The following is a 57,671-nucleotide window of genomic DNA, read 5'->3' on the forward strand; positions in this document are numbered from 1 at the left end:
AGCACGACTTCAGTGCGTTGAAGCGAGCGCGGATGTATGCAGGGTCAAACAGTTCGATTGATGAGGTGATTCGCAAGTATTGTGCTGGATAATGTCTCATTCTTTATTGGAATAGCTATACTTACTGCGCCCAAGATGAGGCCACCCGTGTCATTTTTGGCATCCCCAAGCAGGCCATCGCCCTTGGCGCTGTGCAGGATGTTTTGCCCATTGGGCGCAGAGGTGCCTTTTTGCAGGCACTGGTCAATCCCTGATTAGCGTGATAGATTCGGGTAAATCCGCAGCCGCCGATTCGGCTCTTCACCAAAGCTACAGGAGGTCAACTGGTAGTGCTCAATCAACTCGTGTTGCATTCGCCGAATGTTGGCCGATCGCGGGAGTAGCTCCACTGCTTGCCCCTTGGGAATAACAATTTCTTCCACAGCTAAGCGCGCCTCCTCAAGGGCTTCCAATTCGTCATCACTGCCCGTTGGACTAAAGAGGGAAAGATCTGCTGACTCGGCTGGACTGGGGTCTTCAATGCCAAGCAAATGCCGTAACCCCCGCACAATTTGCGCCATACTATTTGTCTTAATGGCATGGACGGGGAGATGGTGAATATGGGCAAGGTGCCGCAGCTTGCTTTCCCCCTTGAGATGGGAGCGGAGCGTCAAAATCACATCCGCTTGATCAATATCCTTAGTGACAATAATGGGTAGGTTGAGAGTGCGAATGGCTTGCTCTAAATGATGGCGGCTGACGGCATAGGGAAAGACGTGGAGGGGGAGTTCTTCGCCATTCGGCCCAACCGTGGGGGTATCCAATGTGGCTTCGAGCAGTTGGGCAAAGTTGGCTCGCAGAGGTTCTTTGTTGGCATCGACGACGGGTAGCATCTGGCCACTCTCACGCCAAGAGGGACGCTGAGGCACAGATTTGACCTCCGATCGCTGGGAAGGAGGCTCAGGACGACTAATCACCACTGAGCCATCGGCAGCAACACTGCGAATTTCAGGTGAGGGTTGGCGACCCCGCAGTAGGAGATCCACACTGGCGGCCACATCGAGATGCACAACCCAGCGATCGCGCTCCAGCATTTCCACGGCTATTTGAAAAGTGGGTGGAGCTTTGCGTTCAAGAACACTCTTTTGGGTGCCCCGCCGCCGCGCTTCTTCATCCCCAAGGGTGACCGATTGAATGCCCCCCACCAAATCCGAGAGGGTCGGGTTTTTCATCAGGTTCTCAATTTGGTTGCCGTGGGCAGTACCAATCAGTTGTACGCCTCGCTCCGCAATGGTGCGTGCTGCTAGTGCCTCTAGTTCGGTGCCAATCTCATCAATGACAATCACTTGGGGCATGTGGTTTTCCACCGCCTCAATCATCACCTGATGCTGAAGTTCCGGGCGAGCCACCTGCATTCGTCGTGCCTTGCCAATCGCTGGATGGGGAATATCACCGTCGCCCGCAATTTCATTAGAGGTGTCAATAATCACTACCCGTTTGTGCAACTCATCGGCCAAGACGCGGGCAATTTCCCGTAGTGCCGTTGTTTTACCAACACCGGGGCGACCTAAAAGCAAAATAGACTGGCCACTTTCCACCAAGTCGCGAATCATACCAATCGTGCCAAAGACGGCTCGCCCCACCCGGCAGGTCAAGCCAATAATCGTTCCTTGGCGATTGCGCAGGGCACTAATGCGGTGCAGCGTACGCTCAATGCCAGCGCGATTGTCACCACTAAACTCACCCACCCGATCCACGGCATATTGCAACATCTCACGGCTGACGGGCGTCTCGGCAAGGTATTGGGTGCTGTGGATAAACCGTGCTTCCGGCAATCGCCCCAAATCGAGAACGATTTCTAAGAGTTCTTCCCGCTGTGGATGATCGGTGAGGGACTGTCCAAGGGGCGGCGGTAGGATCGCCAATAATTGATCGAGATCGTCAGTGACTTGGCGTTGTCCAGCAGTCAATTCAACCATAGGGTACAGAGGGTGACGGGACAGATTTCAAAGGAGACACAAGGGTAGCTGCTTCAGCAACAGCCGCTGCAAGGACGGCAGGAACAGTTTGCCAGGGTTGGTCGGCGATCGCGTGGAAAGGGGCAAGGCGTTTGCGAGCATAACTACCATAGGCAACACCAGCAATTCCCTGTGGATCTAGCAATCCCATTGCCCTGAGTTTAGCAACCGTATGGCCATTTGTGCCGCCCGCCAACTGCACAAATCCGGGTAAATTTGCCCCTAAAATGGCTTGACCCAATTGAATGGTGGCTCGTGTTGCACCATCGCCAATATCGCCACTCATGGGACGACCATCCGCCTGCCAAATGAGGGCACACTGCAACGGTTGAATCTGCCCATTGATCCAGCGCAAATAGTCAATTACTCCCTCGCCTTGGGGACAACTGATGGCTAGCACCTGCAAATATCGAACCCAGGGGCGGACGCGCTGCCAAAGCTGGGTAAAGTCATTGTAGCGCTGGGGTTGGGTGTGGATTTCTAGGGCTTGAATGGTGCCTTGGGCAATGAGGGGAGTGATCTGCTCAAACACCGCTGGCTGCTCATAGGTGGAAATCAAACCCAAGGGGCACAGGGGTAAACAGCGGCCACAACCATAACAGCGATCGCGCACCACCCCCTGCACCTGTTCATCAAAGCGAATGGCGGCAGCAGGACAAATGCGTTCACAGGGGCGATCGCACCCTGGGGGACAGCGACTCGGATCAAACGTGGCCTTACGAAAATGCGGGTCAGCCCCATCATTAATACTCACCATCAGCAGGGGGCGAGTGGCCCCAAGGCTTGCCGCAACTGTCAAAGCGTGATTAGCCGCGTAAATCACGGCAGGGTCGGCGGCCACATCAATACAATCAGCCCCTGCCAGTGCATAGGCCAACGTCAAGTTATAAATTTGGGCAACATCTTGGAAACTGGCACCGTTAATGAGTTTGAACCAACGATGTGCCGCTAAAGCCGCTAGGGGGGCAGCAAAATTAACCATAAATATATTTTATGCGTTTTCAGGATTCAGCGTCGTCGTGACTCATCATCCGTTGTAGGGCTTGCAGGCCTTTTTTAATCTGGCGAGAAACTGTGACCGCACTTAGACCCAAGAGTTCAGCAGTTTCTTTTTGACTCAAATCGTGCAAAAAGACAAATTCCAGAATCTGACAGGTGCGGGCTTCTAGTTTTTGCAGACACTGCTGCAAACGAATGCGATCTTCTTGGGCGAGTTGAAAACTTTGGTACCGTTGATCGGGCACGATGTCACCGAGGGAAACGGCATCTTCCTCACCCTCAAAGGTGGGGGCATCTAGGCTGACCGGGGTGGTGTGGTAGTTGGCAAATTTTGCCGCTTGCCATTCTTCAAGGGGAACATCGAGCGCTTGGGCAATTTCGTTATCGGTGGGGGGGCGATGCAGTTGTTGGCGGAGTTCTTGAATCACCCGCTTTCCTTGGCTTTGGAGGGCTTGCCAACGGCGGGGGACGCGAATTTGTGGACTTTTGTCGCGCAAATAATGTTGAATTTCACCGCGAATGTAGGGAATGGCAAAGGAACTAAAGGCCACGCCCTTACTGGGATCAAAGCGTTCAATGGCGTGAATGAGGCCAAGGGTGCCCACTTGCATCAGGTCGTCAAAGCTTTCTTGGGTGCACTGTACCCAGCGATGGGCTTCCTTGCGTACCAGTCCCATGTTCAACTCGACAAGGCGATTCCGCAATTCGCGTGCAGGGTTGTCTTGGTATGCCTGCAACAGCGAGAGGGTGGAATGCTTGAGGTCAGTATTGGCTGTCGTGCTGAACATAGAACACACCGTACCTTAAATCCCCCACAGCTTCAAAATGAGCAGATCAATGAGCACATCCTACGGTCTTCTTGGGTTATTGAACAACAACTTAAATAGATACCTGAACTAGATATCAACTGCGACTATGAAATCGCCTATTCTTACGATTCCACATCTAGTATGGCAAGGCATCCGTAGTTTCCCTGTGATCTCGACCACAGGTTAGGTTAAATTTTGCTAAATGTTGTTCCTTAGGTTCGCAGACTACCGAGGGCGATCGCGCCCCACAATGCAGTTCCCAAGCCAATGCGATACCAGATAAAGACCCAAGTGGAATGGCGTTGCAGGAATCGCAGCAGCCAAGCGATCGCCAAATAGGAAAAAACCATGCTCGAGAGTGTGGCAATCACAAGAGGAATAAACAGCGTCCCCTCATCAAAAACATCTTTGGCTTGGACAAGGGTGGCGATCGTCAGTGTGGGAATGCCCAACAGAAAAGAAAAGCGCGCCGCTGTTTGCCGCTCCAGCCCTAAAAATAAAGCTGTCGTTAGCGTGGAGCCTGAACGCGAAGCCCCCGGCAGCAGGGCAATCATCTGGCCACAACCCACTAGAAAGCCATCTAAAATGCCAATGTCTTGATAGGTGCGTTTGCGGGAACCCCATTTTTCTGCGAATCCCAAAAGAATTGCCATGGCGATCGCCATCGTGGCAATGATCTGAGGCCGATCCAACTCAACTTTGGCCCATTTCAGAAGAAGTCCTGCCGCTAGTGCGGGAATCGTGCCCACCGTGATCCCAACCAACAGTTTCCATTCTTCCCGCTGCCAATCCCGCTGTTGCCATGCCTGCCAAGCCCCTTGGACAATTTGGCGAATATCCTGCCAGAAATAGCCAAAAACCGCGATCACGCTACCAAATTGCATCGCATCTAGGGCAGTTTTATGCCAGACACTTTTCCACCCCAAGAGGTCACTAAAGAGAATCAAGTGAGCGGTACTGCTAATGGGCAAGAACTCTGTAATACCTTGCACGAAGCCGAGGATGACTGCTTGCAGCCAGAGAATAATATCCACGTTTCTGTCTCACCTTTGCAACCCCACTATCTTGCCATGAGTCGGTGAACAGGCTATCCTCGCCAAGATGTTGTAATAGATTGTAGAAACAGTCTTCTTAAACGCAGCAGCACTGTTTTGCCAGTTAGGCGTGTATGTCGGGTAACTTAGAAGCCGTTGAGCGGGAAATTTTAGGGTTACAGGGGATGCTATTGGCCGCCTTGGCGGAAATGCGTCAGCTTTATGATGTTTATCTAGAAATGCTCGCCCCCATTGCCCGCCAGCAGTTGATCACCGTCAGTTATCAGGTGTGCACTCAAGTCTTTCCAGAGAAATTTTTGACCCTTGAAGACCCAGAGCGACAGGATCTTCAGCGTCAGATTGTTGAACTGGCGATCGCCTTGGAAACCACGATTTTAGGCCTACAGCCCCGTCGCCAAGAAGACTCAACTGCAAAGCAAGAGGCGACGAATGGGGAAGAAAACGCAACCAAGGAACAGGAACCCCCCTCCCTATCGGAGCAATTGAGCCAAGTTCTTTATCAAAGTTCGCTCAAGATGAACCATCTACTGCAACGGGCGGCTATCTTACCGCCTGCCCCAATCGCGGTCATTTTAGAGATTGCCAGTAAGGCGGAAAATCGTCCCCTTGGGCGGATTCCCCATTTGTTGACGATGATGCTAGATGAGCAGAAACTACAAGAGGAGGGCGAAGAGGAGCGAGACACCAGTGAGTCCCCAAGGGAATCTTCCAGTCATCACCCCATGGCAGCCATTTACCTGCAACTTGAGGAACTGGAGTTTCAGCATCCTCCCCTCGGCAATCAGCGCAGTCAAATTCGCCAACTGGAAGCACGTCTGGCCACCCTCCAGAAGCAACTGCATAAAAAACAGCGGCAATATCTGGTTCTCAAGGCCAGTCGGGCATGGTGGCAAACGTGGAAAGCCAATGAAGCCGCAGACGCGACCGCCAGTGTCCCCGAAGCAATGGATGGTGAGCAATAGGGAAGGAGGCCTGCTGTGTCCCTTGACTGGCCACGCCTACAACGCGCCCTTGCCATTGAAACGGAGCGGGGTTTTTGCAACCTTCAGGGCAATACCTATCGGTTTAATGAGTATTTACACGCAGCGTTAACGCAAGCCCCTCTGCAACAACTCCCCCTTCAGGTGCGCGATCGCTGGCAGGAAACGGCGGCAGCCTATGCCCACTACAACGATCTCTCCCCCAGCCAACGACAACACCTCGTGGTGAAAACGCGCCAACTGCTCCACGATGTCCACAAACAACTCACGAGTCCACCCCCGCGCCCCCGTCCCCTCGATCAAGCGCTCAAAACAGTGAATGGGATTGGTGAGCGCACTGCGGCGAAACTGGAAAAACTTGGGCTTTATACGGTTGCGGATCTCATTTACTACTTCCCCCGCGATCACATTGACTATGCCCGCCAAGTGCCGATTCGGCAACTCCAAGCTGGGGAGACCGTCACCCTTGTGGGTAAAGTCCGCCGTTGCAACTGTTTTACCAGTCCCCGCAATGCCAAGCTGACGATTTTAGAAATTGTTCTTCAAGATCGCACCGGGCAAATTCGCCTGAGTCGCTTCTATGCGGGTGCCCGCTATGCCCAACGGGGGTGGCAAGAGCAGCAAAAACGCCTCTATGCCCCACAGACCATCGTTGCTGCCTCTGGCCTCGTGAAACTGACGAAGTATGGCCTTACCCTTGAAGATCCGCAGTTGGAAGTGCTGGATCATGCTGGGGCAGAAATAGACTCCCTCACGATTGGCCGTATTGTGCCGGTCTATCCCTTAACGGAGGGAGTATCTCCCGATGTGATTCGCCGTGCGGTCGATCGCGTTCTGCCCTTGGTGCAGGGCTATCCTGATCCCCTACCGCAGGCGCTGCGCCAACGTCATCAACTCATGCCCTTAGACATGGCGCTGCGGCACATTCACTTTCCCGCGGATCAAAGGCGACTGAGTCTGGCACGGCGGCGGCTGATTTTTGATGAATTTTTCTACCTGCAACTGGGATTGCTCCAACGGCGGCGCCAGCAGCAACAGCAGGCCAGTGCCCCCCTCAACCCCCAAGGGGAACTGATTGAGCAGTTTTACCAGGGGCTGCCCTTTCAACTCACAGGGGCGCAGCAGCGGGTGGTGGCGGAAATTTTGGCGGATTTAGAGCGCCCGATTCCCATGAATCGCCTTGTCCAAGGGGATGTGGGATCCGGCAAAACCGTTGTCGCTGTGATTGCGCTATTGGCGGCTGTGCAGTCGGGTTACCAAGCAGCTCTGATGGCACCCACAGAGGTTCTGGCGGAGCAGCACTACCGCAAGCTCTTGGAATGGCTCACCCCTTTGCATGTGCCGGTGGAATTGCTCACAGGATCGATACGTACAGCCAAGCGCCGCCAGATTCTGGATCAATTGGCAACGGGGGAATTGCCGGTGCTGGTGGGCACCCATGCTCTGATCCAAGAGGGGGTGACGTTTCAGCGCCTCGGTCTCGTGGTGATTGATGAACAGCACCGCTTTGGGGTGGCACAACGGGCAAAGCTGCAAGCCAAGGGACTCCTGCCCCACGTGTTGACTATGACGGCGACACCGATTCCCCGCACGCTTGCCTTGACCCTCCATGGGGATTTGGATGTGAGTCAAATTGATGAATTGCCCCCCGGTCGGCAGCCGATTCAAACAACCGTCTTGGGACGGGGCGATCGCTCCTGCGCCTATGATTTAATCCGCCGTGAAGTGGCCCAAGGGCGGCAAGCGTATATTGTCCTGCCTTTGGTTGAGGAATCGGAAAAACTAGATCTGAAATCCGCCATTGCCGAGCACGAGCGATTACAAACGGAGATTTTTCCCAATTTTCGCGTCGGGCTGCTCCACGGTCGCATGGCATCGAGTGACAAGGATGCCACGATTCAAGCCTTTGCCAAGGGGGAATTGGATATTCTGGTGGCTACCACGGTGGTCGAGGTGGGGGTGGATGTCCCCAATGCCACGGTGATGCTCATTGAACATGCTGAACGCTTTGGCCTATCCCAACTCCATCAACTGCGGGGGCGGGTGGGGCGGGGTGCCCAACAGTCCTATTGTCTGCTGCTCAATAGTTCTCGCAATGATGCTGCCAAGCAACGGCTGAATGTGCTGGCGCAGTCTCAGGATGGCTTCTTTATTGCAGAGATGGATCTGCGGCTGCGCGGTCCGGGGGAGGTTTTGGGGACGCGGCAATCGGGATTACCGGACTTTGCCCTCGCTAGCCTTGTTGAGGATCAAGATTGCCTAGAGGCGGCGCGATCGGCGGCCAGTGAACTGATCGCCCAGGATCCTGAGTTACGGGGCTATCCTCTGCTGCAAGCAGTTCTCCAGCAACGGCGCGATCGCCTGCTTGAGGGCATGATGAACTAATACTCCCCCTTTGGGAGGGATATGTTAAATTTAGTTAAGAACCTGATAAAAAGCGCCGCCAATGAAAGTCTCTTGGAAAACAGTTCTCCTTTGGTCAATCCCCCTACTGCTCATGGGGGTTCTCCTCTGGCAGGGGGCGAGCAACTTTATGCTCAATCAAAGTCAGCCTCCTCTGAATACTGCCAGTACGCGCATGAGCTATGGGCGATTCCTCAACTATTTAGATGCGGGTCGCATTAGTAAAGTGGACATTTTCGATAATGGTCGCACCGCCATTGTGGATGTCTCTGATCCAGAACTGATTAACGGTCGCCCCCTGCGGGTACGGGTAGATATGCCGGGGACGGCTCCAGAAGTCATTAGTAAACTGCGGGAGCAGCACGTAGAAATTGATGTCCATCCCGCTCGCAATGATGGTGCCCTGTGGGGACTCTTGGGTAATTTACTCTTCCCCGTCTTGCTCTTGGGGGGACTCTTTTTCCTCTTCCGCCGCTCCAGCAACGTGCCCGGAGGACCAGGTCAGGCGATGAACTTCGGTAAGTCTCGCGCCCGCTTCCAAATGGAGGCCAAAACGGGTGTCATGTTTGACGATGTTGCTGGTGTCGATGAAGCCAAGGAAGAACTACAAGAGGTGGTCACCTTCCTGAAGAAGCCCGAGAAATTTACAGCGGTGGGTGCTCGCATTCCCAAAGGGGTTCTCCTAGTAGGTCCCCCCGGCACGGGGAAAACGATGCTCGCCAAGGCGATCGCGGGTGAGGCAGGGGTACCCTTCTTCTCCATCTCAGGTTCAGAATTTGTCGAGATGTTTGTTGGTGTTGGTGCCTCCCGCGTCCGGGACTTGTTCCGCAAGGCCAAGGAAAATGCTCCCTGTCTCATCTTTATTGATGAAATTGATGCTGTGGGTCGCCAACGCGGGGCTGGCATTGGCGGCGGTAACGATGAGCGGGAGCAAACCCTCAACCAACTGCTGACCGAAATGGATGGCTTTGAGGGGAATACCGGCATCATCGTGATTGCGGCAACCAACCGTCCGGATGTCTTGGATGCGGCTCTCCTGCGTCCGGGTCGCTTTGACCGACAGGTGGTGGTGGATGCGCCGGATATTAAGGGTCGCTTGGCGATTCTCAAGGTGCATGCCCGCAACAAGAAATTGGCGCCCGAAGTTTCCCTTGAGGCAATCGCTCGCCGTACCCCCGGCTTTACGGGTGCCGATTTGGCCAACCTCCTCAATGAAGCGGCGATTCTCACGGCCCGGCGGCGGAAACCCGCCATCACCATGCTGGAAATTGACGATGCCGTGGACCGGGTTGTTGCTGGTATGGAGGGCACACCGCTGATTGACGGCAAGAGCAAGCGCCTCATCGCCTACCACGAAGTGGGTCATGCCATTGTCGGTACCCTCTTGAAGGATCACGATCCTGTGCAAAAAGTGACATTAGTGCCTCGTGGTCAAGCCCGTGGCCTGACTTGGTTCATGCCTTCAGAGGATTCCGGATTGATCTCGCGATCGCAACTGATGGCGCGGATGGCTGGTGCCTTGGGCGGTCGGGCTGCTGAATACGTCGTCTTTGGCGATGCTGAAGTCACGACTGGTGCTGGCAATGACCTGCAGCAAGTGACAGCGATGGCACGGCAAATGGTGACCCGCTTTGGTATGTCAGATCTAGGACCTCTCTCCTTGGAAACCCAAAACGGTGAAGTGTTCTTGGGGCGGGACTTGGTGTCTCGAACAGAATACTCCGAAGAAATTGCGGCTCGCATTGATGCCCAAGTGCGGGAGTTGGTGCAGCACAGCTACGAACTGGCCATCAAGATTATCCGGGACAATCGCGTGGTCATTGACCGCCTCGTCGATCTCCTAGTAGAGAAAGAAACCATTGATGGTGAAGAGTTCCGGCAAATTGTTGCTGAATACACCGTTGTTCCCGATAAAGAGCGCTTTGTACCGCAGCTTTAGATAAGCTAAATTAGTAGATTCAATCGCCCTAACCCCTCTCCCAGTGCGGATGAGGGGGATTTTATTTTGACTGCTTTTCCTCTGTAAATTCTATGCTCAACTAAACCGACTTTCATGTCAGTTTCCTTGACACCATTTCCACCAGTAAATAGAATGATAATCGTTATTATTTTTAGGTACCCTATGTCCCAGCAATCCCGTAACCAGTTGTTAACCGTGCAAAGCAGCCTTGAAAGTATACCCACCTGCGTCTCGACCCAGGTGTCAGATGCTGAGATGGAGCAGGCGGTTCGCACACTCCTCATCGGGCTAGGGGAAAATCCTGATCGCGAAGGCCTGCGGGATACCCCCAAACGGGTTGTTCAAGCCTTGAAGTTTTTAACCAGTGGCTACCGCCAATCCTTGGATGAGTTGCTGAATGGTGCCGTTTTTTACGAAGACACCAATGAGATGGTCTTGGTGCGCGACATCGATCTCTTTAGTTGTTGTGAGCACCATATTCTGCCAATCATTGGGCGAGCCCATGTCGCCTACATTCCCAATGGCAGGGTCATTGGCCTGTCAAAAATTGCCCGCATTTGCGAGATGTATGCGCGGCAGCTACAGGTGCAGGAGCGCCTGACCCAACAAATTGCAAATGCTTTGCAAGGACTCCTGAAACCGCAAGGGGTGGCTGTGGTTGTTGAGGCCACCCATATGTGTATGGTGATGCGAGGCGTACAAAAACCGGGCTCTTGGACGGTCACCAGTTCAATGCAAGGGGTGTTTGCTGAAGATGCCCGCACCCGCCAAGAGTTCCTAGATCTGATCCGCCACCAACCCTCCTTCCGCTAGTCTGATTACCAGACGAGGGGGAGAGGACACCTTTCTCCCCCTTTTGTGGGAAAAACTGAATCCCTAGGCCAGCTCTTGCTACTTGCCTCAATTATTTTCAGAATTTCTGCCTTTGAGCAAATTCAGCCATTCCTCAACTTGAGCCGCTGCAATTTGCCGGCATCCCAAGCCAAAGGCAAGGGCGATCGCCACCGCAATAGAACCAAAGAGCAAGCCAAAGGCTAAATTGACAATGCTCGTTGCAATGCCCATCTGCTGCAGAGCCATTGCCCCCACAAACGTCATCGTTGCTAGCCGTGCCGCCTGAGCGAGAAAACGCCCTTGGGAGGTGCCAGAACTAGCAACAAGCCGAAATACTAAATTGGCAAAGTACAACCCTACCGCTAAGATCAGCGTTCCGACCAACACCCGACCAATCACCACTACTAGGGCAGTGACAAAAGCACTGAGAGCAGGAATATCCAGTACATCAACGGCAGCGATCGCTCCAAATAACAAAACGCCAACAAAGGCAACGATGCCCATCACTTCTGAGGGCTGTCGCCAGCGCTGCTCGGGTGCCTCCGCAGGCTGAGACTCCTGAGAATCCACCATCGGACGCTCTAGACCTAGCCAGACCAACACTTGATCAAAGCCGATGGTTTGCAGGAAATTGGTAACCGTCTCCGCCACAAAGCGGCCAATTACATAGGCCAGCAGCAGAATAATGGCTGCAGTAAAAATTTTCGGCAATGCCGTCAGCACTTGGTTTAGCATTGCCGTTGCCGGTTCCGTAATGGCCACGATTTGTAGCGCATCAAGGCTAGCGATCGCCGTCGGAATCAAGATTAAGACATAGACAATCGTACCGATGACCGTTGCTAGGGATTCCCCTAAACTGGTTTGCCCTAGACCGAGGCGCTGACCAATGCGCTGAATTCCCATGGCCGTCATTAAGTTAATGACTAAACTGCGGACAATGCGGGCAATAAACCAACCGACAACCGCGATAATCACCGCCTTAAAGACAAAAGGCAGTGCGCCTAGAATATCATTCAAGAGATTTTGTACAGGCTGCAATGAGCCTTGCAGATCAAGCACCCCCAAAATTAGGGGCAGGAAGAAAAGAAAAACAAACCAATAGAGGGTATTTCCCAACATCTCAGCCACAGACATGGTGGCCGGCCCCTCTGAGGAACCATTCCCCTCAGATTCGAGGGGGAGTTGACGATCCAAATTCAAAGAACGGGCAGACTGAGTGACCACCATTTTCGATATAGTTGCTACTACCCAAGCTACATCCGCCAGCAGGATCGCTGCCCCCAGCTTTGGCAGGAAACTAAAAACTTGATTGAGAAACGCATTGAGGGGCTGTGACACTGTCGTCAAGCGCAGGGCATCTAAAAAGGCCACCACCGCCAGCAAAAGAATGACCCAGAAAACTACTGCTGCCAGAATCGCAGTCACTGATATGCTTTGGAGCGACTCATTTCCACCAAAGAATTGGGTCAATCGTTCATCAACCCGCATTCGTTTCAAAACCGAGCGTGTTATCTTTGCCAGAATAGTGGCAACAATCCAGCCAATGAGCAGCAAAGCAACTGCAATAATGACTTGCGCTAAAAGGCTCCCCAAATTGTTGAGATCAAAAGCTGGATTCACTGAATTTTCACCGACAATTTGGGAAGTTTCTTCAGTATTAACTTGAGCCAACAAGCCTTCAATAGGGTTCTTAGATGAAAACCTTAAAATAGCTAGGTTAAATGTATCACGCATTACAACCGTCCTCAATTCAGACACACCCTTATCAATGCAAAATTCAGTCCTAGGATATCTAAAAAGTAGCGTGATGTCATTGAAAAACGTTTTTAGGTACTGAGATATTGAGATATGTTAAAAAATCCTAACTGTGGTCACTAGCAAGGAATCAGTTGGCTCGCTCTAAAACAAGCAGCTACAACTTGTTATCAAACACAAAAATCCCCCACCTAGAGGCAGGGGAGCTGACAAAATTTAACTTAACTTAAGTAGATCAACCGAACTTGGCTGCGGTTGAGGCAATCAGGAAGGCCGCATAGGTCAAGATGTAGCCAACGCTGAAGTGTGCCAGACCCACCAAGCGGGCTTGCACAATCGACAGCGCCACCGGCTTGTCTTTCCAACGCACCAAGTTGGCCAAGGGAGTGCGCTCATGCGCCCACACCAAGGTTTCAATCAGCTCTTGCCAGTAACCACGCCAGCTAATCAGGAACATGAAGCCTGTTGCCCACACAAGGTGACCAAACAGGAACATCCATGCCCACACCGACAGGTTATTGGTGCCGAAGGGGTTGTAGCCATTGATGAGCTGGGAGGAGTTCAACCAGAGGTAATCCCGCAGCCAACCCATGAGGTAGGTAGAGTTTTCGTTGAACTGAGCCACATTGCCTTCCCAGACACCAAGGTGTTTCCAGTGCCAGTAGAAGGTAACCCAGCCAATGGTGTTCAGCATCCAGAACATGGCCAGATAGAAGGCATCCCATGCAGAAATATCGCAGGTACCGCCACGGCCGGGGCCATCGCAGGGGAAGGCATAGCCGAAGTCTTTCTTATCTGGCATCAGTTTGGAGCCACGGGCATCCAACGCACCTTTGACCAAAATCAAGGTGGTGGTGTGCAGACCCAAGGCAATGGCGTGGTGCACCAAGAAGTCCCCAGGGCCAATCGTCAAGAACAGAGAGTTGGTGCCACTGTTGATGGCATCGAGCCAGCCGGGTAGCCAGACATTGCCGTAGTTCGGCCAAGCGGTGCTAGCAATGCTATCGGGGTTCGACAGCAGCGTATCAAAGCCATAGAGCAGTTTGCCATGGGCCGCTTGAATGAACTGAGCAAACACCGGCTCAATGAGGATTTGCTTTTCGGGGGTACCAAAGGCCACCACGACATCGTTGTGGACATAGAGACCCAAGGTGTGGAAGCCCAAGAAGAGGGACACCCAGCTTAGGTGGGAAATGATCGCCTCTTTGTGTTGTAGTACCCGATCCAACACATTGCCTTTGTTTTGGGCTGGATCATAGTCCCGCACCAAGAAGATAGCCCCATGGGCAAAGGCACCCACCATCAAGAAGCCAGCAATGTACTGGTGATGGGTATAGAGGGCAGCCATCGTGGTGTGGTCTTGGGCAATGAAGGCATAGGGTGGCAGCGAGTACATGTGCTGTGCCACCAAGGAGGTGATCACGCCCAAGCAGGCCAAGTGCCAACCTAACTGGAAGTGTAGCGAGTTGTTATAGGTTTCATAAATGCCTTGGTGAGGCATGTTGAAGGGACCTTCCACCTTCGTGCCAAAGAAGTCCTTGGCATCCATCATCTCTTTAATGCTGTGGCCAATCCCAAACTGGGTGCGGTACATGTGACCCGCCACAATAAAGAGCACCGCGATCGCAAGGTGGTGGTGCGCCATATCCGTGAGCCACAGGGACTCCGTTTGGGGATGGAAGCCACCCAAGAAGGTGAGAATTGCCGTTCCAGCACCCTGTGCCGTGCCAAAGATGTGGCTAGCCGTGTCAGGGTTTTGGGCATAGACACCCCAGTTGCCCGTAAAGAAGGGCGCCAAACCAGCGGGGTGGGGCATGGTGCTCAGGAAATTATCCCAGCCCACGTGCTGACCACGGGACTCCGGAATGGCCACGTGAATCAGGTGACCTGCCCAAGCCAAGGAGCTAACGCCAAACAGACCGGCCAAGTGGTGGTTCAACCGCGATTCGGCATTTTTGAACCAAGAGAGGCTAGGACGGAATTTGGGTTGTAGGTGCAGCCAGCCGGCAAAGAGAGCCAGCGAAGCCAGAATCAGCAGGAAGATGGCACCTTGGTAGAGGTCACCGTTGGTGCGCATACCGATGGTGTACCACCAGTGATAGACACCGGAGTAGGCAATGTCCACAGGGTTAGCAGCCCCCGCTTGGGTAAAGGCATCCACTGCGGCTTTGCCAAATTGAGGATCCCAGATCGCATGGGCGATGGGACGGGTGTTGACAGGGTCTTGAATCCATTGTTCAAAGTTCCCCTGCCACGCAACGTGGAATAGGCTACCAGACACCCACAGGAAGATGATGGCCAGATGCCCAAAGTGGGAGGCAAAAATCTTCTGGTAAAGATTTTCCTCGGTCATGCCATCGTGGCTTTCGAAGTCGTGAGCCATGGCGATGGCGTACCAAATCCGGCGTGTGGTCGGATCCTGTGCGAGGTCTTGGCTAAACTTCGGAAATTTAGTTGCCATAGTTGGTTATCTCCTCCTCGCCCCTATCCTACAGAAATAATCCGAGCTAGGAAGAATGCCCAAGTAGTGGCAATCCCCCCTAGGAGGTAATGGGCTACACCGACGGCACGGCCTTGAATAATGCTCAGGGCACGGGGCTGAATGGCCGGTGCAACTTTCAGCTTGTTGTGGGCCCAAACAATGGACTCAATCAGCTCTTGCCAGTAGCCACGACCACTGAAGAGGAACATGAGGCTGAAGGCCCAAATGAAGTGAGCACCCAAGAACAACAAACCATAGGCGGATAGGGCTGAACCATAGGAGCCAATCACCTGAGAAGCTTGTGCCCACAGGAAGTCCCGTAGCCAGCCATTGATGGTGATGGCACTTTGGGCAAAGTTACCGCCCGTGATGTGAGATACCGTGCCATCGGGAGCAACAGTACCCCAGACATCCGACTGCATCTTCCAACTGAAGTGGAAAATCACAACAGAGATGCAGTTGTACATCCAGAACAGACCCAAGAAGACGTGATCCCAACCGGAGACTTGGCAGGTACCGCCACGACCGGGACCATCGCAGGGGAAGCGGAAGCCCAAGTTGGCTTTATCGGGAATGAGTCGAGAGCTGCGGGCAAAGAGGACGCCCTTCAGCAGAATCAGCACTGTCACGTGGATGGTGAAAGCGTGAATATGGTGCACCATGAAATCGGCCGTTCCCAGAACAATGGGCATCATGGCGACTTTGCCACCGACAGCAACCACATCACCACCAAAGGCAACACTAGCGGTGGCAGCAGCATTGGGAGCCGTACCACCGGGGGCTAGGGTGTGTAGGTGTTGTACCCATTGGGCAAAGACAGGCTGAAGCTGAATGCCAGTGTCGGAGAACATATCTTGGGGACGACCAAAGGCACGCATCGTGTCGTTGTGGACGTACAGACCAAAGCTGTGGAAGCCCAAGAAGATGCACACCCAGTTGAGGTGGGAAATGATGGCATCGCGATGGCGCAGTACCCGATCCAGAACGTTGTTTTGATTCATGGCCGGATCGTAATCACGCACCATGAAGATGGCACCGTGGGCAGCACCACCCACAATCAGGAAGCCGCCAATCCACATGTGGTGGGTAAACAGCGACAGTTGGGTTGGATAGTCGGTGGCCAAGTAAGGATAGGGGGGCATTGCATACATGTGCTGCGCCACAATAATGCTCAGCGAACCCATCATGGCTAGGTTGATCGCCAGTTGGGCATGCCAAGAGGTGGTCAGCACTTCGTACAGACCTTTGTGGCCGGCACCGGTGAAGGGGCCTTTGTGGGCTTCAAGAATCTCTTTGAGGCTGTGGCCAATCCCCCAATTGGTGCGGTACATGTGACCGGCAATGATGAAAAGGACAGCGATCGCCACGTGATGGTGAGCCGTATCCGACAGCCACAGGCCACCGGTAACAGGGTTCAAGCCGCCGTTAAAGGTCAGGAAATCCGAGTAGGCAGCCCAATTAAGGGTGAAGAAGGGAATGACGCCACTCAAAAAACCCCAATCCACTTTGGGATATAGGTCGGCCATCAAGCTGGGGTTAAGGATAAACTCGTGGGGCAAGGGAATATCCTTAGCAGCAACCCCTGCATCCAAGAGTTTGTTGATGGGTAGCGAGACGTGGATCTGGTGACCTGCCCAAGCCAAAGACCCCAAGCCAAGCAAGCCGGCGAGGTGGTGGTTGAGCATGGATTCCACGTTTTGGAACCATTCCAGCTTAGGAGCGCGCTTGTGATAGTGGAACCAGCCTGCAAAGAGCATTAAGCCAGCCATGACCAAGCCACCGATTGCGGTGCAGTAAAGCTGGAACTCATTGGTGATCCCAGAGGCACGCCACAGTTGGAATAGCCCCGAGGTGATTTGGATGCCGTGGAAACCACCGCCGACATCACCATTGAGAATGCCTTGACCCACAATGGGCCAGACCACTTGAGCACTGGGCTTGATACCGGTGGGATCGGCCAGCCAAGCCTCATAGTTTGAGAATTTTGCACCGTGGAAGTACATCCCACTCAGCCAGATGAACACCACAGCCAGATGGCCGAAGTGTGCACTGAAGATCTTGCGGGAAATATCTTCAAGGTCGCTCGTGTGTGTATCAAAATCGTGGGCAAGAGCGTGGAGGTTCCAAATCCATGTGGTGGTTTGGGGTCCTCTGGCCAAGGTGCGGTCAAAATGCCCGGGTTTTGCCCATTTTTCAAACGATGTGGGCACCGGGTCATTGTCAACCACGACTCTGACCTTTGGCTCTCGCTCCGGTGGACTGATGGTCATCGAGTCTCTCCTCTCTCTTAGGCAAGGAAGGAACGAGGGCATTCACCTCGGCAATATAGAAAGATCTTTAGATCAATGATTGTGAAGAATCGTGAATCTAAAGACCCAGAATGGAACGATAAAGCCCGTTCAGGAGGCGAATGCTCAATTCAGCATTATAGAAGGGGAGTACAGACTTTGCCGATAATTAACATTATTTAAGATGCTTGAATTCTTGACATGATTGTGGGGGTATAAATGCATAATATATGCGCTATCATATCCATTGATTTAATACAGGTGGCCGTGGCTCAATTCCCTGTAGAATCGGCTTTTGGGGCGATCGCCCCCGACATGTAAATTGTTTTAAGTTTTATGACAAAAGTGATTATTTGTACCACTGATGCGCCTAGGCCGGTCGGCCCCTATAGCCAAGCCGTGCGGCAAGGGGAATGGGTCTTTCTCGCAGGGCAAATTGCCCTTGATCCAAAAACGGGTGAGATTGTTGGTGGCGAAGATGTCAAGGAGCAAACCCGCCAAGTGATGGATAATCTCAGTGTTGTCCTCAAGGCCGCCGGTAGCGATTGGTCACAGGTGGTGAAAACAACCGTGTATCTTGCAGACCTCAATGACTTCGCCGCCATGAATGAAATCTATGCTCAGTACATGGATGCCGAGACAGCGCCTGCCCGTGCCTGTGTGGAAGTATCGCGCCTGCCGAAGGGAGTCAAAGTTGAAATTGACTGCATTGCCTACTGTCCTACAACGGCCTAACGGCAATCACCGAGGCACGGAAATTATACTCTTTGCCCTCTAATTCTACGGGCGTTCCCACTTTGATGGCCATATTCCCTAGCACCGGGCCATTGTTCGTGATTTGGCCTCGGCCTTCGAGGGTCAGGAGCAAGTTGCTACTGTAGGCCATCTCTGGGCGGGGATCTGGCAGCGCTTTAACCGACCCATCGGGCTGGGAAACAGTAACTGTGCGCGGCAGAACCTGGACATTTTTCACAGTGATTTGGCCGTAGGGCTGGTTGCGAATAATAAAGTTGGCGGTACTGCTCTTGGGAATTAGGTCTTGGGGAGTGGGAGTACTCAGACCCAGAACGAGAACATCTACTTCAATAGGTTGGGCAGCGGTCATTTGTGCCAACGAGGTGCCCGATCGCCCCGGCAGGAGGAACAAGCCCGCCAAAACGCACAGGAGAACAAGCCCTGCCCCAAGGTCTAGAAGACTCAGCTTGCCAAAAAGACGGCCATAGCGATCAATGAGTTTCATCGGCACTCTAGCTTAAACCCGCAGCAACATCCTACCACACGGGTTCTCCCTAACCGGCTTGCCAAACCCAGAGTTCCCCTTGGGTGCCCCCGGCGGCTAAATACGATCCCTTGGGGTGCCAAGCAAGAGTTGTGAAGTATTCTTGGGCACCTTGCAGTAACTCCTGCGGTTGAGTTTGCTGCCAATAACACAGCCATCCCTCATCGCCACTGGACACGAAGCCTTGACCTTGGGGATGAATAGAGAGGGCGCGCACAGTGCCACGGTGCAGATCCAGCACTTGGGGTTGCCAGCCGCTTGCATCCTCGCTGAGGCGCCAGAGGATAATCCCCTCTTGGGAACTGCTCAGGAGCTGGGGGGCTTGGTTAGTGGTTTCCAACCAGTGAAGATGCCGCACTTTACCGGGAAAGCCCTGCATGTGCCACGGATACTGATCGCCCCAACGCCAGACAAAAAGGGTGTGATCCATGTTGCTGGCCGCGAAATATTCCCCTGTGGCAGACCAGGCTACGCCCACTGTTGCAGACATAAACCCCAATTCTTGGGGATCGGCATCCCAATCTTTAGCCGACCACACCCGCACACCGCCATAACCGGCAACGGCCAAAGCATCACCCGTAGGTTGCCAAGCCAAAGCCAGCACTGACGAGGCCGCAAAATCAAGGGTGGCAATGACATCGGCTTGAGCCGCATCCCAAATCTGGACGTAATGACCAAGACTAAAAGCAACCCAAGGCAATGTGGGATGCCAAGCCAGTTGATCAATCCAGTGGGAACCGTAGTGGAGCACCTGAAGATTCTCAGGGTGAGCTAAGGAACCAATGAGTACCCGTCCCTGCTCTCCCGCCGCTGCCCACCACTGGCGATCGCTGGCCACCGCGAGGATCGTTAAGCTTTGATCGGTCGCCGTTTGCAAGATGAGTTGCTCACCCACCTCTGGATCAATGTGATAGACCTCTCCTGCGGCGGAAGCGGCCAACAGATGGCGATCGCCCCACGCCAAGGCGGTGACGTACTCTTGAAGTTGGGTTTGCCCTAGTGGGATCAGAGAATTCACCAGTCACGCCCCTAGTGGAGGGTGTCGAAATAGATCTGAATGCCGACAATCATGGCAAACATGAGGACAATAAACAAGCTGATGATCAGCCAGTGCCCCGCTACATTCACGTCAAAGATCTCACCATAAATGTTGTAGAGCCGGTCAATAATGCCTTCTGCTTGGCCAATGGCTTTTTCCCGCTTCAGCATCCAGTTAGAATACCGTTCTTGCCAAATCTGCAGATCATCCTTGTAGTTGGTCATCTCCTCTTGGAAGGTGGCAAAGGCGGCTGGGGTGGTTGGCGTTCCTGGTTCCGTGGGCTTTTGCGGTTCGGCCTCATCAAGGGCTGGGGTGTAGTAGCCACAAACCCCCGGGAAGTAGCAGGTCTTAGAGAGTTGGGCACCCGTGCAACGACAGCTTTCGGGGGGATGGGTTTCATTGGGTTTCGTCCAGCAGGGATCCAAAGCGACATCCTTGCCCACTTTTGTAGTTGTGACAAAGGCTTCAAAGGGCCACTTGGTTAGGGTAAAGACATTCATGACTTGGCCAATCGGATTCATCTGAGAGGGGGCAATAATCCCGCCCCCAAATGTGACTTGGGGAATAATAAAGAGAATTAACAACAGGGGGGCGATCGCCATAGACCAGACCGAGCTTACTGTCCAAGTCACGGATGCGATAGCCAGTGTCCGTCTTAACAATTTCAAAGTGATGCCGCGAAATGGTCGGATAGGAAATCACAATTTCGTTGTGGGGCGATCGCCCTACCCGTACCGTGGGTTGCAAGAGTGGAAATTCCTCGACGGAAGCGGGCGTACTCATTTGCAGAAAGGGGGATGATTCTTGATCCGAGGCTAAAACCGTTGCCTCATTGCTATGGGATGCCATGGGACACAGGATCAACACACCGACGGTTCCCCTTCACGATAACAAGTGTCCTTGAGTCTTGGGGAAGGCCTAGACTAAACCGTTACGAAGTGCAACAACCGCCGCCTGCACACGGTCATCCACCGCCAACTTGTTCAAAATACCCCGCACATGGGTCTTGATAGTATTTGGACTGAGAAACAGCTTACTGGCAATTTCAGGGTTACTATAGCCTTCCACCATCAGCTTCAGGACATCCAGTTCCCGCTGCGACAGGTGATAGTCCATTGTCGGTTGGGGCGGATGCAGGTGCTGGATCACATGGCGGGCAATCTGGGGATCAAGGTAAGTGGCTCCTTCTTGGGCAGCAGCGATCGCCATCAGTAATCGCTCAACGGTTTCTCCCTTGATACAGTAGGCATCGGCACCACTAGAAAGGGCAGCAACAGCTTCAAGAGCCGATTGGTGGGAGGTAAGCATCACCACATGAATGTCAGGAAATTCTCGCTTCAGCCGTTGGGTGGCGGCAATCCCGTCTAGCCTTGGTAGGCCAATGTCCATAATGACCACTTGCGGCTGCAACTGCCGTGTCATATCAATGGCGCCATAGCCATCTTCGGCATAACCCACCACAGCAAACTGCTCTCCTAGGGCTTGTCCTAGCCCCAGTTGCATCATTGGATCATCTTCCACAATCAGGAGCCGCAGCTTGGGTGCCATGGTGGGCGGGGAAGTGCATTAACCGAGACCCGGAACGTTCAAGCCACCTGTTAACTCTTCCATCCGTTCCCGCATGGTAGCGGTGGATTTTTGGTAGGCATCGCGCATGGCAGCGGTCACCAAATCAGAGAGCACTTCAGCCCCTTCACTCAGGAGATCTGGGCTGATTTCGACGCGGCGGGGTTCTTGGGTACCACTCATAATCACTTTGACGGCACCCCCCGCTGCTTGACCCTCAATGTCCATTTTTTCGAGGTCTTCTTGCAGCTTCTTGGCGCCTTCTTGAACTTGTTGTGCTTTCTGGATGGCTGCGGCCAGCTCCTTCATTTTGCCAAGACCGAAGCCAAAACCCTGTCCCTGTGCCATAGTGTTCCTTCTATACAGTGCGGACTATTGACTGCTATCTTATCACTGTCTTGAGAAGGGATTAGCGCGCTGCACGGGCAAGGGCATTGTAGAGACCATTGAGGACGGGAGGGGAAGGGAGGGGGGGCGAGTTCTCGAAAATTTGCATCGGAGTAAGATTGGGTCGACCATAGAAGCGGCTGCTGCTTCGGCGGTCAAAACTAATATTGGCGCCTTCTAGGGCAACGCCGGCAAACAGACCCGCACTGCGTGTGTAGGAAAAGACTTGGGGACTCGGATCCGTAGGACTGACGACTTCGCCACCCACAGGGCCTGCCGCAACGGAGACATTGCCGCCTAGACGAAAGGACTGCGCCAAGCTGCGCATGACGACGGATTTATCCATGAAGGCCAGCACCACATCCGTGGATTGGGCACCAATTTGCAGGCCAAAGCTCCCGCCGGTCATTGTGATAAAGGCGGGCTTACTCCATTCATTATTTTCATTGCGCACAAGCAGAATACCGGCGCCACGGCGGCCCCCAAAGAGAAAGCCCGCTTGAACGACATTGGGAATAATGGCAATTCCTTGAGCGCGCTGGACAATCCTCGGTGGAATGCGGTTGTTGTTGTTAAATGTAAACTCGCCAAGGACAAATGTGGCATTCTCGACCCGTTGCACCATGCGAGAATCAGGGGCATTTTGGGCAAGGGTGGTATGGGGGATGAAAATCAGGGCGATCGCCCCTACAATTGCAGCGCCGGCTCGGTGAAATCGTGCCATAGGAAAACTCAATTCCATCGCAGTTCCTCTTATTTGTGCGTCAATGCATCGTTAGACGAGCCAACCTTATCTGCCTGTTCCCTGACCTGTCATGCCCTAGTTGGCAGTAACAAACCTGAAGAAAACCTGTTTTTTGATTTTCTGCAACCGATTTCCGGCATCTGTTGTTAAAACGGATGTGGCAGAATGTAAAGGGTTTTGCCTGCACTAGTGATTCATACCTAGTTCGTCTTTCCAAGCAGGCAGCTCTCATGGAAAGTTAGGTGGCACGCATGGAACCCCTGTATCAATACGCTTGGCTGATTCCCGTTTTACCCCTGTTGGGAGCGCTGATTGTTGGCTTTGGCTTGATTGCCTTTTCAGAGACCACCTCGAAACTGCGGCGACCCAGTGCCATTTTCATCATGGCGTTGATGGCGATCGCCATGGTGCATTCTCTGAGCCTTTTCTGGAGTCAAGTCCAAGGCCACGCCCCCTATACGCAAATGATTGAATGGGCAGCGGCGGGCAATCTCCACATTGCCATGGGATACGTGATTGACCCCTTAGCGGCATTGATGTTGGTCATCGTCACAACGGTGGCCTTTTTAGTCATGCTCTACAGCGATGGCTACATGGCTCATGATGCGGGCTATGTTCGCTTTTTTGCCTATCTCAGCCTGTTTGGCTCCTCGATGCTGGGGTTGGTGGTCAGTCCCAACTTGGTGCAGGTCTATATCTTTTGGGAATTGGTGGGGATGTGCTCCTACCTGCTGATTGGCTTCTGGTATGACCGCAAAAGCGCGGCGGAAGCAGCACAGAAGGCATTTGTTACCAACCGTGTCGGTGATTTTGGCCTTTTGTTGGGCATGGTGGGGCTATTTTGGGCGACGGGTACCTTTGACTTTGGTGGCATGGGCGATCGCCTGACGGAACTGGTCAATACCGGCCTACTTTCCCCTAGTCTTGCCGCCATTCTTGCCATCTTGGTCTTTCTCGGTCCTGTGGCCAAATCTGCCCAGTTTCCCCTGCATGTGTGGCTGCCGGATGCGATGGAAGGTCCGACCCCCATTTCTGCTCTGATTCACGCGGCAACCATGGTGGCAGCCGGGGTCTTCCTGATTGCGCGGATGTTCCCTGTGTTTGAGCAATTGCCCCAAGTGATGACGATCATTGCTTGGACGGGGGCCTTTACGGCCTTTATGGGGGCAACCATTGCCATCACCCAAAACGACATCAAAAAGAGCTTGGCCTATTCAACCATTTCCCAACTGGGCTATATGGTCATGGGGATGGGCGTGGGTGCCTACAGTGCTGGCCTTTTTCACCTGATGACCCATGCCTACTTCAAAGCGATGCTCTTTCTTGGATCGGGGTCAGTCATCCACAGCATGGAAGGGGTGGTTGGCCATAACCCAGACTTGGCTCAAGATATGCGCTACATGGGGGGGCTGCGCAAGTACATGCCGATTACGGGGGCAACGTTTCTAGTGGGGTGCTTGGCCATTTCTGGCGTGCCTCCCTTTGCTGGCTTTTGGTCAAAGGATGAAATTTTAGGCGCGGTTTTTCATGCCAACCCGGCAATGTGGCTGCTGACGTGGCTCACGGCGGGCTTAACCGCCTTTTACATGTTCCGCATGTACTTCATGACCTTTGAGGGCAAGTTCCGTAATGTGCCCCCAGAGTTACAGGAGCACTATGATCACAATGCCCACCACGATCAGCACGCTGCTGAACCCCATGAATCTCCTTGGACAATGACCCTACCCTTGGTGGTGCTAGCGATTCCCTCGACGTTGATTGGTTTTGTGGGTACCCCCTTCAACAATCTCTTTGAGGCCTTTATCCATGCTCCCGGTGAGGAGATGGTGGCGGAGCACGCGGTGGATTTGACAGAGTTTCTCATCCTTGGCGGTAGCTCTGTGGGCATTGGCCTGATTGGCATTACCTTGGCCTCCCTGATGTATCTCAAGGGCACTCCCAGTCCGCAGGCGATCGCCAAAGCCATTCAACCGCTGTACCAGTTCTCACTGCATAAGTGGTATTTCGATGAACTCTATGAAGCGGTCTTCATTAAAGGCTGTCGTCGCTTGGCGCGTCAGGTCTTGGAAGTGGATTACAACGTGGTGGATGGCGTGGTCAACCTCACGGGCTTTGTCACGATGGTCACTGGTGAAGGACTGAAATACTTCCAAAATGGCCGTGCCCAATTCTACGCCCTCATTGTGCTGCTGGCGGTGTTGGGATTTGTCATCTTCTCGGTGCAAGCCTAACCCCGGTCATGGTTCTTTCCCAACTGCTGGAGGAGTAAACACGACTGCCATGAGTACGTTTCCTTGGCTGACAACGATTATCCTGTTCCCAATTGTGGCTTCCTTGGCGATTCCCTTCATTCCAGATCCCACAGGCAAAGGACGCCCAATCCGCTGGTATGCCCTGACGGTGGGGTTGATTGACTTTGCCTTGATTGTCTATGCCTTCACGAATTTCTATGACCTGAACACCCCCGGCATGCAACTGTGGGAAAGCTATGACTGGATTCCCGAAATTGGCCTGCGCTGGTCAGTGGGGGCAGATGGCCTCTCGATGCCGCTGATTTTACTCACGGGCTTTATCACCACGCTGGCGATTTTGGCGGCTTGGCCAGTGACCCTGAAGCCGCGACTCTTTTATTTCTTAATGCTGGCGATGTATGGTGGCCAGATTGCCGTTTTTGCCGTGCAGGATATGCTGGTCTTTTTCCTTGCGTGGGAACTGGAGCTGATTCCGGTGTACCTGCTACTGGCCATTTGGGGGGGGCACAAGCGTCAATACGCGGCAACAAAGTTCATTCTCTACACGGCTGGTAGCTCCCTCTTTATTTTGGTGGCGGGCTTGGCCATGGCCTTCTATGGCGACACGATTAGCTTTGATATGCAGACCTTGGCGGCCAAGGACTATGCCATTGGTTTTCAACTGCTGGTTTATGCCGGCTTTTTGGTGGCCTACGGCGTCAAGCTGCCGATTGTCCCCCTGCACACGTGGTTGCCGGATGCCCACGGTGAAGCAACAGCGCCGGTGCACATGCTGCTGGCGGGGATTCTCCTGAAGATGGGCGGCTATGCCCTGATTCGCATGAATGTCGATATGCTGCCGGCAGCCCATGCCAAGTTTGCCCCCGTTTTGGTGATTTTGGGGGTGGTCAACATCATCTATGCGGCGCTGACTTCCTACGCGCAGCGCAATCTCAAGCGCAAAATTGCCTACTCCTCGATTTCCCACATGGGCTTTGTGCTGATTGGGATTGCCTCGTTTACCAATTTGGGCATGAGTGGGGCAATGCTACAAATGGTCTCCCACGGCTTGATTGGGGCGAGTCTCTTCTTTTTGGTGGGTGCCACCTATGACCGTACCCACACGCTGATCCTTGAGGAAATGGGCGGTGTTGGCCAGAAAATGAAGAAGATCTTTGCCATGTTTACGGCCTGCTCCTTGGCCTCCCTTGCCCTGCCGGGGATGAGTGGCTTTGTGGCTGAACTCATGGTCTTTATTGGCTTTGCCACCAGTGATGCCTATTCGTTGCCCTTCCGCGTGATTGTGGTCTTTTTGGCGGCAGTGGGGGTGATCTTGACACCGATTTACCTGCTGTCGATGCTGCGGGAAATTTTCTACGGCCCTGAAAACAAGGAACTGGTGGAGCATGAAGCCCTTGTGGATGCTGAACCCCGCGAGGTGTTTATCATTGCCTGTCTTTTGGTACCAATTATTGGCATTGGCCTCTATCCCAAGCTATTGACGCAAATTTACGATGCCACCACGGGGCAGGTGATTGCGCGAGCGCGGGAAGTGGTACCGACACTGGCTCAGCAGGTGGATCAACCCTTAGGGACACTGGTGGCACCGAGCCTGAACTCTCCCTCTAAATGAGTTGGCTGCGAGACTGGGTACTGGGGGAGTGGAGTTGGTTGCGCTTGGGGCGATCGGCACTCCTGATTTATCTGATCATTGCGGTCTATCTCTACTTTGGCGCCGATGCCCTCATCTTCCATCCACCCCGTCCTACCTACTCCCTTTCTGAGGAGATCCGGCTGATTCCAGTGGGGCAGGGCGATCGCCTTGCGGTGCGGTATGTTGCCAACCCAGACGCTCACTTTACGCTGCTGTTTAGTCACGGCAATGGGGAAGACCTCGGCATGGTGGAACCCTTTCTACAGACGCTGCGGCAGTGGGGGTTTTCCGTCCTCGCCTACGACTATCGTGGCTACGGCTTGAGTTCGGGTCGCCCTAGTGAGCGTCATGCCTACGCAGATGCTTTGGCAGCCTATACCTATCTCACAGAGGAACTGCGAGTCCCCCCAGAGCGGGTGATTCTCTATGGCCGTTCCCTTGGCGGTGGGGTGGCGACGGAACTGGCAACACAGGTTGCAATTGCGGGGTTGGTCTTAGAAAGTACCTTTACTTCCATCTTTCGGGTGGTGGTACCTTTCCCGTTGTTTCCCTTTGATCGCTTTATCAACCGAGATAAACTGCCGCAAGTCAAGGTGCCGCTGTTGATTCTCCACGGTACTGCCGATAGCATCGTGCCCTTTCGTCATGGCCAATACCTTTTTGCCATTGCCCGTGAGCCAAAATTTTCCCTCTGGGTCGAGGGTGCCGATCACAATGATTTTGTTGAGGTGGCGGGCGATCGCCTGCGGATAGCGTTAGAGGAATTTGCTGCTTTTCTGAAGGCACAATCTGCCTAGGGTGTTTATTAAGGGAAAGCTGATGTTCCCAGTAAGGGACAGTTGTTGAGGTACGCTGAGATCGTAGCGCGAAAAGATTTTCTTATGGATGCTTTGGCTCTTTGGCAGCATTACCAAGACTGGTTGTACTACCACCCTGAGTTAGAGTTCTATGTGGATGTCAGTCGTATGGGGCTGACCCTAGAAGTGGTACGTCGCCTAGAGCCAGCTTTTGAGCGCGCCTTTCAGCAAATGAAGGAATTGGAAGCAGGGGCGATCTCCAACCCCGATGAGGGCCGCATGGTGGGGCACTACTGGCTGCGGGATGCCGATTTGGCACCAACTCCAGAACTGCGTGCCGAAATTCGCGATGCCATTGCCCAAGTGAAGCAGTTTAGCCAGCAAGTCCACAGTGGCGCCATTGCTCCACCCCAAGGGGGTCGCTTTACCGAGATTCTCTCCATTGGCATTGGGGGGTCTGCCCTAGGTCCGCAGTTTGCGGCGGCTGCCCTTGCCCCTGTGAATCCGCCCCTGAACATTCACTTTTTGGACAACACCGACCCTGCCGGGTTTGAGCGGGTTTTTGCGGAACTAGGCGATCGCCTGCGGACGACATTGGTGATTGTCATTTCCAAATCGGGGGGGACACCGGAAACCCGCAATGGCATGCTAGAAGCCCAAGCCCGCTTCCAACGTGCCGGCCTTGCCTTTGCCGATCACGCCGTCGCCGTCACCCTGCCGGGCAGTGGCCTTGCCCAAGTGGCGGAGTCCAACGGTTGGCTGGCCATTTTCCCGATGTTTGACTGGGTGGGGGGGCGCACCTCGGAACTGTCAACGGTGGGTCTATTGCCCGCTGCCCTGCAAGGGATTGACATTGATGCCCTCCTCGCGGGAGCAAAATTGATGGATCAGGCAACCCGCGTGCCGAAGATTCGCCAAAATCCCGCTGCCCTACTCGCCTTGGCTTGGCACCATGCGGGCAATGGTCGGGGTGAAAAAGATATGGTTGTCCTGCCCTACAAAGATAGTCTGCTCCTGTTTAGCCGCTACTTGCAGCAGTTGGTAATGGAGTCCCTCGGCAAGGAAAAAGACCTCGACGGCAACATTGTCCACCAAGGGATTGCGGTCTATGGCAACAAGGGAACCACGGATCAGCATGCCTATGTGCAGCAGTTGCGGGATGGCCTACCTAACTTCTTTGTCACGTTTATTGAGGTGCTGCGGGATGGCCAAGAACCCGCCATTGACGTGGAGCCGGGGATTACTGCGGGGGATTACCTCAGTGGCCTACTCCTCGGCACCCGCCAAGCTCTCTATGAAAAGAATCGCCCCTCCCTGACGGTGACGATTCCGGACGTGACCCCGAAAACCGTGGGTGCTCTGATTGCCCTCTATGAGCGAGCGGTGGGTCTTTATGGCTTCTTGGTGAATATCAATGCCTACCATCAGCCGGGGGTGGAAGCGGGGAAAAAAGCAGCGGCGGCCAACTTGGCGTTGCAACGGCAGATTGTTAAAGTCTTAGAACAAAGTGATGAACCCCTAGACTTGCAGGCGATCGCCGACGCTGTCAATGCGCCGGATCAACTGGAGCGGATTTACCTGATCCTGCGGCACCTTGTGGCCAATGATCGCGGCATCGAGCAACTGGGGGATCCAGGGCAGCCAAGTCAATTGCAGTTTCGGTGGCAACGCTAATGCAGCGGCGGCAATTTTGTCAGGGGTTGTTTGCCTTGGGGGCGATCGCCCTCAGTGGGTGTCAAGCCACTGCCAATACAGGACTCACCGTCTATTTACTGCGAAAATCCTTACCCCCCCAATTGATTCAGCGCTTTCGTCAACAGGCCGGCGTGGGACTTCAGCTGCGGCTGCGGGAAACCCCCCAAGAGTTAGCCAACACCTTTGCAGCGGGAATCCTCGGGTCAGCCGTCCTCAGTCTCGGGGATGCTTGGATAGCTCAGGCCGTGGCGCAACGACAGATTGCCCCTATTCCCAAACCACTGATTCAAAACCGGTGGGACTGGGCTGAACCGTGGCAGCCATTACTGCAACTCATTGGCAAAGACGATGCTCTCTGGGGTCTGCCCTATCGCTGGGGGGCAACAGTCCTCATTTATCGCCGCCAGTTCTTTGCCGATTTGGGCTGGGAACCCACAGATTGGGATGTCCTATGGCATCCAAGCGTTCAAGGCCACTATAGCCTGTTAAATCAGCCGCGGGAAGTGATTGGGTTGACGCTGAAATCCCTAGGGCTATCCTACAATGCCCCACCCACCCACCCCGAATTACGGCAACGCTTGCAGCGTCTCCGCCAAGGGTGTCGTTTTTTTAGTTCTGACGCCTACCTGCAGCCACTGATGCTGGGCAGTACACAATTAGCAGTGGGTTGGTCAACGGATGTACTGCCGCTGCTGAAGCGAGATCCGCAGACCTATGCCGCCGTGTTTCCCGCCAGTGGGACAGCGCTGTGGGTGGATTTGTGGGTCTGTGGCCAAAACCCCGATGCGGCAGCCTTGGCTTGGTTGAACTACTGGTGGCAACCGGAAGTTGCTGAGCAACTCAGCCAGTTTAGTGATGCTCCCTCGCCGCTGGTGAGCGATTTAAGACGCACTCTCTTGCATCGCTATATTCCCCTAGCGACTCCCACCGCCTTTGCCAAGAGTGAACTCCTGCTCCCCCTCGATGTGGCTGCCCAAAAACGCTATGACACCCTTTGGCAGGAAATGTTTTTGCCCCTCTCCTAAGTGTGCCGCGGTTGCCTTGAACCACCTAGGATTTCTGCCACATAGGCGAGGGCTTGGGGGCGATCGCGAATTTCTCCCCGCGCTTGCGCCGCTTCCACAGCTCGCAACAATTCACCCACACGCGGCCCCGGCGAGACCTGAAACACTTCTACCAGATCGGCACCCCGCACCAATTGGGGGGGATGGGCAATGGCATCCTTGGGGTCTAACCACCCTTTGACCAAGGGCACTAGATGCGCTTTGGGGATGCCCCGGCTCAGGGCAAGGGCAACAAAGGCTGGAAAATAGCTACCCGCCGCGCGGAATAGATAGAAGGCTTGCTCGCGGTTCAGGGGGTGTTCGAGGGGGACTAGCCAGTGGTTGAGCAATCGGCACAGGACTTGGACAATGCGAATTTCATCAGTGGTGTAGGTGAGGGCAGTTAGTTCCTCGGCAGCGCGGCGATCGCTGGCATTCACGAGGCAGGTGAGCTTGGCCAAAGCCGCTAGGGTTCGCCGTTGGGGTTCGCCGGGGGCAGTTGTTGCGGCAATAGATGTCGTTAGCGCTGGCCAAAGGGCTGGGAAGGGAAAATTCCCTAGGGTGGATTCAAGGGCATGGTAGTGGGTAATCCGCTCCTCGGTGACCGACGGCAGCCACACCGCCAACACGCCATCGCGAAAAGCAAGGGTGAGATAGGGGGCACTCTCAAGGGCACTGAGAAAATAACTGAGTTCCACCCGCACCCGTTCTGGGGCGACTCGTCGCAGTTGGGGGGCAAGGGTTTGGATCACCTGCCGCGTTTCTGGGGTGATGGTGAATTGCAGTTGGGCAGCTTGGCGATAGGCGCGTAGGAGTCGCAGGGGATCAGCAGCGAGATTTTCTGGTGCGACATAGTGAATTTGGCGGCGTTGCAGATCTTGGAGGCCACCGAGGGGATCGATGATGTGGTGGTGGTGAATGTCGTAGGCAATGGCATTGAGGCGAAAATCGCGATCGCTCAAATCGGTCAAGAGGGTTTCTCCGTGCCGCTGGGCAATATCCACCGTTGTATTAGCAAAGACTAAGCGGGCAATCTGACGCTGCCGATCCAAAACCACTAAACCAGCCTTGTACTTATCCGCCAGTTTTTGGGTCAGGGCAATCGCATCCCTCGGCACAATAAAATCCAAGTCGGGGCACGAATTGATCCGGCCTAGGAGCGCATCCCGCACCGCTCCCCCCACGAGGTAGGTATCGGCCGGTAAATCACTGACTGCGATCGGCCAGCGACTAAAATCAAAGGGTTGAAGGGCGACCATTAGAGCTGGTTGAGAGCGATCGCTTGCCCCCCAAGGGTGACCCTCAAGTTTTCCCCCTGCACACAGACGAGCCCTGCGGCGGTTTCAATGGTGAGGCAGTTATTTTCAAATTTGAGTAAGCCGTTCCAAGGCGGGACTGCTGGGGCAGAGGTGGTGGGCAATCCAGACGGGACACTTTCTAGCCAAATCAGCGAGGCATCCCCAGAAAAGTGGCGATCGCCCATCGCCGTTTTGATTATCAGACCACCGCCCGCCGACGGTGAAAAGGCAATATCGCAAATGGGCTGCCACTCCTTGCCCACCAACAGTTGCAATTGCTGTGGCTCCTGAGGTGTGGCAGTGGACTTGAGCAGTAACCACCAAGTTTTCCAAAGTTGCCGTGCCGTTCCCCAACGCACCACCTGTCCCGACGGAATGGCGACCTGTTCGTAGTGCCACGCCGGTACGGGTTCACTGACGTATTGTGTGGGCAAGAAGGAATGGGCTTGGAGGACACTGGCCACCACATCGGCAAAGGGCGCCTCGGCAAAAAGGGTTACTTTTTCATTGGCCACACTCTCACCTTCTACCACCGCCACCACCGTTTCCGTGACCGTGCGCAATTGATAGCAGTGATTGCCGAGGCTAACCACCTTCAAATCAGCACTTTGGTAGGTACTGGGCAGGGGGTGTTGTTGCAGGATCAGCATTTGAATCACCTGCTCATTCGTCCACTCAATCACGGTGGTTTCGTTCGCAGTGGCCATTGGCTTAGCCATTGGCGTTGGGGCGGGCAACGGAACCTCTTCCATTTCCCCAGCCTCAAAGACCACTTCGCCATTGGGCAGGATAGTTCCTGAGAGCTTGGCTTCCTCTAAGTCTTGGCGGCGGGCGATCGCCCCGGTCAGATCCGCCTCTGAGAGATCTGCCCCCACCACATTTGTATCCTTCAGATTACTGTCGTGGAGCACCGCCCCCTTGAGGATGGCCCCACTGAGCACCGCCTGCTGCAAATTGGCGCGTGAGAGGTAGGCACCCACTAGGATGGCGCCACTGAGCATGGCTTCCTGCAAGTTGGCATCGGTCAGATTAGCACCACTCAGATCTGCACCAATCAGATTTGCCCCCCGCAGATTGGCATTGGCCAAGTTGGCCTTGATCAAATCCGCTCCACTCCAGTTGATGCCCTGAAGATCCGCCCCCGCTAGATCCACATGGCTCAGTTGCACCAGCGGGAACACACTGCCCGCCAAATTCACACCCCGGAAATTCCGCACCCCACGGGCAAATTCGCTTAACAAGGTTTCAAGGGTAATTGCTTTGCTCATAGCCGCTCACTAGCAGGGCACCACAGAGTTTTTCAAGCCCACTGCTATAGCTATTCTAGGTCTTGATTCCCATCCAGAGGAGCCAGTCAGCGATGCCATGGTTTGTCAAAATTGAACGCGGTATTGTGGACAAAGCCACCTTTGATCGCCACGTTCCTGCCCACCGTGCCTATGTGCGCGCCCTCATTGCCGCAGGGCATCAAGCCCGCACGGGATACTGGGCTGAGCGCGGGGGTGGCATGTTGTTGTTTCAGGCGGATTCCCGGCAAGCCGCTGAAGAAATTGTTGCCCGCGATCCCCTCGTCCAACACCAGTGTGTCCACTACGAACTCCATGAGTGGTGTATCGTCGAAGCCCCCGATTAGCCTTGGCGCAGTTTTTCTGCCCAGACACGGGTGGGTAGCCCCCACACGTAGATAAAGCCCTCGGCGGCCTTGTGATTAAATTGATCCTCGGCACCATAGGTGGCCAAATCGGGCGTGTAGAGGGAGTAGGGAGATTGCCGCCCCACCACCCGTGCGGTTCCCTTAAAGAGCTTGACGCGCACGGTACCCGTCACCCGCTTCTGGGTCTGTTGAATAAAAGCATCCAAGGCTTCCTTGAGGGGGCTATACCAAAGACCGTTATAGACCAAACGGCTGTAGGTCTCTTCAATCCCCCGTTTGTACTGCGTCACATCGGCGGTTAAGGTCAAGCTTTCCAAATCGCGGTGGGCGTCAATAAGCACCAAGAGGGCAGGGGCTTCGTAAATTTCGCGGGATTTAATGCCGACAAGGCGATTTTCAATCATGTCAATGCGACCAAAGCCGTGGCGCCCCACCCGCTCATTGAGTTCACTCACCAGCGTTACGGGATCGAGGGAGCGGCCATCGAGGCTAACGGGAATTCCGGCCTCAAAGCCAATATCCACATACTCCGGGGAGTTGGGGGTATTTTCAATGGCTTGGGTCATCAAATAGATTTCCTCAAGGGGTTCAATCCACGGATCCTCAAGGGGGCCGGCTTCAATACTGCGTCCCAAAAGATTGCGGTCAATGCTGTAGGGGGAAGATTTTTTCACAGGCGCAGGAATGCCAAAGCGTTCGCCATAGGCAATGGTTTCTTCGCGGCTCATGCCCCATTCGCGAGCGGGTGCCAGGACCTTGAGGTTGGGATTCAGGGCGGCGATCGCCACATCAAAGCGCACTTGATCATTGCCTTTCCCTGTGCAGCCGTGGGCAACGGCATCGGCACCATACTCAGCAGCCGCATCCACCAAGAGCTTGGCAATCAGAGGGCGAGCAAGGGCCGTCGAGAGGGGATAGCGATTTTCGTAGAGGGCGTTGGCCTGAAGAGCGGGAAAGGCATAGTTGCGGATGAACTCAGCTTTGGCATCGACCACCAGCGAGGCACTGGCACCAGCATCAAGGGCTTTTTGGCGAATGGGTTCCAGTTCATCCCCCTGTCCTAAATCAGCGGCGAGGGTAATGACTTCCTTCACGCCCCACTCGTGCTTGAGATAGGGAATACACACGGAGGTATCCACTCCCCCCGAATAGGCCAAAATGACTTTTTCTGCACGCCCCATGATTCTTTCCTGAAATAAATGCGATCGTTACTATAGCGGATCTGTTTGCCAGAAACGTTATAGCAATAACCGTTTCGCCGAGCCTTACATCTGTTTCACTTCGTTTGCTAGGGGCAGGCCTTGCTCAAAACAGGTCAGATTTTCAATTGTCGTGCGGGCAATATCCGTGAGGGCATTGCGGGTAAAGAAGGCTTGGTGAGCAGTAATCACCACATTGGGGAAAGATTGCAGGAGTTGGAAGGTGTCGTCCTGAATAATCGTGTCCGAGAGATCCTGAAAAAAGAGGGAGTCTTCCTCTTCATAGACATCAATGCCCAGATAACCAATTTGGCCGCTTTTAATGCCCTCAATGACTGCTTTGGTGTCCACCAGCTTGCCACGACTAGTATTGATCAACATGACACCGCGCTTCATTTGGGCGATCGTGGTCGCATTGATCAGGTGTTCATTTTCGGGGACAAGGGGGCAATGAAGAGTGACAATGTCCGATTCAGCCAAGAGGGTTTCTAGGGTTGTGTAGGTGCCTATCTGCTCAAAGTCTTTGTTGGGGTAGGGATCATAGCCGTAGAGGTGGCAGCCAAAACCAGCCATAATCTGAGCAACAATACGGCCAATTTTACCCGTGCCAATGATGCCGACCGTACAACCATGGAGGTCAAAGCCCATCAGCCCCTCTAAGGAAAAATTATCATCGCGCACGCGGTTGTAGGCACGGTGGAGTTTGCGGTTTAGCATCAGGATCAGCCCCACCGTATGCTCCGCTACCGAATAGGGGGAATAAGCACTGACGCGGGTAACTGTGATGCCCAAGCTGGCCGCTGTTGCCAAATCCACATTATTAAAGCCCGTACAGCGCAGCGTCACCAGACGCACCCCCAACGCTGCCAGCCGTTTGAGGGTCTCTGCCCCCAGATCATCATTGACAAATACACAGACGGCCTCATGTCCCTCGGCAAGGGAAGCTGTTTGAGGACGCAGTAGCACATCGTAGTAGGTGAGGAGATGGGGATGACCTTGAGCTTCATTGGCGGCATTCAGAAACTGGCGATCGTAGGATTTGGCACTGAAAACGGCAACTTTCATAGCATGGCTCTCCTAGCCCAAGTGACATTACAGCCCTTTTCACTAGGGTTGAACACTCTAGAATCCTGAGAACGTTAATGGCGGACAGCATGCCGATGTGTCCTGTCTGTTAACCCCATATTCCACAAAAGAGCTGTAGTTAGCTTAGCGAGTGTCAGCTTAAGGTTGTGTTAAGGGAGGACAAATACCCAGACAACTGCTTAGGGGATGCCCTTAGCGCTTGCGAAAAAACTGGCGAATGGTTGCGGCAATATGCTCAATGGTGGCATCGCTCAATTCAGGCCAAATGGGTAAGCTGAGAACCTCGCTGGCAAGGCGATCGCTCACCGGATTGGGTGGAGATTGCCCCTTATACATCGGACAGTGATCTTGGGGAATCGGGTAGTAAATCATCGAACTAATACCAGCCGCCTTCAGGTAAGCCGCGAGCGCATCCCGCTGGCCATTGAGCACCCGAATGGTATATTGATGAAACACATGCCCTGGTGAGACTGCTGGGGTCACCACCGCCTCAAGACCCGCCAAGGCTTGGTTATAGGTTTGGGCGACTCGCCGTCGCTCTTGATTCCAGCGATCGATATGGGGTAGCTTCACCCGCAGAATTGCCGCCTGTAGGCTGTCCAAGCGAGAATTGTAGCCAATCATTTCGTGGTGGTAGCGTTGACGGGAGCCGTGAACCCGCAGCATGCGCGATCGCTCGGCTAAATCATCATCATTGGTGGTAATCAGCCCCCCGTCGCCATAGGCACCGAGATTCTTGGTGGGAAAAAATGAAAAGGCTCCCATGGTACCGATCGCCCCCGTGAACCGATGAGCTAAAGCCTCTTGAGTTGCCGTTTCACATTGACAGTTCTCACAGGGCGGACAATAGCGGGCACCAAAGGACTGGGCACAATCCTCAAGAATGGCTAACCCATGGGCTTGGGCAATTTCAACAATTGCTCCCATAGCAGCTGGCCGCCCAAATAAATGAACCGGCAAAATCGCCTTGGTGCGGGGGGTAATGGCTGCGGCAACTTTACTGGGATCAAGGTTAAAAGAGTCCAGTTCCACATCCACAAAGACCGGGCGGGCACCCACCAAACTAATCGCCTCTGCCGTCGCAAAAAACGAAAAGGGGGTGGTAATCACCTCATCCCCAGCACCTATTCCCAAACTGCGCAGGGAAATCACCAGTGCATCTGTCCCTGAATTAACTGCTACCGCATGGCGCACCCCTAAATAGGCGGCTACCTCTTCCTCAAAGGCCTGTACCTCTGGCCCTAGAATGAACTGACCGGATGCCAGTACGCGGGCAACTGCGCGATCGATGTCTGCTTGCAGGAATTGATATTGGGCCTTGAGATCAAGAATAGGGATGGTATCCATGAGAGAGCGCAAGTCTTTATTATCATCCTCTCACGAGCGTAGTGTGGTTTTAGCGAATTAAGCTAGGCTTAGAGTGTAGAGCCGTTCTCAAGGGCGGGGTTCCAGACCCGTTTTTTTTGATGAATCCCCAAGAGTTGTTAAAACGCTATGCCAGCGGTGAACGGGACTTTAATCGTGCCAGTTTGACAAATGGCGAGTTTATCAACGCTGATTTACGGGGGATTATTCTCTCCCGTGCCGACATGGAGTGGGTCAACCTGAGCGGGGCCAATCTCAGTGGTGCGGTGCTGTGTGGCGCAGAAATTGTTAATGCCATGCTCATCAAGGCAGAATTGGTGGATGCCAACCTCGCTGGCGCAAACCTTAGCCGCAGTGATCTCAGTTGGGCAAACCTGACGCGAGCCAATCTCAGCCGCGCTGAACTTAGTGAAACCACCCTGCGGGGAACGGTGCTTCAGGGTGCCAATCTCTCTCGTGTGGACTTGGCGAATGCGGATCTACGGGGATTGACACTCGACGGCGTTAACCTTTCGGGGGCAAATTTACAGGGCGCGAATTTGCATGGCACGGATCTAAAGCAGGCGAACCTAACCCGTGTGGATTTAATTCAGGCGGATGTCAGCAATGCCAATCTCAGTGGTGCGAACCTCAGCGGTGCCAACCTGAGTGGCGCGAACTTAACGGCGGCGAATCTCACGGGAGCCAATCTCAGCCGCGTTGATCTCACGGAAGTCAAGCTCAGTGAAGCCAACCTTGCCAAGGCCAACCTTGTCGGCGCGGAACTGGCCAAGGCGGATCTGTCCTCCCTAGAACTTTCAGATGTCAACCTCAGTGGTGCCAATCTCAGTGGTGCGAACCTGAGCCATACCAACCTTAGCCGTGCGGATCTCAGTGGGGCAAATTTACGGGGCGCCAACCTCAGCCATGCCAAACTGGTGGGCACCAATCTGCAGGGGGCGAATCTCCAAGGGGCAAACTTGCAGGGGGCATTGCTGGACAATGCGGATTTGAGTCAAACGGATCTACGCAGTGCCAATCTCAGTGGCCTCGTCTTTAATGGCGTGAAGCTGCGGGGTGCCAATCTCAGTGGTGCCAATCTTCGCGAAGTGGAGTTAACGGAAGCCAACTTTAGCCGTGCCGACTTGGTAGAAGCGAATCTCAGCCGTGCCCGCTTGGTGGGAGCCAACCTGAGTCGTGCTACTCTCTCAGAAGCGAATCTCAGCCGCGCCACCCTCAGTGGAGCTACCCTGAGCCGGGCAACGTTTAGTGGCAGCTTACTGGGAACTGTAGATCTCAGCGGTGTTAACTTGAGTGGGGCAGACTTAGGGGACGCCAACCTCTCAGGCTCTAACCTGTCGCGGGCGGATTTGACGCGGGTGAACCTGACTGCTGCGGATATGAGTGGTGCCAACCTCAGTGAAGTGGATTTGCGGGGTACGATTATGCCCGATGGCCGACGGCGAGCTTAGGCGGGGTCTTTTTCGGGGACGGCTTCTTCGGCAGCTTCAACCGGCTGGGGTCTCGGTGGTGCTTGACGGCCAAAGAGGTGCACCAAGTGCTTCAAATGAGCGGCAAGTTCAGGGGTAAGTTGACCCGCAGTTAGGCGCCACGCCCAGTTGCCTTCGCTCGTACCGGGGAAATTCATGCGGGCATGACTATCGAGACCGAGCAAATCTTGAACGGGAAGAATGGCTTGGTTGGCAACGGTTCCTAGGGCCATGCGAATCAAAGCCCAGTGGGGTTCGCTGGGGGTATAGCCCAAATAGTCAATGAGGCGCTGCTGTTCCCAGTCACTGAGGGTGCGGTACCAGCCGACAGTTGTGTCATTGTCATGGGTGCCAGTGTACACCACACAGTTGCGCTCTTGATTAAAGGGTAAAAAGGGATTATCCGAACCACCGCCGAAGGCAAACTGGAGAATTTTCATCCCCGGAAACTGAAACTGATCCCGTAGGGCAATGACATCGGGGGTAATATCCCCTAAATCCTCGGCGAGAATAGGCAGTCGTCCCAAAGCAGCTTGCAAGGTTTCAAAGAAGGCAGCACCAGGACCCAGTTGCCACTCACCGTTGACGGCTGTTTCCTCCCCTTCGGGCACTTGCCAGTAGCCCTGAAAGCCGCGAAAGTGATCCACACGGATAATGTCCATGTAGGAGAGCAGGGCACGGAAGCGCTCAATCCACCAAGAGTAGCCATCGGCAGCAAGGGCTTTCCAGTTGTAAATGGGGTTGCCCCAGAGTTGTCCTGTGGCACTGAAGTAATCTGGAGGCACACCGGCCATGAGGGCAGCCGCACCCGTTTCTGGATTGAGTTCAAAAAATTGGGGAAAGGCCCAGACATCGGCACTGTCGTGGGCAACATAAATGGGAATATCACCAATAATCTGAATCCCCTGTTGATTGGCGGCTTCCTTGAGGGCGTGCCACTGCTGGTAAAAGAGAAATTGCTGAAACTCGTACTCAAAAATGCGCTCTTTGAGAACGGCTTGGATCGCGGCAAGGGCGGTTGGTTCGCGATCGCGCAAAGGGGCGGGCCATTCATACCACGGCTGTCCCTCGTGGTGATCCTTCAGCGCCATAAAGAGGGCATAGGTGGGCAGCCAGTAGTGGGCAAGGGCTTGAAAGTCGCGAAAGGCCTGCCAGTCTTCTGGGGTGGCTTGATTCTGAAAGCGTTGAGCAGCAAGGCGCAGCAGGGGGAGTTTTTGGCTAATGACAGCCTCGAAATCGACGCGATCGCTATTCTCAAGCGTGAGTCCTGCCAAATCTGCTTCCGTTAACCAGCCCTCCTTGACCAGTTCATCCAAGCTGATCAGCAGTGGGTTGCCGGCCATCGCGGAGTAGCACATATAGGGGGAATTGCCAAAGCCCGTTGGCCCTAGGGGCAAGACCTGCCAGTACTGCTGATCACTGGCAACCAAAAATTCAAGGAACTCACGAGCTGCCGCACCCAAGTCACCAATGCCATGACCACCAGGCAGGGACGTGGGATGAAGCAGTAAACCACAGGAGCGGGGAAAGTGCATTATTTAAGCCACGGGGAAACTTGAGCTAATTATCGCCCAATTCTGGATCGGCAATCTCGCTGGATTCCGCTAGAATTTCTGCTTCAAGGGCGGCTAGCTCCTCTGGCGACATCCGCGCAAGGCGATCGCTCATCACGGCCTCCTCATAGTCTTTGAGTTGCTGATGGTAGGTCATCCGTCCCGTAAAAACCCGCAGGAGATAGGTGGAGAGCCAACCCAGAACCACCAAGACAAAAATGGCTTGACTCCAAATCCCTGCTTGAAGCGGCTCAATCCCCGCAATGCGCAACAGCAGATAAACCAAGCCGCCCGTAAAGAAAACACCAATACCAATCCCTAGAACATCAATGCGGCGCATAGCACCTAGAAATCGAGAGAGCGCGGTTGGGGACGAAAGTTAATAAAGGGAGCCAGCAGGAGTAATCCCGGAAAGAAGAACGTCACCAGAAAGTACATAAATGCCCGCTCAAAGGAGCCAGCCACATACCAGCGAGCATTCAAATAGGCATAGACGATCGCCGGCACCACCAGCAGATACAGCCCTGCCAAGGCGCCATAGACACCGAGTACCAAAAGCTCTGTTGAAACTGCCATAATTGCTACCTCTTCACCAACGATGACCAAACTACTCTGCAACGGTGCGGGTTTCGCTCACGGCTTCCCCAAGGGCAGGAACGGCCATTCCCATGGCTTGCGCAAGGGCTGGAGGCGGCGCTTGGCGGCTGGGGGCATTGAGATATTGACCGGTGAGAATAGGGGGCACCGGCTTCATCTTGTGCTTGGCGGTAAAGAGGCGATGGGTTTGGGCAAGGTTGCCGCGCTCACTGATATGCTCATTGGCAATTTTCTTGCGCAGCTTGACGATCGCATCCATGATCGCTTCTGGACGGGGCGGACAGCCGGGCAAATAGACATCCACGGGAATCAGCTTGTCCACACCACGCACGGCGGAATAAGAATCAGAGCTAAACATCCCCCCTGTGATCGTGCAGGCACCCATGGCAATCACGTACTTGGGATTGGGCATTTGATCGTAGAGGCGCACCAAGGCGGGTGCCATTTTCATCGTGATGGTGCCAGAGGTGATGATCAAATCCGCCTGACGGGGGCTGTTGCGGGGCACCAAGCCAAAGCGATCGAAATCGAAGCGCGAGCCAATCATGGCCGCAAACTCAATGAAGCAGCAGGCAGTGCCATACATGAGCGGCCATAGGCTCGATAGCCGTGCCCAGTCATAAACATCGTTGAGGGAAGTAAGGATGATATTTTCCGCAAGTTCTTGGGGAACTTCAGGACGAGCAATTGGATTGAGGATGGCAGGCGAGGTCGTATTGGTCATAGGGTTCCCTCAAGGGACATCGGCCAAATGTAAAAACACTTAAAATTATAGGCCTTTACCCTAACAGATGCAGCCAATTGCATTGAGCTGGCAATAAAAAAACTTGACAGCAAGGATAAATTATTTTTGGCCGCCCACCTGCAGGCCGGGGGGTAGGTCTAAGGTGTCACCAATGGTGATGCCATTCCAGTAGGCCGCCAGCAGGACATCACAGGTTTTGCCCCAGGCGATCGCCCCTTGATGGTCGAGGCCAATGGCGCCAAAATCCCGTTGCCGACTCGCGGCTTCCCGAAAGGATTTTTCAAAGGCCGCCTCAAGGGAAAGCCCATCGGTGACGCGCACCACAATCCGCGTGGCCAGCGCCTCATCCAGAATATCCTCACCAATGCCAGTACAACTGACTGCTGCTAAGCTGTTGGCATAGGTGCCGGCTGGCGTTGCGGAGTCACTGACCCGCCCAATACGCTCAAAGCCCTTGCCGCCAGTGGAAGTCCCCACGGCCAAGTGTCCCTGCTGATCTAAAACCACAACACCAATCGTGCCCCGCCTTGCCTCCTCAGCCACGACTCCGGCCATCGATGTTTGGAAATTGCCTTTGCGTTCCTCGAGCCACTCGTAGAGTCGCTGATCCGTGAGGGGTTGATACACAGGAAGCTGCAATTCACGAGCGAGCTCTGCTGCTCCCACATCGGACAGAATACGGTCAGGGCACTGTTGCAACCAATGCGCAAGGTCAATGGGATTTTTCACCCGTGAGACATTAATGACACCGCTGAGGCGCTGCCGCTGCCCATCCATGAGCGAGGCACTCATGCGAATTTGACCGTCGGATTGCAGCACAGACCCCGTGCCTGCATTAAAGCGCGGTTCATCCTCTAGGAGCCGACACCCCAAAACCACTGCCTCAATCGCCGTTGCCCCTTCTTTTAGGGTCTGAACCACTTGGCTGACAATGGCATGCAGGGATTGGCGGACGGGAATGAGACCGCCTTTGTCTTGGAGCGAGCTGCCGGCGCCGCCATGGAGAATCACAGTGGGTTGGGGCATCCTGAATAGGCGAGATAGAAATCAATGGACTAAATTCACGATACCCCGCGGCGAGGGTCTAAATCCACGGGCTGCCCTAAGCAACTGCTGCCGCTGGCATGGTCTCTGTCTGAGTCGTGGCTTCCTCAGTATCCAGTAGCGCTTGTAGTTCTTGGATGGCTTGTTGGGTATCTTCCACTTGACTGAGGAGCGATCGCGCGATTTTTTCCCCAGAGGCGGTGGACTCTACAACCTCGCGAATGTGATGGCGAAAATGATTGGCCATTTCCTCTACTTGTTGGTTGGCAAAGACCACTTGGTTGGCCAATTTGTTAATTGCCTCACTGATAAAATCGAAACCAGCCATCTGCTGGCCACTGCGACTGGCAATCAGCCCCGCCTGCACCGCAAGATGTTTCACCTGACGGGTAATCTCAGCAATTTGATGGGTGGCTTGGTCGATAATTTCCACGTCCTGTTTCAGCCGTTCGCTGAGGCGATAAACCTCCGCTGTGTGACGGCTAATTTGGTTAACCCCGGTGAAGGTTTGCTGAAAGGCTTTGCGCCCCCGCTGGGAAAGAACTTGGCTAATGGAGACGAACCGTTGATTGAGTTGGGCAATCCGCTCCGCTTGCTCACGCACAGAGCGCTCCTGCTGCTCTAGGGCTTCGTTCATCTGTTGGGTGCGGGTCAGCTCGCTTTCAAGGCGCTTGGCATAGTCTTGGTTCCGCTCTTTTTCCAGCTTTAACTTCTCAAGGAGTTGCTGGGTGTGGAAGTGCTGCTGCTGAATGAAGAGATTTTTCTTGCTCAGCACTTGCGCTTGGGCAATCAGGATCAGCCGCATATCCACCAACACCAGTTGCTTGCCCTTACGCACGACCACGGGTTCGTAGACAAAGGCGGGGGGGCGACTCAAGGCCTGTTCCACAGCTTCTTCCACAGGAGTGCGTGCCATCAAAACAAGGGGAGGTACTTGGGGTGCAGCAACTTCTGGCAGCAATTTAATCGGGCGCGGCAAGTAGAGATCGCGACCAAACTGCTTGCTCATGCGCTCAAAAAACTTGACCTTGGAGATCATGCCGATGACGCGATCGCCTGCCACCACCAGTACCCCCGGTAGCTCAGGATAACGTTGAAATTCATCAGCCACTTTTTCAGAGATGGTTTCAGGGGAAACCTGATAGGAAAAATAGGGTAAGTCAGCCAACGTAGCGGCTGCAGACAGTTGGATATTGACTGTCTCATTCATTTGATTGTCCCCCAGAATGAGTATTCAATTGTTTTAGCGTGAAGACTGTACTCTGCTTTACCTCACTTAAATTATCTCGACTTAAGAGTAGGAGGAAATTATTTTTTGGTTATCTTTTGGTTAAGTTCGATTCCCACTAGATTTCAAAATACCCGAATTTTTCGTTTATTCCAGATTCACTGACTTCGGATTAAATTTAAGACGTATGGCAAATGAATGTTATGTAGAATACACTTTTTATTTTCGAGGCTATGAATTTTCAGCATACCACTGCTGCACCTGCTGTTGAATGGCTGCCGTTTCTGTGGCACTCAGTTTATCCAAATTTTTGAGGATAATGCTCATGCGTCCTTGGCGACTCAAGATTTTGCGGTGCCGGGCTAGAAAGTGCCAATAAAAAAAGTTAAAGGGACAGGCGCGATCGCCCACTCGTTGCTTGGGATCATAGGCGCACCCTTGGCAATAATTACTCATGCGCTGAATGTAGTTAGCAGACGCCGCATAGGGCTTGGAGGCCAAGCGTCCGCCATCGGCAAATAAGCCCATTCCCAAAACATTGGTTTGCATCACCCAGTCGTAGGCATCAATAAACACGCTGTGGAACCAGTTTTCCACTTCTTGCGGAGACAAGCCAGTAATCAGGGCAAAGTTGGCGAGGATCATCAGCCGTTGAATGTGGTGGGCATAGCCTGTGCGCTCAATTTGCTGCAGAACGTGGCGCAGACAGTTCATGGTGGTGCGATCGCTCTGCCAAAAGAACGTCGGTAAGGGGTGAGTGTGCTGAAAGAAATTATGCTGGCAGTAGTCAGCACCAAGGTAGTGATAGAGACCATACATATACTCACGCCAGCCGAGAATTTGGCGAATAAAGCCCTCCACACTGTTGAGGGGCAGCGGCCGTTCCCTATAGGCGGCTAAGACAGCATCGATCACTTCTTGGGGGTGCAATAGCCCTAGGTTCAAATAGGGGGACAGCAAACTGTGCCATAGGGTCTCTTCTCCTGCCACCATGGCATCTTGGTAGGGGCCAAACTGGGGCAAGCGGTATTCAATAAAGTTTTCCAAGACCTGCAGCGCTTGGGCGCGGGTGACTCCCCAGTCAAAGGGTTCGATGTGGCCGTAGGTGTCAAAGTTGCCTTGGCGCACTGTCTCAATGACTTCTTGGCTGATCTGATCGGGAGAAAAGCGCAGCGGTGGTGGCGGTTTGAGGCGAGTAGGCGGCGGTTGGCGATTTTCGGCATCGTAGTTCCACTTGCCACCCACGGGGGATTTACCGTCCATGAGAATTTGAAACCGTTGGCGACCGGCGCGGTAGAAATACTCCAACACCAGCGTTTTGCGACCTTTCGCCCAGTCCTGAAATTCTGCTTCTGACCAGAGAAAGTGATTGTTGGGCAAGAACTTAATGGTACAGGGGAGATCGAGGGTAGCGATCAGATCCCGAAAGGGGCGATCGCTGGGCTGCATGATCCGCAGTTCGTGGATATGGTGAGCTTCAATCCACTGTCGCAAGGGGGTAGCAAAGTCGGGGGCGATCGCATAGGTCACCGGCCAACCGGCTGCCTCGAGTTCTTGGGCAAAGTGGCGCATGGCCGACCACACCAGCACGAGTTTTTGGGCATGGTAGCGGCGTTGTTGCACCCATTGGCGGGACTCAATGAGGATGACGGGCACAGAAGTTGGACAGCTTTGCAGGGCTGATTGCCCTTGCCACAGTTGATCGCCTAAAACCCAAACGCCAATGGCCATCCGAACTCAGATTGTAAATAAGGACTAAGGGAGAATGGTTTAGTACAGCCAATGTGATTTATCTTAGTGTTCAACTGTTGCAACTCCATACGACACTCATCATGCAAATTCGCCGGCGTCCCCCTAATCCCGCTGTAACCGTTCGCAACCTCCACTACCAAGTACCGGTGGCCGATGAGGCTCCCCGCAATATCCTTGAGAAAATCGTTTGGCACAAGGAACAGGAGGTAGAGCAACTGCGGGAAGTGCTCCCCCTGCCGGACTTGCAACGTCAGGTACTCGATGCACCACCCGTACGCTCCTTTTTCGCCGCGCTGCAAAACCCTGTCACCCAGCCAGCACTGATTGCCGAGGTCAAGAAGGCCTCTCCCAGTAAAGGGGTGATTCGCCCCAACTTTGACCCGGTGGCGATCGCCCAAGCCTATGTTGCCGCTGGCGCGACTTGCCTTTCCGTCCTAACGGACAGTGAGTTTTTCCAAGGCAGTTTTGAGTACCTGGCTCAAATTCGCCAAGTGGTGGACGTGCCACTGCTGTGCAAGGACTTTATCATTTACCCCTACCAAATGTTCTTAGCGCGGTTGCGGGGCGCTGATGCGGTTCTCTTAATCGCTGCCATTCTCTCGGATCGCGATCTGCGTTATTTCCTGCGCATTGCCCATGGCTTGGGGCTAACCGCATTAGTGGAGGTGCACAGCGCCGAGGAGATGGAACGGGTACTTGAGCTGGAGGACGTACAGTTGGTGGGCATCAACAATCGCAATTTGACGGATTTTAGTGTTGATCTAGCCACCACTGAACAGCTTTTGGCCACCTATGGGGCGCAACTGCGCGATCGCGACATCCTCGTGGTCAGTGAATCGGGCATTCATCAGCGCGCTGATGTTGAGCGGGTGACCCAAGCGGGAGCCAAGGCAATTTTGGTGGGAGAATCCCTCATGCGACCCCCAGCAGAGATGGCGCACCTCAGCGCTGCGGAGCAACTCCAAGCACGGATTCAGCAGTTATTCCCAGAGTTGGCACACAAGTAGCGCAGTTAACTATGCCCCTGAAGGCAGTCTTATTGGATTTCAATGGGGTGATCCTTGATGATGAGGCGATCCATGCCGCCCTCATTGATGAGATTCTGCTGCAAGAGAACTTGCGACCCCAGCGGGGGGAATACGATCTCTTTTGCTTGGGACGCAGCGATCGCGCCTGTTTGGATAATCTCCTCAGTCGCCGCGGCCGGGCAGTGACCCCGGCCTATCTCGACAAACTGGTGGCACAAAAGGCAGCTGCCTACCGCGCACGCCTAGCCAATATGGAGCCTTTTCCCTTCTTTGCGGGGGCGATCGCCCTGCTGGCGAAACTCCATGCTGCGCAATTGAAAATTGCCATTGTCACCGGTGCCCTGCGATCCGATGTGGACTTGGCTCTTGAGCGGGGAAACTTGACTGGCATTGTGGACTGCATTATCAGTGCCGAAAGCGTAGAACGCGGTAAACCCTATCCCGACCCCTATCTCCGTGCCATTGCAGCCTTGCAAGCCCTAGGGGGCGATCTCACAGCCGCTGATTGTCTGGCGATCGAGGACACCTTGGTGGGGGTGCAATCCGCCCGTGAAGCTGGTGTCAAAGTCTTGGGGGTCGCGCACACCTATCCCTTTCACATGCTCCAGCGTCGTTGTCAGTGGGTGCTCGATCGCCTTGATCAGTTTGACCTAGCAGAAATTGCCCCTGTTTTTGACCGTCGCGTGGCTAGGGCAACTGCCTAAAGGTGTTTGACCTCAGCAATGAGTTGATTGAGCACTTCCTTGGCATTGCCAAACAGCATCAGCGTTCTGTCCTTGTAGAACAACTCATTGTCAATACCGGCAAAGCCCGGATTGAGACTGCGCTTGATCACAATCGTGTGTCGTGCCCGATCCACATCGAGAATGGGCATCCCATAGACAGGGCTACCGGGGTTCGTGCGCGCGGCTGGATTCACGACATCATTAGCACCAATGACCAGTGCCACATCCACATGCTCAAACTCTGGATTAATGTCCTCCATGTCCTTGAGTTGGGGGTAGGGGACATTGGCTTCGGCAAGCAGCACATTCATGTGACCGGGCATGCGACCTGCCACCGGGTGGATCGCGTATTTGACATCCACACCCAGCCGCTCCAGTTGATCTGCCAGTTCTTTGACACTGTGCTGCGCTTGGGCAACCGCCATCCCATAGCCGGGAACAATGACCACAGATTTGGCATAACCCAGCATCATCGCACTTTCTTCGGGGTCAATGGTGCGCACTGACTTCGCGGTGGCATGAACACTACCCTCAGCACTGCCTGTGGTCGAGCTACCAAAGCCACTAAAGAGCACATTGGCCAAGGAGCGATTCATGGCCTTGCACATAATTTGGGTCAGAATCAGCCCCGCAGCTCCCACCAAGGCACCCGCGATAATCAGCATACTGTTGCCAACGATGAAGCCCGCAGCACTGGCAGCCAAGCCCGAAAGGGAGTTCAAAAGGGAAATCACAACCGGCATATCAGCACCGCCAATGGGCAGGACAAAGAGCACCCCCAAAATGCTGGCGATCGCCACTAGGCCCCAGAAAATCGGCATCTGACTTGGATGCAACCACACCCAGCCACTGGCCACCCAGAAAGCCACCAGCAAGCCGAGGTGAATCGCCTGCTGCATCGGGAAAATGATCGGGGTTCCCGAAATCAATCCCTGAAGCTTACCAAAAGCCACAAGGCTACCAGTAAGGGTGACACCCCCAATCAGCACCCCCAAAAGAATGGTGATCAGCGTACTGGGGGTCAGCGGTTCACCCAACGCAACGATGCGGCAAAATTCCCCAATGCCCACCAAGGCAGAGGCCGCCCCTCCTAAGCCATTGAGTAACCCCACCATCTGGGGCATGGCCGTCATTTCCACTTTGTAGGCAGCGATCGCGCCAATGACACTGCCGAGGCCAATGGCCGCTAGGATGCCCGTATAGCTAATAATCTGGCGATCGAGGAGCGTGACCACAATCGCAATCAACATCCCCAAGGCGGCAAGGCGATTTCCTTGACGGGCCGTGGCCGGAGACCCCAGTTTTTTCAAACCGAGGATAAAGAGCGCCGCAGCACCCAGATAGCTCAATTCTTCAATGCGTGTTAGCCAATCCATGGTTCCTACCGCTTAAACATCTGCAACATGCGATCCGTGACCAAAAAACCGCCCACCACATTAATCGTGGCGAGCACTGTCGCAATAAATCCCAAGACCACCGTTAAAGTGGTGTGCCCACTCCCCGCCATCAGTAGGGCACCAATTACGGCAATCCCCGAAATGGCATTGGAACCAGACATCAAGGGGGTATGCAGGGTGGGGGGAACTTTGTTAATCACCTCAAAGCCAATGAAACTGGCCAAGACAAAAATCATCAGACCGACAAGAATGGGATCTGTCATAGAACGAATCCTCTAGGGACATCTCTAAACCGTTGTTGCCAAGGTTTGGGCAGGATGCAGCAGTTGCAGTACCCGTGGGTTGCGAACCTGCCCTTCATGGGTGACACAGGCGGCATCCACAATGTCATCGCCAAAGTTCAAGACCAATTCCCCTTGGGGGGTGAGGTACTTCAGAAGGGTCGAAATGTTTTTGGCATACATTTGACTGGCATGCACCGCCATTGTCGAGGGCAGATTAATTGGGCCAATAATGGTGACCCGCTGATGACAAATAGAGCGCCCCGGTTCTGTGCAGGCACAGTTGCCCCCCTGCTCAGCGGCTAAATCCACAATCACCGAACCCGGTTTCATGCTGGCCACCATCCGTTCTGTCACCAAAAGAGGGGCAGGCTTGCCGGGAATTTGAGCAGTGGTAATGACCACATCGGCACTGTGGACATGGGCAGCGATCGCCTCTTGGGTTTTGTGCTTCGCCGCCTCAGAAACCTCTTTGGCATAGCCGCCGGCAGCAACCGTATCCTCCTCAAGGTTAACTTCGACAAATTTGGCACCGAGGCTTTGTACTTCCTCCTTGACCGCTGGGCGAATATCAAAGGCTTCAACCACGGCTCCCAAACGCCGCGCGGTGGCGATCGCCTGCAAGCCAGCCACCCCTGCCCCAATCACAAACACCTTGGCGGGGGGAATCGTACCCGCTGCCGTCGTCAACATCGGGAAAAAGCGCGGCAAATGGGAAGCGGCCAATAACACCGCCGCATACCCTGCCACCGCTGCTTGGGAAGACAAAGCATCCATACTCTGGGCGCGACTCGTGCGGGGAATGCACTCGAGGGCAAAGGCAGTAATCTGCCGCTCTGCCAAGTGTTGCATCTGCCATGGATTGCCCAAGGGATTGAGAAAACTAATTAAGGTGGTGCCGGGTCGAATCCACTCCACCTCGCGATCGCGCAGCGGCGCCACCTTGAGCAGCACATCCACACCGCCCCAGACCTCTTCAATGGAGTAACCAATTTCCGCACCTGCTGCACGGTAGTCATCATCGCTGAAGTGAGCCATATCCCCTGCACCAGACTCCACACAGAGGTGATACCCCTGCTGCACCAGCTTGGCAACGACTTCGGGAATCAGGGCAACCCGTTGTTCACCCACTTCGCGTTCCTTAACGACCCCAACTTTCATAGGCACTCTTGGATAGGGTTTGCAGTCTTGACAGAACAATTCCTTGGTGTACTCATCCGGACATTTTTATAACCGCCCGACACCGTCACAACACATTCACCTGCTGTCCTGTACTGATACTCAAGCTACTGCGATCCCCTTAGGAATGCGAGGAAATGTCAGCATTTCATGGGGATTCTCCACAAGTCTTATGATCCCCAGTAACGTTTGTAACAAATGTTGACATTATCATTGAGTACTTTTACTTAATTTCCCCTCGTCATCCTTTTGTATGCTCAAAGGAGCTATACCTCATTTGGGGTTGCCGATGGAATTTCCTAGTAATAGCGACTAATTGCCTTATCAAAGGGATTACGTTCAAAGCAAAACTTAAAGTAGTTATGCCAAATGTCGGGATTAATCGCGTTGTTAACTTCGGCAGCCGTGAAGTGATTGTTACACTTGCGCTTAGACCCCTGATAAAAGAGAGCGAGCCAGTCTGACAACCGATAGTCAACCAAGGGAGCACGAAAATTGCGAGGCTCTGGATAACCCAATTGACGACGGATGCGCTCATCCTGCCAGCGAATCGGTGTGATGACATCCTGACTACCACAAAACTGGGAGAGGGCAATTTCAATACTGGTGCCAGCAGTTTTACGAGTTTTCAGGAAAATAAACCGATAGGTGTGGTTAATAATCATTGCGAATAGCTATCCAGAAGGGCAGTTTGACCGCTACTTGCGCTCTTGTGGCAGACTAGGAGATTGCAAGTACAGAGTCACAGGCATGTTCAAAACAATTTTAGTGGCACTCGATACCAGTGAGTTATCGGCACGGGTGATGGCAGCGGTGGCACAGTTAAATCTTGACCCAGATGCCCAAGTGATTCTCAGTCATGTGATTTCACCGGTGGAGTCGGGGTTTGGGGTCAGTGCCGATCGCCCCTCGTTGCATCCGCAAATGGGCACCTACCGCAGTATTGAGCAGCATTTACAACAGTTCCAAAGCCACCTCCCCTGTGACTCGGAAATTGAAATTGTTACCGGTGACCCCGTCGAGGAAATTTTACGCTTGGCCAATATCTATGGGGCAGACCTGATTGTGCTGGGGAGTCGCGGCCTCACGGGGGTTGAGCGGGTTGTGCAAGGCTCAGTAAGTGGCGCCGTTGTGGCGGATGCCCCCTGTTCGGTGTTTGTGGTTAAGTCAGCGGAAACTTAGGGTATGACAGCACCATTGACGGGTCTGACAGCGGCGGAAGTGGCGGAGCGGCAAGCCAGAGGTCGCATTAACCGTCAAGCGAGTGAAAGCAATCGCACCTATGGCGACATTTTGCGGGAAAACCTCTTCACGTTTATCAATGGGGTTTTTGCTTTTATTAGCGTCATTTTGCTCTTTTTAGGTCGTCCGGGAGATGTGGCCGCCATCATCGTGGTGGTGTTTCTCAATGCCATCATTAGCATCCTGCAAGAAATTCGCGCCAAACGGCAGTTGGATGAAATTAGCCTCCTCACCCGTCCCCGTGTCAAGGTGCTGCGCGATCGCCAAGAAGCCATTATTGATCCCGCAGAAGTCGTAGAAGGGGATATTCTCCTTTTGGAGCCGGGGGATCAAATCGTTGCCGATGGCACTGTCGTTGGTGATGGACAGATCCAAGTGGATGAGTCCTTGCTCACAGGGGAGTCGGATCTCATCTCCAAGCAAGCGGGCGATCGCCTGTACTCCGGGAGCTTTTGTGTACGCGGTGCCGCTGCCTATGTCGCCGAACAGGTGGGGGAAGCCAGTACCGCCCATCAACTAACTGCTGCCGCCAAAACTTACCACCACAAACTGACCCCCCTGCAACGGGAAATTAACCTGATTATTCGCGTCATCCTTGCCCTTGCCATTTTCCTGTGGCTATTGGTGTTGCTTTCGCTGTTGGTACGCCTGACCACCCTACAAATGAGTGTGCAAACGGCGGCAGTGGTGGCGGGTCTTGTCCCCGTGGGCTTGTATCTGACAATTACGCTCACCTATGCCTTGGGGGCATTGCGCATCTCCCGTGCCAATGTCTTGGTGCAGCAGGTGAATGCCATTGAATCCCTCAGTGGCGTCGATATTCTCTGCCTTGATAAAACGGGCACACTGACGGCCAATGCCCTTGAACTCCATAGCTGGTACGCCCTCACTGATACAGAGGAAAAGACAAAAGCGGCTCTCGCCACGTTTACCGCCAGTGTTAGTGCTCCGAACCGCACCCTTGTTGCCCTCACGGAGGCCTTTGACGGCAGGCCCCAGCCCCTACGCCTCGAAATTCCCTTTTCCTCCGCCTACAAGTGGAGTGCCGCAGCGTGGCAGGACTCGGAAACGTTTATCTTGGGGGCACCGGATGTTCTCTTCAAGGCTGAAGACCTCTCCCCTGAGGTGACTGAATTACTCCAGCGGGGACGGCAGCAGGGATTGCGGGTGCTTCTCTTTGCCCGTAGTTGCAGTGATCCGCAATGGGATGAGCGGCAGGAGACTGCCCTCTTGCCCCCAGACCTAGAACCCTTAGCAGTGATTTGGGTGGGCGATCGCCTGCGACCCCAATCCCGTGAGGTTCTAGAACGCTTTCAGCAAGCCGGAATTCAAATCAAAATTATCTCCGGCGACCACGCGGAAACCGTTGTTGCCCTTGCGAAACAAGTGGGTCTCGATGATGGGGCGATCGCCATCTCCGGTGCAGAATTGGCCGCCATGGATGATCCCAGCTTTGATCAAATGGCCGAGAAAGCCACGGTCTTTGGTCGCATTACCCCCGAGCAAAAGGCGAAACTCGTGACTCGACTACGCGCCCTTGGGCATCAGGTGGCCATGATTGGCGATGGTGTCAATGATGTGCTGTCCCTGAAGCAGGCCAACGTGGGAATTGCTATGGAAAGTGGCAGTGCCATTACCCGGAATGTGGCTGATATTGTATTGCTTGCGGATTCCTTTGCCGCCTTACCAGCCGCCTTTCGTGAGGGACAGCGCATCTACAACGGCATTCAAGATGTCACGAAGCTTTTTTTGGTGCGGGTGTTTAGCTTTAGTTTGCTTTGTCTAGTCACCGTTATGGCAGGGCGCGCCTTTCCGCTGCTGATTAAGCACAATAGCCTGCTCACCCTGTGGGGAGTGGGTCTGCCGACCTTGGCGGTGGCTTTTTGGGCAGTGCCGGGGCCGCGTCCCCATCGATCGCTGATTCGTTCATTGTTGCACTTTGTCATCCCCGCCACCCTAAGCCTCGCACTGTTGGCCATTTTCATGTACTTGGGGGTGTTAGCACGGGAACTGACGCCCCTTGTGGAATTGCTCCAAGGACGCTTTGATCCAACGCTGTTGAATGGCCGCGAGGTGCTCTTAGAACTGGGGCAGAGTGTGGCGATCGCCCGCACGGCCTTGGTGACGACCCTGATGCTGGCCTCCCTTTGTTTAGTCCTGTTTCTCAAACCTCCCCATCCCACATGGGTTGGCGGTGCGCCTTTAGTGGGCAACTGGCGTTATGTTGCTGTGGTTTTAGCTCTGCTGGCTGCCTTCCTGATCATCAGCTTCTCGCCGACCCTACGGGCAGTGGCCGAGTTGGAACCCCTGTCGTGGTCACTATGGGCATTGATTGTGCTGATTGTCTTGCTATGGGTGGTGGTCTTGCGGGCTTTTTGGCGCTATCGGCTTTTGGATCGCTTCCTTGGTGTCGATCTCAGTTAGGCATGGGGGGCGCGATCGCGCTGAATCGAGTAGAGATGGGCATACAACCCCCCTTGGGCGAGGAGTGTCTCATGGTCTCCCTGCTCGCGAATCGTCCCTTGATCCAAAACCACAATTTGATTGGCGTCCCGTACCGTACTGAGGCGGTGGGCAATCACAATCATTGTGCGAGTGCCGGTAATGGAGCGCAGAGCCAGTTGAATTTCCCGCTCCGATTCATAATCCAGACTTGAGGTCGCTTCATCAAAAATCAACACATCGGGATCCGCCAAGAGGGCACGGGCAATCCCTAGGCGCTGCCGCTGTCCCCCCGAAAGCCGCAACCCCCGTTCACCGACAATTGTGCGATAGCCCAAAGGCAACTGCTGCACAAATTCATCCACCCGCGCAATGGCACAGGCCTCATAGACGGCGTCGGCACTGACCTCGGGGTTGGCATAGGTGAGGTTATCCCAGAGGGTGCCATTAAAGACATCCACCTCTTGGTGGACAATGGCCAAACGACGGCGATAGGCGCGGACATCGAGGGTTTGAATATCTTGGCCATCAATGAGAATCTGCCCCTGATCCGGCTGGAAGTAGCGAAAGAGCAGCTTGATCAAGGTGGATTTCCCGGAACCCGATCGCCCCACCAAGGCCACCGTTTGGCAGGGTTCAATGAGTAAGTTAATATCCCGCAGAATGGGACGCCCCGGCGTGTAGCTAAACCAAACGTGCTGAAAATCCACTTTGCCGGAAAACTTCAGGCTAGGAATCTCCTGTTGCTCCAGATCAATGGCATCGCGACCGGGGGGCAATTCCATAAATTCATGGAAGCGCAAAATGGAGGCATAGCGGCGGGCAAACACCTCAGACACCTGCGAGAGGGGGGTAATTTCGGCATAGGCCATACTGGCAAGGGTGTAAATCGTCATAAAGTGACCAATCGAGACCCGGCCGGCGATTGTGGCTGCTAGGGAAAACCCCAACAAACTGAAAAGACAGAACTGGACTACGGTTCCCTGCCAAGTAATCAGGTGCATATAGCCGCGATGGATGCGGTCAATGACCATCTTGAACTCACGATCGAGGCGCTGCCTTTGGCGAGCCAATTCCCGAGCCTCGGTGGCAAAGGCCTTGACGGTTTTGATATTGGTAATGATTTCTGAGGTGCGGCTTTCTGTGCTTTCGATGTGGCTGTCGAGAATTTCTTCCTTTTGAATGATCCGTCGCAGGGTGCGCAGGGTCAGCACCAGAATCACAGTAAAGGAGGTCAACAACCCAAGGGCGATCGGCCAATCAAGCCACCAGACAATCACGCCAATCCCCAGCACCCGTACCAGTTTGGGAATCAGTTGACCGGCAATTTCGGGATAGCTCCACGTATGGTTGGAAATCCCTTTGCTAACACGATTGGCAATGCGACCCGGGTTGTTTTCCTCAAAGAATTCTAGGGGCAGCGTCAGAATTTTCTCGACGGCTTTGCGAGTGTGGTCGCGGCGGGCAGCCAAGGCAATCCACCAGTGGAACCATACCCCCAGCCACGGTTGAATTGGGGCACGCACCACAGTGGCCAAAAAGACAATACTGCCGAGAACGGTGAGATTGACGCCAAAGGCATTGTTCCAGCCCGTCCATGTTTGCAGCGTATGGGCGATCGCCACCACTGGCGGATCAAGGGGTTGTTGCGAGAGCAGGTTGAGAATTTGACCAATGGCATAGGGCACGAGCAAATCCACCAGTTCGCAGAGACTAGCTGCGGTCATACTGGCGATCGCCATCCCCCGATAGGCGCGATAGTAACCCAGAATGGAGCGAAACGTGGCCATAAAAACAGGACAAGCACTGTTCCTATTTTAAGATTTCTTAAAATTTTCTGCCGTCGCTCTTGGGTTGAGAATGCCCTTAGACCTTCACAGAGACTGGGGTGCGATTGAGGCGCGTTTCATAGGGGGCACTGGCAATCAGCGATCGCCCGGTCATCTCAGGGGGTTGAGGCAGCCCCAAAATTTCCAGAATTGTTGGCGCAATATCCGCCAGACACCCATCCTCTCGCAGGCTCACATCTGTAGCATGGCCGGGGATTTTGCGTTTCTCCCCTTCCACCAAGATGAAGGGAACGGGGTTAGTGGTGTGAGCCGTCCAAGGGTTACCGTCCTCGTCAATCATGTACTCAGCGTTGCCATGATCAGCGGTAATCAGCAGCGTGCCCCCCACCTTTGTTGTTGCTTCCACCAATACGCCTACACAGCGATCCACGGTTTCAATGGCTTGAATTGTTGCCACTAATTGCCCCGTGTGCCCCACCATATCGGGGTTAGCAAAGTTCACCACAATTAGGGCATATTCCTGTTTCTCAATAGCCTCCTTAACCGCTTCTGTGACGGCAAGGGCAGACATGGCTGGCGCTTGATCGTAGGTGGCCACCATTGGACTGGGGATGAGAATGCGATCTTCGCCAGGGAAGGGTTCCTCAAGGCCGCCATTGAAGAAATAGGTGACGTGGGCATATTTTTCTGTTTCCGCTGCCCGCAATTGCTTCAGGCCATGCTCGGCAATCACTTCCCCAAGGATATGATTGAGGTTTTGGGGCGGGAAGGCGACACCACAGTTAAAGTTGGCATCGTATTGGGTGAAGGTCACGTATTCCAAGGGCGTAATTAGCGTCCGCTCAAAGCCACTAAAGTCAGGGTCAATAAAGGCTTGGGTGAGCTGGCGGGCGCGATCGGGACGGAAATTAAAGAACACCACGCCATCGCCGGGTTCAACGGCTCCTTCAGCAATGCGCGTGGGGACAATAAATTCATCGCCAATATCTTGGGCATAGGACTTACTGGCGACATCCACCGCCTGCAGGGGTTGAATATTTTCATTGCTGGTCATGACGCGGTAGGCCGCCTCGGTACGATCCCAACGGCGATCGCGATCCATGGCATAGTAGCGACCACTCACCGTCACAATTCGTCCGCAGCCAATGGTTTTCAGGCGTTGCTCCAATTCCTCAAGGACACCTGCGGCATCGCGGGGGGGTGTATCGCGACCATCGGTAATGGCATGAATACAGGCCGGTAACTCATAGCGCTTGGCCAGTTCCACCAAGCCGTAGAGGTGATCAATGTGGGAATGCACCCCGCCTGCAGAACACAGACCGATAAAATGCAGCTTGCCCTTGCGCTCCTTCACAGTTTGGCAGAGCTTCACAAGGACGGGATTGCTAAAGAGGCTACCATCTTCAACGGCATCGGAAATGCGCACCAACTCTTGGGGAACAATGCGCCCAGCACCGATATTTAAATGCCCCACCTCGGAGTTACCCATTTGACCTTTGGGGAGTCCCACCGCCTTCCCAGAGGTGTAAATCAATGTGTGGGGGTAGGCTTGCCACAAACTGTCCATAACAGGCGTATTGGCGCTAGCGATCGCATTACCGTAGGTCTCTTCGCGATAGCCCCAGCCATCCAAAATCATCAAAACAACGGGCGCAACAGGAGACGATGCCATGTGAATGCCCTACCTTAAACTTCTCTGGGAAATGGTGTAAATTGTACAACCTCGCAAATGATACCATTCTCCACCGCGAGAGACAAATTGGGTAGCTTCTGCTACAGTCCGCACGCTGGATCAATTCTGAATCCATAGATAGATCTATCCTAACGGATCAACGATGGCCAAATGTTGAAAACTGTTACAGATGCGGCTTTTCGGGATTAAATCCTTGAAGACAAAAAATTGCCGTGATAGTATCCAAACTGTTGTTTGTTAGCCAAAATTGGGAGTCGTCCGTTGTCACTTCGGGTAGCAGTGGTCGGTGGTGGTCCAGCGGGTTCCTCAGCCGCCGAAACCTTAGCCAAAGCCGGAATCCAGACCTATCTCTTTGAACGTAAATTAGACAATGCCAAGCCCTGTGGCGGTGCGATCCCCCTGTGCATGGTCAGTGAATTTGACTTGCCGCCGGAAATCATTGACCGCCGCGTGCGCAAAATGAAGATGATTTCCCCCTCCAATATCGAGGTGAACATTGGCCATACCCTCAAAGACCACGAGTATATCGGTATGTGTCGCCGCGAAGTCCTCGATAGCTTTATGCGCAATCGGGCGGCGGATTTGGGCGCCAACTTGATCAATGGCACCGTCTTTAAGCTGGAGCAGCCCGCCACCAGCGATCAGCCCTACACCCTCCACTATGTCCAAGAGGATGGCACAGCTCAGACCCTTGAAGTGGATGTGGTGATTGGTGCCGATGGGGCAAATTCCCGCATTGCCAAGGAAATTGATGCCGGCGATTACAACTACGCCATTGCCTATCAGGAGCGCATCCGCCTGCCTGAGGACAAAATGGCCTACTACAAAGAGTTGGCAGAAATGTACGTGGGGGATGACGTGTCCCCAGACTTCTATGCATGGGTTTTTCCGAAATATGACCATGTG

The 57,671-nt window shown here is 54.0% G+C and carries 49 protein-coding genes (1 of these 49 running past the window's edge); 17 read left to right on the forward strand and 32 right to left on the reverse strand.

The window, feature by feature from the left end:
- Positions 1 to 254: 254 nt before the first annotated feature.
- From RHK62_RS01255 to RHK62_RS01270, 4 genes are all read right to left on the reverse strand, one after another.
- Positions 255 to 1,958: a R3H domain-containing nucleic acid-binding protein gene (locus RHK62_RS01255; RefSeq protein WP_310453151.1), complete on the reverse strand. Its 1,704-nt coding sequence runs from the start codon at positions 1,956 to 1,958 to the stop codon at positions 255 to 257.
- Positions 1,951 to 2,979 (reverse strand): circadian clock protein LdpA, encoded by a 1,029-nt coding sequence (gene ldpA / locus RHK62_RS01260; RefSeq protein ID WP_310437909.1) that lies wholly within the window; start codon positions 2,977 to 2,979, stop codon positions 1,951 to 1,953. The genes RHK62_RS01255 and ldpA overlap by 8 nt, the downstream gene beginning before the upstream one ends.
- A gap of 19 nt (positions 2,980 to 2,998) precedes the next feature.
- Positions 2,999 to 3,784, reverse strand: coding sequence for an RNA polymerase sigma factor SigF (locus RHK62_RS01265; RefSeq protein ID WP_206200725.1), 786 nt, complete (start codon positions 3,782 to 3,784; stop codon positions 2,999 to 3,001).
- Positions 3,785 to 4,017: 233 nt separating this feature from the next.
- Positions 4,018 to 4,839: an undecaprenyl-diphosphate phosphatase gene (locus tag RHK62_RS01270; RefSeq protein ID WP_206200726.1), complete on the reverse strand. Its 822-nt coding sequence runs from the start codon at positions 4,837 to 4,839 to the stop codon at positions 4,018 to 4,020.
- Positions 4,840 to 4,973: 134 nt separating this feature from the next.
- Here RHK62_RS01270 and RHK62_RS01275 point away from each other — a divergent pair, with 134 nt between their 5' ends.
- From RHK62_RS01275 to folE, 4 genes are all read left to right on the forward strand, one after another.
- Positions 4,974 to 5,822 carry a hypothetical protein gene (locus RHK62_RS01275; protein ID WP_310437910.1) on the forward strand — a complete coding sequence of 283 codons (849 nt, stop codon included), beginning with the start codon at positions 4,974 to 4,976 and terminating at the stop codon, positions 5,820 to 5,822.
- A gap of 15 nt (positions 5,823 to 5,837) precedes the next feature.
- Entirely contained in the window at positions 5,838 to 8,225 is a 2,388-nt protein-coding gene (gene recG, locus RHK62_RS01280) for an ATP-dependent DNA helicase RecG (protein ID WP_310453152.1), read from the forward strand.
- Positions 8,226 to 8,286: 61 nt separating this feature from the next.
- Complete coding sequence (gene ftsH2, locus RHK62_RS01285; protein WP_302677071.1) at positions 8,287 to 10,182, forward strand: ATP-dependent zinc metalloprotease FtsH2; 1,896 nt, start codon at positions 8,287 to 8,289, stop codon at positions 10,180 to 10,182.
- A 183-nt stretch (positions 10,183 to 10,365) separates the two neighbouring features.
- A complete protein-coding gene (gene folE / locus RHK62_RS01290) occupies positions 10,366 to 11,016 on the forward strand; it encodes a GTP cyclohydrolase I FolE (RefSeq protein ID WP_310437911.1) in 651 nt (216 codons plus the stop codon).
- An 87-nt stretch (positions 11,017 to 11,103) separates the two neighbouring features.
- Here the strand turns inward: folE and RHK62_RS01295 are convergent, their stop codons facing one another.
- The 3 genes from RHK62_RS01295 to psaA all read right to left on the reverse strand — a co-directional run bounded on the left by RHK62_RS01295 (position 11,104) and on the right by psaA (position 17,544).
- A complete protein-coding gene (locus RHK62_RS01295; protein ID WP_206200732.1) occupies positions 11,104 to 12,771 on the reverse strand; it encodes a mechanosensitive ion channel in 1,668 nt (555 codons plus the stop codon).
- Positions 12,772 to 13,027: 256 nt separating this feature from the next.
- Positions 13,028 to 15,253 carry a photosystem I core protein PsaB gene (psaB, locus tag RHK62_RS01300; RefSeq protein WP_206200733.1) on the reverse strand — a complete coding sequence of 742 codons (2,226 nt, stop codon included), beginning with the start codon at positions 15,251 to 15,253 and terminating at the stop codon, positions 13,028 to 13,030.
- Positions 15,254 to 15,276: 23 nt separating this feature from the next.
- The gene (psaA, locus tag RHK62_RS01305) at positions 15,277 to 17,544 is read right to left on the reverse strand and encodes a photosystem I core protein PsaA (RefSeq protein ID WP_206200734.1); all 2,268 of its coding nucleotides are present in this window, start codon (positions 17,542 to 17,544) and stop codon (positions 15,277 to 15,279) included.
- A 354-nt stretch (positions 17,545 to 17,898) separates the two neighbouring features.
- Between psaA and RHK62_RS01310 the strand changes: the two genes are divergently transcribed.
- The gene (locus tag RHK62_RS01310; protein ID WP_310453153.1) at positions 17,899 to 18,297 is read left to right on the forward strand and encodes a RidA family protein; all 399 of its coding nucleotides are present in this window, start codon (positions 17,899 to 17,901) and stop codon (positions 18,295 to 18,297) included.
- Here the strand turns inward: RHK62_RS01310 and RHK62_RS01315 are convergent.
- From RHK62_RS01315 to RHK62_RS01345, 7 genes are all read right to left on the reverse strand, one after another.
- Entirely contained in the window at positions 18,284 to 18,802 is a 519-nt protein-coding gene (locus RHK62_RS01315; protein ID WP_206200736.1) for a DUF4330 domain-containing protein, read from the reverse strand. The genes RHK62_RS01310 and RHK62_RS01315 overlap by 14 nt on opposite strands.
- 49 nt (positions 18,803 to 18,851) lie before the next feature.
- Positions 18,852 to 19,859, reverse strand: coding sequence for a WD40 repeat domain-containing protein (locus tag RHK62_RS01320; protein WP_310453154.1), 1,008 nt, complete (start codon positions 19,857 to 19,859; stop codon positions 18,852 to 18,854).
- An 11-nt stretch (positions 19,860 to 19,870) separates the two neighbouring features.
- On the reverse strand, positions 19,871 to 20,401 hold the full coding sequence (locus RHK62_RS01325) for a hypothetical protein (RefSeq protein WP_310453155.1): 531 nt from the start codon (positions 20,399 to 20,401) through the stop codon (positions 19,871 to 19,873).
- Positions 20,346 to 20,729, reverse strand: a complete 384-nt coding sequence (locus RHK62_RS01330) for an FHA domain-containing protein (protein WP_302677080.1) — start codon at positions 20,727 to 20,729, stop codon at positions 20,346 to 20,348. Before RHK62_RS01330 ends, RHK62_RS01325 begins: the two co-directional genes overlap by 56 nt.
- Before the next feature lie 69 nt (positions 20,730 to 20,798).
- Positions 20,799 to 21,428, reverse strand: a complete 630-nt coding sequence (locus RHK62_RS01335; RefSeq protein ID WP_302677081.1) for a response regulator transcription factor — start codon at positions 21,426 to 21,428, stop codon at positions 20,799 to 20,801.
- Between the two features lie 18 nt (positions 21,429 to 21,446).
- The gene (locus RHK62_RS01340; protein ID WP_206200739.1) at positions 21,447 to 21,794 is read right to left on the reverse strand and encodes a YbaB/EbfC family nucleoid-associated protein; all 348 of its coding nucleotides are present in this window, start codon (positions 21,792 to 21,794) and stop codon (positions 21,447 to 21,449) included.
- 61 nt (positions 21,795 to 21,855) lie between these two features.
- Positions 21,856 to 22,557 (reverse strand): lipid-binding SYLF domain-containing protein, encoded by a 702-nt coding sequence (locus RHK62_RS01345; protein WP_225901613.1) that lies wholly within the window; start codon positions 22,555 to 22,557, stop codon positions 21,856 to 21,858.
- 272 nt (positions 22,558 to 22,829) lie between these two features.
- Between RHK62_RS01345 and RHK62_RS01350 the strand changes: the two genes are divergently transcribed.
- The 5 genes from RHK62_RS01350 (at position 22,830) to RHK62_RS01370 (ending at position 29,980) form a co-directional block, all read left to right on the forward strand.
- A complete protein-coding gene (locus RHK62_RS01350; RefSeq protein ID WP_302678652.1) occupies positions 22,830 to 24,809 on the forward strand; it encodes an NAD(P)H-quinone oxidoreductase subunit 5 in 1,980 nt (659 codons plus the stop codon).
- Positions 24,810 to 24,858: 49 nt separating this feature from the next.
- Positions 24,859 to 26,442, forward strand: a complete 1,584-nt coding sequence (gene ndhD1 / locus RHK62_RS01355) for a photosynthetic/respiratory NAD(P)H-quinone oxidoreductase subunit D1 (RefSeq protein ID WP_310453156.1) — start codon at positions 24,859 to 24,861, stop codon at positions 26,440 to 26,442.
- Positions 26,439 to 27,260: an alpha/beta hydrolase gene (locus RHK62_RS01360; RefSeq protein ID WP_286649692.1), complete on the forward strand. Its 822-nt coding sequence runs from the start codon at positions 26,439 to 26,441 to the stop codon at positions 27,258 to 27,260. The genes ndhD1 and RHK62_RS01360 overlap by 4 nt, the downstream gene beginning before the upstream one ends.
- An 84-nt stretch (positions 27,261 to 27,344) precedes the next feature.
- On the forward strand, positions 27,345 to 28,934 hold the full coding sequence (locus tag RHK62_RS01365; RefSeq protein ID WP_310453157.1) for a glucose-6-phosphate isomerase: 1,590 nt from the start codon (positions 27,345 to 27,347) through the stop codon (positions 28,932 to 28,934).
- Positions 28,922 to 29,980, forward strand: coding sequence for an extracellular solute-binding protein (locus tag RHK62_RS01370; protein ID WP_286668755.1), 1,059 nt, complete (start codon positions 28,922 to 28,924; stop codon positions 29,978 to 29,980). The genes RHK62_RS01365 and RHK62_RS01370 overlap by 13 nt, the downstream gene beginning before the upstream one ends.
- Here the strand turns inward: RHK62_RS01370 and RHK62_RS01375 are convergent.
- Together RHK62_RS01375 and RHK62_RS01380 are read right to left on the reverse strand one after the other, a co-directional pair.
- Positions 29,977 to 31,257 (reverse strand): CCA tRNA nucleotidyltransferase, encoded by a 1,281-nt coding sequence (locus tag RHK62_RS01375; protein WP_310453158.1) that lies wholly within the window; start codon positions 31,255 to 31,257, stop codon positions 29,977 to 29,979. The genes RHK62_RS01370 and RHK62_RS01375 overlap by 4 nt on opposite strands.
- On the reverse strand, positions 31,257 to 32,564 hold the full coding sequence (locus tag RHK62_RS01380) for a pentapeptide repeat-containing protein (RefSeq protein WP_206200746.1): 1,308 nt from the start codon (positions 32,562 to 32,564) through the stop codon (positions 31,257 to 31,259). The genes RHK62_RS01375 and RHK62_RS01380 overlap by 1 nt, the downstream gene beginning before the upstream one ends.
- Positions 32,565 to 32,656: 92 nt before the next feature.
- On the opposite strand from RHK62_RS01380, the gene RHK62_RS01385 reads away from it, so the two are divergent.
- Complete coding sequence (locus tag RHK62_RS01385) at positions 32,657 to 32,929, forward strand: YciI family protein (RefSeq protein ID WP_302677089.1); 273 nt, start codon at positions 32,657 to 32,659, stop codon at positions 32,927 to 32,929.
- Here RHK62_RS01385 and RHK62_RS01390 read toward each other — a convergent pair.
- The 3 genes from RHK62_RS01390 to RHK62_RS01400 form a co-directional block, all read right to left on the reverse strand.
- Positions 32,926 to 34,131 carry an argininosuccinate synthase gene (locus RHK62_RS01390; protein ID WP_302677090.1) on the reverse strand — a complete coding sequence of 402 codons (1,206 nt, stop codon included), beginning with the start codon at positions 34,129 to 34,131 and terminating at the stop codon, positions 32,926 to 32,928. The two genes, RHK62_RS01385 and RHK62_RS01390, sit on opposite strands and share 4 nt — an antisense overlap.
- Positions 34,132 to 34,215: 84 nt before the next feature.
- On the reverse strand, positions 34,216 to 35,214 hold the full coding sequence (locus RHK62_RS01395) for a 2-hydroxyacid dehydrogenase (RefSeq protein WP_302678657.1): 999 nt from the start codon (positions 35,212 to 35,214) through the stop codon (positions 34,216 to 34,218).
- 213 nt (positions 35,215 to 35,427) lie between these two features.
- Positions 35,428 to 36,582, reverse strand: coding sequence for a DegT/DnrJ/EryC1/StrS aminotransferase family protein (locus RHK62_RS01400; RefSeq protein ID WP_302678658.1), 1,155 nt, complete (start codon positions 36,580 to 36,582; stop codon positions 35,428 to 35,430).
- A gap of 119 nt (positions 36,583 to 36,701) precedes the next feature.
- Between RHK62_RS01400 and RHK62_RS01405 the strand changes: the two genes are divergently transcribed.
- Positions 36,702 to 38,051 carry a pentapeptide repeat-containing protein gene (locus RHK62_RS01405; RefSeq protein WP_302677093.1) on the forward strand — a complete coding sequence of 450 codons (1,350 nt, stop codon included), beginning with the start codon at positions 36,702 to 36,704 and terminating at the stop codon, positions 38,049 to 38,051.
- Here RHK62_RS01405 and malQ read toward each other — a convergent pair.
- The 7 genes from malQ to RHK62_RS01440 form a co-directional block, all read right to left on the reverse strand.
- The gene (gene malQ / locus RHK62_RS01410) at positions 38,048 to 39,604 is read right to left on the reverse strand and encodes a 4-alpha-glucanotransferase (protein WP_310453159.1); all 1,557 of its coding nucleotides are present in this window, start codon (positions 39,602 to 39,604) and stop codon (positions 38,048 to 38,050) included. The two genes, RHK62_RS01405 and malQ, sit on opposite strands and share 4 nt — an antisense overlap.
- Before the next feature lie 25 nt (positions 39,605 to 39,629).
- Positions 39,630 to 39,962 (reverse strand): DUF3007 family protein, encoded by a 333-nt coding sequence (locus RHK62_RS01415; protein WP_302678660.1) that lies wholly within the window; start codon positions 39,960 to 39,962, stop codon positions 39,630 to 39,632.
- A 5-nt stretch (positions 39,963 to 39,967) separates the two neighbouring features.
- A complete protein-coding gene (ndhL, locus tag RHK62_RS01420; RefSeq protein ID WP_302678661.1) occupies positions 39,968 to 40,198 on the reverse strand; it encodes a photosynthetic/respiratory NAD(P)H-quinone oxidoreductase subunit L in 231 nt (76 codons plus the stop codon).
- Positions 40,199 to 40,229: 31 nt separating this feature from the next.
- Positions 40,230 to 40,943, reverse strand: coding sequence for a photosynthetic/respiratory NAD(P)H-quinone oxidoreductase subunit K (gene ndhK / locus RHK62_RS01425; RefSeq protein ID WP_302677095.1), 714 nt, complete (start codon positions 40,941 to 40,943; stop codon positions 40,230 to 40,232).
- 120 nt (positions 40,944 to 41,063) lie between these two features.
- Positions 41,064 to 41,990 carry an isoaspartyl peptidase/L-asparaginase gene (locus tag RHK62_RS01430; RefSeq protein ID WP_302678662.1) on the reverse strand — a complete coding sequence of 309 codons (927 nt, stop codon included), beginning with the start codon at positions 41,988 to 41,990 and terminating at the stop codon, positions 41,064 to 41,066.
- Positions 41,991 to 42,066: 76 nt separating this feature from the next.
- On the reverse strand, positions 42,067 to 43,218 hold the full coding sequence (locus RHK62_RS01435; RefSeq protein WP_310453160.1) for a hypothetical protein: 1,152 nt from the start codon (positions 43,216 to 43,218) through the stop codon (positions 42,067 to 42,069).
- Positions 43,219 to 43,467: 249 nt separating this feature from the next.
- Complete coding sequence (locus tag RHK62_RS01440) at positions 43,468 to 44,967, reverse strand: cryptochrome/photolyase family protein (protein WP_310453161.1); 1,500 nt, start codon at positions 44,965 to 44,967, stop codon at positions 43,468 to 43,470.
- A 101-nt stretch (positions 44,968 to 45,068) separates the two neighbouring features.
- Between RHK62_RS01440 and trpC the strand changes: the two genes are divergently transcribed.
- Positions 45,069 to 45,995 (forward strand): indole-3-glycerol phosphate synthase TrpC, encoded by a 927-nt coding sequence (gene trpC, locus RHK62_RS01445; protein WP_206200758.1) that lies wholly within the window; start codon positions 45,069 to 45,071, stop codon positions 45,993 to 45,995.
- An 11-nt stretch (positions 45,996 to 46,006) separates the two neighbouring features.
- The gene (locus RHK62_RS01450) at positions 46,007 to 46,720 is read left to right on the forward strand and encodes an HAD family phosphatase (protein ID WP_310453162.1); all 714 of its coding nucleotides are present in this window, start codon (positions 46,007 to 46,009) and stop codon (positions 46,718 to 46,720) included.
- Here RHK62_RS01450 and RHK62_RS01455 read toward each other — a convergent pair.
- From RHK62_RS01455 to RHK62_RS01470, 4 genes are all read right to left on the reverse strand, one after another.
- Positions 46,717 to 48,117: an NAD(P)(+) transhydrogenase (Re/Si-specific) subunit beta gene (locus RHK62_RS01455; RefSeq protein ID WP_302677100.1), complete on the reverse strand. Its 1,401-nt coding sequence runs from the start codon at positions 48,115 to 48,117 to the stop codon at positions 46,717 to 46,719. The two genes, RHK62_RS01450 and RHK62_RS01455, sit on opposite strands and share 4 nt — an antisense overlap.
- Before the next feature lie 5 nt (positions 48,118 to 48,122).
- Positions 48,123 to 48,401: an NAD(P) transhydrogenase subunit alpha gene (locus RHK62_RS01460; protein WP_206200761.1), complete on the reverse strand. Its 279-nt coding sequence runs from the start codon at positions 48,399 to 48,401 to the stop codon at positions 48,123 to 48,125.
- A 24-nt stretch (positions 48,402 to 48,425) separates the two neighbouring features.
- Complete coding sequence (locus tag RHK62_RS01465) at positions 48,426 to 49,580, reverse strand: Re/Si-specific NAD(P)(+) transhydrogenase subunit alpha (protein WP_302677101.1); 1,155 nt, start codon at positions 49,578 to 49,580, stop codon at positions 48,426 to 48,428.
- Between the two features lie 317 nt (positions 49,581 to 49,897).
- On the reverse strand, positions 49,898 to 50,263 hold the full coding sequence (locus RHK62_RS01470; RefSeq protein ID WP_206200763.1) for a sulfotransferase family 2 domain-containing protein: 366 nt from the start codon (positions 50,261 to 50,263) through the stop codon (positions 49,898 to 49,900).
- Positions 50,264 to 50,348: 85 nt separating this feature from the next.
- On the opposite strand from RHK62_RS01470, the gene RHK62_RS01475 reads away from it, so the two are divergent.
- A complete protein-coding gene (locus RHK62_RS01475; protein ID WP_206200764.1) occupies positions 50,349 to 50,780 on the forward strand; it encodes a universal stress protein in 432 nt (143 codons plus the stop codon).
- A gap of 3 nt (positions 50,781 to 50,783) precedes the next feature.
- Positions 50,784 to 53,264: an HAD-IC family P-type ATPase gene (locus tag RHK62_RS01480; RefSeq protein ID WP_310453163.1), complete on the forward strand. Its 2,481-nt coding sequence runs from the start codon at positions 50,784 to 50,786 to the stop codon at positions 53,262 to 53,264.
- Here the strand turns inward: RHK62_RS01480 and RHK62_RS01485 are convergent.
- Both RHK62_RS01485 and gpmI read right to left on the reverse strand, forming a co-directional pair.
- A complete protein-coding gene (locus RHK62_RS01485) occupies positions 53,261 to 55,072 on the reverse strand; it encodes an ABC transporter ATP-binding protein (protein WP_310453164.1) in 1,812 nt (603 codons plus the stop codon). The two genes, RHK62_RS01480 and RHK62_RS01485, sit on opposite strands and share 4 nt — an antisense overlap.
- Before the next feature lie 76 nt (positions 55,073 to 55,148).
- A complete protein-coding gene (gene gpmI, locus RHK62_RS01490; RefSeq protein WP_206200767.1) occupies positions 55,149 to 56,744 on the reverse strand; it encodes a 2,3-bisphosphoglycerate-independent phosphoglycerate mutase in 1,596 nt (531 codons plus the stop codon).
- Between the two features lie 282 nt (positions 56,745 to 57,026).
- Here gpmI and chlP point away from each other — a divergent pair, with 282 nt between their 5' ends.
- A protein-coding gene (gene chlP, locus RHK62_RS01495; RefSeq protein ID WP_310453165.1) for a geranylgeranyl reductase crosses the window boundary here: on the forward strand, positions 57,027 to 57,671 show its 5' portion. It continues 564 nt past the right edge of the window; only the first 645 of its 1,209 coding nucleotides appear in the window; the start codon lies at positions 57,027 to 57,029; its stop codon lies off the right edge, out of view.

Origin of the sequence: Thermosynechococcus sp. HY213 (genome assembly GCF_031460975.1) — a bacterium.
GTDB lineage: Bacteria > Cyanobacteriota > Cyanobacteriia > Thermosynechococcales > Thermosynechococcaceae > Thermosynechococcus.

Coding starts and splice junctions, on each gene's coding strand:
- RHK62_RS01375 (WP_310453158.1), bottom strand. CDS start 31,257: ATGGTCGCCCTTCAACCCTTTGATTTTAGTCGCTGGCCGATCGCAGTC.
- psaB (WP_206200733.1), bottom strand. CDS start 15,253: ATGGCAACTAAATTTCCGAAGTTTAGCCAAGACCTCGCACAGGATCCG.
- RHK62_RS01345 (WP_225901613.1), bottom strand. CDS start 22,557: ATGGCACGATTTCACCGAGCCGGCGCTGCAATTGTAGGGGCGATCGCC.
- RHK62_RS01315 (WP_206200736.1), bottom strand. CDS start 18,802: ATGAAACTCATTGATCGCTATGGCCGTCTTTTTGGCAAGCTGAGTCTT.
- RHK62_RS01430 (WP_302678662.1), bottom strand. CDS start 41,990: ATGCCCCAACCCACTGTGATTCTCCATGGCGGCGCCGGCAGCTCGCTC.
- RHK62_RS01395 (WP_302678657.1), bottom strand. CDS start 35,214: ATGAAAGTTGCCGTTTTCAGTGCCAAATCCTACGATCGCCAGTTTCTG.
- folE (WP_310437911.1), top strand. CDS start 10,366: ATGTCCCAGCAATCCCGTAACCAGTTGTTAACCGTGCAAAGCAGCCTT.
- RHK62_RS01465 (WP_302677101.1), bottom strand. CDS start 49,580: ATGAAAGTTGGGGTCGTTAAGGAACGCGAAGTGGGTGAACAACGGGTT.
- RHK62_RS01265 (WP_206200725.1), bottom strand. CDS start 3,784: ATGTTCAGCACGACAGCCAATACTGACCTCAAGCATTCCACCCTCTCG.
- RHK62_RS01435 (WP_310453160.1), bottom strand. CDS start 43,218: ATGAATGAGACAGTCAATATCCAACTGTCTGCAGCCGCTACGTTGGCT.
- RHK62_RS01325 (WP_310453155.1), bottom strand. CDS start 20,401: ATGAATCCGATTGGCCAAGTCATGAATGTCTTTACCCTAACCAAGTGG.
- RHK62_RS01360 (WP_286649692.1), top strand. CDS start 26,439: ATGAGTTGGCTGCGAGACTGGGTACTGGGGGAGTGGAGTTGGTTGCGC.
- psaA (WP_206200734.1), bottom strand. CDS start 17,544: ATGACCATCAGTCCACCGGAGCGAGAGCCAAAGGTCAGAGTCGTGGTT.
- RHK62_RS01415 (WP_302678660.1), bottom strand. CDS start 39,962: ATGCGCCGCATTGATGTTCTAGGGATTGGTATTGGTGTTTTCTTTACG.
- RHK62_RS01390 (WP_302677090.1), bottom strand. CDS start 34,131: ATGGGGCGTGCAGAAAAAGTCATTTTGGCCTATTCGGGGGGAGTGGAT.
- RHK62_RS01485 (WP_310453164.1), bottom strand. CDS start 55,072: ATGGCCACGTTTCGCTCCATTCTGGGTTACTATCGCGCCTATCGGGGG.
- RHK62_RS01340 (WP_206200739.1), bottom strand. CDS start 21,794: ATGGCACAGGGACAGGGTTTTGGCTTCGGTCTTGGCAAAATGAAGGAG.
- RHK62_RS01255 (WP_310453151.1), bottom strand. CDS start 1,958: ATGGTTGAATTGACTGCTGGACAACGCCAAGTCACTGACGATCTCGAT.
- RHK62_RS01460 (WP_206200761.1), bottom strand. CDS start 48,401: ATGACAGATCCCATTCTTGTCGGTCTGATGATTTTTGTCTTGGCCAGT.
- RHK62_RS01400 (WP_302678658.1), bottom strand. CDS start 36,582: ATGGATACCATCCCTATTCTTGATCTCAAGGCCCAATATCAATTCCTG.
- RHK62_RS01380 (WP_206200746.1), bottom strand. CDS start 32,564: ATGAGCAAAGCAATTACCCTTGAAACCTTGTTAAGCGAATTTGCCCGT.
- ldpA (WP_310437909.1), bottom strand. CDS start 2,979: ATGGTTAATTTTGCTGCCCCCCTAGCGGCTTTAGCGGCACATCGTTGG.
- ndhD1 (WP_310453156.1), top strand. CDS start 24,859: ATGAGTACGTTTCCTTGGCTGACAACGATTATCCTGTTCCCAATTGTG.
- RHK62_RS01480 (WP_310453163.1), top strand. CDS start 50,784: ATGACAGCACCATTGACGGGTCTGACAGCGGCGGAAGTGGCGGAGCGG.
- RHK62_RS01310 (WP_310453153.1), top strand. CDS start 17,899: ATGACAAAAGTGATTATTTGTACCACTGATGCGCCTAGGCCGGTCGGC.
- ftsH2 (WP_302677071.1), top strand. CDS start 8,287: ATGAAAGTCTCTTGGAAAACAGTTCTCCTTTGGTCAATCCCCCTACTG.
- RHK62_RS01350 (WP_302678652.1), top strand. CDS start 22,830: ATGGAACCCCTGTATCAATACGCTTGGCTGATTCCCGTTTTACCCCTG.
- RHK62_RS01440 (WP_310453161.1), bottom strand. CDS start 44,967: ATGGCCATTGGCGTTTGGGTTTTAGGCGATCAACTGTGGCAAGGGCAA.
- RHK62_RS01365 (WP_310453157.1), top strand. CDS start 27,345: ATGGATGCTTTGGCTCTTTGGCAGCATTACCAAGACTGGTTGTACTAC.
- RHK62_RS01475 (WP_206200764.1), top strand. CDS start 50,349: ATGTTCAAAACAATTTTAGTGGCACTCGATACCAGTGAGTTATCGGCA.
- RHK62_RS01295 (WP_206200732.1), bottom strand. CDS start 12,771: ATGCGTGATACATTTAACCTAGCTATTTTAAGGTTTTCATCTAAGAAC.
- RHK62_RS01330 (WP_302677080.1), bottom strand. CDS start 20,729: ATGGCATCCCATAGCAATGAGGCAACGGTTTTAGCCTCGGATCAAGAA.
- trpC (WP_206200758.1), top strand. CDS start 45,069: ATGCAAATTCGCCGGCGTCCCCCTAATCCCGCTGTAACCGTTCGCAAC.
- ndhK (WP_302677095.1), bottom strand. CDS start 40,943: ATGACCAATACGACCTCGCCTGCCATCCTCAATCCAATTGCTCGTCCT.
- ndhL (WP_302678661.1), bottom strand. CDS start 40,198: ATGGCAGTTTCAACAGAGCTTTTGGTACTCGGTGTCTATGGCGCCTTG.
- RHK62_RS01450 (WP_310453162.1), top strand. CDS start 46,007: ATGCCCCTGAAGGCAGTCTTATTGGATTTCAATGGGGTGATCCTTGAT.
- RHK62_RS01275 (WP_310437910.1), top strand. CDS start 4,974: ATGTCGGGTAACTTAGAAGCCGTTGAGCGGGAAATTTTAGGGTTACAG.
- RHK62_RS01385 (WP_302677089.1), top strand. CDS start 32,657: ATGCCATGGTTTGTCAAAATTGAACGCGGTATTGTGGACAAAGCCACC.
- RHK62_RS01455 (WP_302677100.1), bottom strand. CDS start 48,117: ATGGATTGGCTAACACGCATTGAAGAATTGAGCTATCTGGGTGCTGCG.
- gpmI (WP_206200767.1), bottom strand. CDS start 56,744: ATGGCATCGTCTCCTGTTGCGCCCGTTGTTTTGATGATTTTGGATGGC.
- RHK62_RS01470 (WP_206200763.1), bottom strand. CDS start 50,263: ATGATTATTAACCACACCTATCGGTTTATTTTCCTGAAAACTCGTAAA.
- malQ (WP_310453159.1), bottom strand. CDS start 39,604: ATGCACTTTCCCCGCTCCTGTGGTTTACTGCTTCATCCCACGTCCCTG.
- RHK62_RS01405 (WP_302677093.1), top strand. CDS start 36,702: ATGAATCCCCAAGAGTTGTTAAAACGCTATGCCAGCGGTGAACGGGAC.
- RHK62_RS01335 (WP_302677081.1), bottom strand. CDS start 21,428: ATGGCACCCAAGCTGCGGCTCCTGATTGTGGAAGATGATCCAATGATG.